This window comes from Flavimaricola marinus, assembly GCF_900184895.1.
GTDB lineage: Bacteria > Pseudomonadota > Alphaproteobacteria > Rhodobacterales > Rhodobacteraceae > Flavimaricola > Flavimaricola marinus.
The window spans coordinates 1-55,826 of record NZ_FXZK01000005.1; the positions used below are offsets into that span (position 1 = coordinate 1).

The following is a 55,826-nucleotide window of genomic DNA, read 5'->3' on the forward strand; positions in this document are numbered from 1 at the left end:
ATTGAGAACTCATAGAAAAGCGCGCCTTGCGCCACCTGCCTTGAACCCATCATCGCCATGTCCTCCACTCTCAAATCAAGTGAATCAGGACTAGATCATCAGATCAACGGACTTTTTCAACAGTATCTCCGCAAAGCCGCCCTTCCCCTCACCGCCCCGTCGCGCGGAATTTCTCCATCAGATAGGGGCCGGAGAGCACCGGCGGATAGGCATCCGACCCGTCCAGCGGCACGATCTCGGCGGCCCAGTTGGGCTGATGAAAGAACGCAAGGCTCCGACGGGCGGGCTGGTCGGGCTTGGCCACCACCCGGTGCAGGGTCGACACCCAGCGATCCGCGGTCCAGCGGGCCATCAGATCCCCGATGTTGATGACAAAGGCGCCCGGCTCGGCCGGCACCTCGACCCAGTCGCCGCCGGTCATCACCTCGAGACCGCGGCTATGGGGCTGCGGCATCAGAATGGTCAGCGATCCGTAGTCGGTATGGGCGCCGGCACGCTGCTGCTTGTCGAGCGGCTGGCCGATGGTGGCGGGGTACTGCAACGCCCGAAGCGCCGAGATCGGGGCGTCGATCAGCGGCACGAAGTAATCCTCGGGCAGGTTGAGCGCGGCGGCAAAGGCCACCATCACCCGGTTCGCCAGATCCTCCATCGCCGCATAGTAGGCCTGCCACGCCGGGCGAAAGCCGGGCAGATCGGGCCAGGGCGTCGGCTGATAGACGGACGCCACCGCCTCGGGATCGGTCATGCCGTCCGGCACGGCCTGCGGGCCGCCGTTGAAGCTCTCCTTGAGGTCGGGCGGCGTGTCCTCGCCCTTGGAGGCGGCAAGCGCCTCGACGTTGGGGCCGAGCCAGCCGTAGGGGGCGCCGGGGCGCGGCGGGGCGCTCTTGGCCTTGACCTCGGGCGGCAGGGCAAAGAACGCACCGGCGGCGTCCCAGACGGCCTCGGTCAGGGCCTCCGGCACGCCGTGGCCGCGCAACACCAGAAACCCGGTCTCGCCGAGGATGGTGTCCAGAGTGCGGGCGAGGGCCTGACGGGCCTCTCCTTCGGACGCCTCGAAGGCGGCCAGATCAAAGACGGGAAATTGCATCAACTCTCCAAAACATCACGCCACGAATGCTTGGGCTGGAAACCCACCATCCGCTTGGCCTTGGCGTTGCTGTAGAACGTCTCGTTCGGGCCCATTTCGGATTTTACCGGCACGCCCTCATAATAACGGGCGATCACCTCGTCCGAGGTCAGACCGACAGACATGTCGTCGTTCGACACGTTGAAGACCTCATAGCCCAAACCATCCGTCTGCAAGCAACACTCCACCATATGCCCCAGATCGCGGGCGTCGATATAGGCAAAGAAATTCCGCCGGCGCATGTCCGGGTTTTTCATGTATTCGGGGAAATTTTGGGCATATTCATGGGGTTCGATGACGTTATTGATGCGCAACCCGTATATGTCGATGCCGGAACGGGCCTGAAACGACCGCGCGCAGGCCTCGTTGACGACCTTCGACATGGCGTAGCTGTCGATCGGCACGGTCGGGTGCTCTTCGTCCACCGGCACGTAGTCGGGCTTGAGCTCGCCATCGGCAAAGCAGACGCCGTATGTCGTCTCGCTCGAGGCAAAGATCACCTTCGGGATGCCGAGTTTAACTGCGGCGTCCAACACGTTGTAAGTGCTCATGGTATTGATCTGGAAGGTGGTGTTGTCCGGGCGAATCAGGATGCACGGAATCGCGGCGAAATGGACGATGGCGTCATAGCGCGGCACGCCGGTGCCCGGCTCCAGCTCGTCGAATCCGGCATAGGCCGAACAGGCGTTGAAGACCTCGCCCGCATCGGTCAGCTCGACGTTGAGCCAGTCGACGCCGGGGATGTCGAGCTTGACCTTGTCGACGTTGGTCACCCGGTGACCCTGTTCCACAAGGTAGGGGATCGCATGGCGCCCCGCCTTGCCGCTTCCTCCGGTAAACAAAATGCGCATCCGCTCTATCCTCGTGATTGAAGGCATAGTATTCCCCCGCGCCCCCGTAGTAGCAAGGGCATCAAGGGGCGAATTTTCCCGCGAATTGCGGTTCTTTTGACCTATCAATTCGGTGTCAAACTGGCATGCTAAGGTATGCCGACCGAGAATTTGCTCCAAAGGACTATGCCATGCGCCGCGCACGACCAACTCTCGCCATTCTTGGCGCCCTTGTGTTGGCTGTGGGAGTGGCAGGCGGGATGAGTGCCCAGACCGCCGCGCCGGGATCCGGCCCGGGCCCCGTCAGCGCGATCAACCGGATCGATCTGGTGCGGCCCGATGCGCCGGCGCTCGGTGCGCACGGCAACTACCTGATCGGGGTGACCACCCGCAGCTTCACCAACCCCAGCCAGATCGACGTGGTCAACACCACCGCCGACGGTGCGCCGCCGGTCTATGACCGGACGCTGACCGTCGAGATCTGGTATCCGGCGGCCGAAGGCACGCCGCAGGGCGGCAGCTATTCGGTGCTGTTGCGCGACGGGGTCACCTCGGCCACGCTCACCGGGCGGGCCTCGCGGGATGCGGCCCCTGCCCCGGACCGGTTTCCGCTGGTGATCCTCAGCCACGGCTATCCGGGCAACCGGTTCCTGCTGAGCCATCTGGGCGAGACGCTTGCCTCCAAGGGCTATGTGGTCGCCTCCATCGACCACCCCGACAGCACCTATGACGATCAGGGGGCCTTTGGCTCCACGCTGGTCAACCGGCCGTGGGATCAACGCTTCGTGCTCGACAGCCTCGCCGGGCTGTCCGACGAACTTGGGCTTGCGATCGACAGCGAAAACGCCGCCGTGGTCGGCTATTCGATGGGCGGCTACGGGGCGCTGATCTTTGCCGGCGGCGGGGTCACGCAGGACGCGCCGTCGTATAACTTCAGCGCACCGCAGCGGCTGTTGGAGCGGAACATGGCCGGCAGCGACAGCCTGTCCAACCTCGTCGATCCGCGGATCAAGGCGGTGGTGGCCTTCTCGCCGTGGGGGCGCAACACCAACGTCTGGGACGGCGACGGGCTGGCCGCGATCGAAAAGCCGCTGATGATCATCGCAGGCTCGCTCGACGACGTGGCGGGCTATGACGCGATCCGCCAGATCTTTGCCGAGACGAAGGGCACCACCCGGCACCTGCTGACCTTCGAGAACGCCAATCACAACGCGGGCGCGCCGATCCCTGCCCCGCTGGAGGCATGGGCCAATTCGCCGGCGCTGAATTTCACGCCCTTCGACCACTACGCCGATCCGGTCTGGGATACGGTGCGGCTGAACAACGTCTCGGCGCATTTCGTGACCGCCTTCCTCGACCTGCACCTGCGGCAACTGGCCGACCGGCAGGTCTATCTCGACCTCGTGCCTCGGGCACAGGACGGGCTCTGGGCGGTCGACGACGCGGGCATGCCGACGGCGGATTTCAGCTACTGGGAAGGGTTCCAGAACCGGACCGCCGTAGGCCTGCGGTTCGAGACGCGGGGCGTGGGCGAGTAACGCCCCGCCCGCTCAGATCCGCCCCGATCACTCCAACCAAGGCTATTCCTCGTGCGCCGAGACGCGCATCCGGCCAAGGTGCTCGTCCCAGCCCTTGTCGAGAGCAAGGGTCAGGCCAAAAGCCTCTTCCCCTTGCGGCAGGCCCTCGTGCAGCAGTGACAGGTTGGTTCCACCGGGAACCTCCTGCAACGTCCACTTCACCGTGCTGACGTGATCGCCCATCTGGGCAATGGTGAAGGTATACTCCAGGCGCGAGAACGGCTCGGCGACGGACACGTCGCCCCACATCAGCTTGTTGCCGCTTTCGGTGCCATACATCGCATAAGCGCCCTCAACCAATGGGGTCTTGGGTTTGTGAAACCAGATGGCCAGCTTTTGCGGGTCGGTCAGATAGGCCCAGACCTTTTCCGGCGTGGCCTTGAGGTAGATTGATTTGCGAAGCACTGTGTCGGTCATTGCATGTCCTTTTCGATTTCAGTCTTGAGCGTCGCCAACCGCTCGTCCCAGAAGGCGTCGAAATAGGTGAACCAATCTGCCACGCGCTTCATCCCCGCAGGGTTCAGCGCGTTGACCTTGGATCGCCCGTCGGTGCGAACGGTGATCAGGTCACCCTCGCTCAGTATGGTCAGGTGCTTTTTGACCGCCGCGCGGGTCATCTGAAAATTTTCCGCGACCTCCGCGATGGTCATCTCGTGTTTGGCAAGCAAATGCAGGATGTCGCGGCGGGTTGGATCGGCGAGCGCGCGAAAGCCCATCTGCTCGTGCATACTCATGCTCGCCCCATTGCGGCACCGCCGGGATCACCCGACGCAATCGCGGGGCCGTCCGCCCTTAGAGCCATTGGCGCGTCGTTCATGTGACCTCCCTTAATATAATACCTTTTGGTATCACATCTTATGGATACCAAAAGGTATCACGTCAAGAGGAGATCTCCGGCACAGACAGGGCGGCTAACGCACCCGCTCGAACAGATAGGCAAAGGCCGGGCGGGTATAGGCCACGCCGCGCTGCGACGCGAACAGCCCCTCGCGGGTGATCTCGACCGCCGTCTTGGGCTGCATATAGGCGTCCAGCCCGGTCTGTCGGACCCGGTAGGCACCACCCTGCGAGAGCACCACGCCAGACAGGGCATAGCGGTCGTCGATCGAAGCGAGCGCCGCGTCGCCGTGGCTCGGATTGACGAGCAGGTGGCCGCCCACCTCGAGAAACCGGGTGCAATGCTCCGAGATGAACCCGGCATAGAGCGAGATCAGCAGATCGAACGTCTGCTCCGGCAGGTTCAGCTTGGCATAGTCGGAATGGAGGAAGGCAAAGCGGCAATCCGAGCACTTTGGCGCGTGCCGGTCGATGATCTCGCGCACGCCCTCCGGGTCATCAAAGAACCGTTTCGCCCGCTTGTCCATGTCCACATAGGTCACGTCGGGAAACACGAAGGACGGGGCGATATCGACATAGCTGCCGGCATAGAGAACCCTGGCCGGTTCAAGCACCGCGCCGACGGCCTGAAACAGGCGGTGCCGGTCGCCGGGATGCTGGTTCTGCCTGTCCCAAAGGGTCTTGGTCGCTGTCTGCATGATCCTGCTCCCTCTCTGACGATCAGCCCGCGTCCGGGGCGGCGCAGCACGGCAGAGCGCCGACGCTACCGCGCCCGCAGGCGCGTGGCCACCACTCCGCCCGCGGCATCGACCACGCCGCGCATCTCGGCCTCCATGCCGACCGACAGACGATCCTCGACGCGGGTGGCCCCTGTCACGACAAAACCGGCCCCGTCGATCTCGGACGGGCCGGTCACGCTCCCGCGCAGGCGCAGTTCCGCCCCCACGGGGATCGGTGCCGGCCGGCCTGCGTCGTCGATCGCGCCTTCCGCGATCCACTGGCCGATGGTCTCGATCTGCGGCTCGGTCAGCCACGGCGGGCCGTCGAACGGCATCCGGGGCGTGGCATGGCCGACGACGCGGCGCCAAAGTTCTGAGGCGTCTGGATTGCCGGGGATGACCACGACCCTGTCGCCGCCCCGCAAGACGAGCGCCAGCGTGGTCAGGCGCAGCCCCTCGGGCGGCGCGGCCATCCGCCCGTTGTCGGAATGGCAGACGATACACCGCTGCCGAAGGATCGCGTCGACATCGGCAAAGGTGACGATGCCGTCATCCTCGGGCGGCTCCGGCGCAGGCTCTGCCGCGCCGTCACGCGGCGCACCGGCCGTGATCCAGCCCTCGATCAGCGCGATCTGCTCCGGCTCCAGAAACGGTGGCCCGTCCAATGGCATCCGCGGCTGCGCCTCGCCGCGCAAACGGCGCAGGATCGGGCTGGCGGCAACGTCGTCCGGGCGCACGACGGGTCCGTTCTCAGAGCCGGCCATCACGCCCTCGTGGCTGTCGAGCGACAGGCCCAGCGGCGCGAACTCGCCGGAATGGCAGGCGACACAGCGCTCCGAGAGAAGGGCGCTCACCTCCGGCCACAGCGGGGATTGCGCGGCGACTGGGGCGGCGAAAGCGGCGGCGACGGCCAGCGCCCATGCAAGCGCCCCGGTGGCCAGCCTGCCACGCCGCGCCGCCCTGCCCGCGCGAATCAAGCGCCGTTCCCTGCCAATCGCCATCGCGATCCCCCGCTCCTGCCGTGTCAAAGGCAGTTTCCGCAGAAATGATCGCTGCGGCAAGCCCACAAGCGGAGTTGCCCCCACCGTCCCTGCCTGACAATATACGCGACAACCAACAATAGCAGCAGCAGGCGCACCCCATGGCCGATGATCTCCTCTCCGGAGCTTCCCCCGACGACTACAACGCCGACAGCATCGAGGTGCTCGAAGGGCTGGAGCCCGTTCGCAAACGGCCCGGCATGTATATCGGCGGCACCGACGAGCGGGCGCTGCATCACCTCGTGGCCGAGGTGCTCGACAACTCGATGGACGAGGCGGTCGCCGGACACGCCACCCGGATCGAGGTCGAGCTTCTGGAGGACTACTCCGTCGTGATCCGCGACAACGGACGCGGCATCCCGGTCGATCCGCATCCGAAGTTCCCGAACAAGTCCGCCCTCGAAGTGATCCTCTGCACCCTGCACGCAGGCGGCAAGTTCTCCGGCAAGGCCTATCAGACCTCCGGCGGTCTGCACGGGGTCGGCGCCTCCGTGGTCAACGCGCTCAGCGATTCGATGGTCGTGCAGGTCGCCCGGAACAAGGAGCTCTACGAGCAGCGCTTCGCCCGGGGCATCCCGCTCGGGCCGGTCGAGAAACTGGGGCCGACGCAAAACCGGCGCGGGACGACGACCACCTTCCACCCCGACGAGCAGATCTTCGGACACCACCGGTTCAAACCGGCGCGGATGATGAAGATGGTGCGGTCCAAGGCCTACCTCTTCTCCGGCGTCGAAATCCGCTGGAAGACCGCGATCAACGACGGCGAGACCCCGCTCGAGGCGACGTTCCACTTCCCCGGCGGGCTTGCCGACTACCTCGGCGAAACGCTCGGCGGCGCGACCACCTATTCCGAACAGCCCTTCGCCGGCACCGTCAGCTTCGAGGAGAAGTTCCAGGTGCCCGGCAAGGTCGAATGGGCGATCAACTGGACACCGATGCGGGACGGCTTCATCCAGTCCTACTGTAACACCGTGCCCACGCCCGAAGGCGGCACCCACGAGATCGGCTTCTGGAACGCCATCCTCAAAGGGGTCCGCGCCTACGGCGAGCTTGTCGGCAACCGCAAGGCCAAGGACATCACCCGTGACGACCTGATCACCGGCGGCTGCGCTCTGGTGTCGTGCTTCATCCGCGAGCCGGAGTTCGTCGGGCAGACCAAGGACCGGCTCGCCACCGCCGAGGCGCAGCGGCTGGTGCAGCTGGCCGTCTCCGACCACTTCGACAACTTCCTCGCCGCCAACACCAAATCGGCAGGCGCGATCCTCGATTTCCTCGTGCTGCGGGCCGAGGAACGGCTGCGGCGGCGGCAGGAGAAGGAGACCGCGCGCAAGACGGCGACCAAGAAGCTGCGGCTGCCGGGCAAGCTCACCGACTGCACCAACAAGAACCGCGAAGGCACCGAGCTGTTCATCGTCGAGGGCGACTCGGCCGGCGGCTCCGGCAAGGGCGCGCGGGATCGCAAGACCCAGGCGCTGCTGCCGCTCAAGGGCAAGATCCTCAACGTGCTCGGGGCCGCCTCGGGGAAACTCTCGACCAACGCCGAGATCAACGACCTCTGCGAAGCGCTCGGGGTTGGCATGGGCACCCGGTTCAACCTCGACGATCTGCGCTATGACAAGATCATCATCATGACCGACGCCGACGTCGACGGCGCGCATATCGCCGCCCTGCTGATGACGTTCTTCTTCACCCAGATGCGGCCGCTGATCGACAACGGTCACCTCTACCTCGCCTGCCCGCCGCTCTACCGGCTGACGCAGGGGGCGCGGCGGGTCTACGTGGCCGACGACGCCGAGAAAGAGCTCTGGATGGCCAAAGGGCTCGGCGGCAAGGGCAAGATTGACGTGCAGCGGTTCAAGGGTCTGGGCGAGATGGACGCCAAAGACCTCAAGGACACCACCATGGACCCCGCCACCCGCAAACTGATCCGGGTGTCACTCCACGACGACGAGCCGGGAGAGACCGCCGATCTGGTGGAGCGGTTGATGGGGAAAAAGCCGGAATTGCGGTTCCAGTATATTCAGGAGAACGCGCGGTTTGTGGAGGAGTTGGATGTTTGAATGCGTCTTTTTTCTCTTGTGCATTGCGCCCTAAAACAACGGGCGATTAGCTTCTTTTCATAGCTTCAATAGGAGATCATGAAATGGAAGTTCAATGCCAGCTCTGCTTCGAGAGACCAAATAGTGTGCGGTCCGTCGCATATTTTGGCGACCTCAAACTGTTTGCTTGTGACGTTTGCACCACCTCATCTTTAGGTCCAAGTATTTCGACGATTCACGAAGAACCTTTTCAGAATCATTGCGTGGCAAATAAAGTGTCATTGCCTGCATTGAACCGCGATGGTCTATATGGCCTTCCAAAGGCCGAATTTGTGATCGCCGTTCCGGATTGGGCAGGCCTAAAGAGGTAATCGCGGACAATTCATCTGATTGAAAGGGACAATATATCTTGGTGTAGCCCGCACCGCGGGCCGCGCCCGATCCTCCCCCCGGGAGGGCGCCTTGGCACCCACCTTCACAGCCCAACCAACACCGCCTCTTAAAGGCACAGCGCACAAACCAACCCGGCCAACCGCCCTCCCAGGCTCGGGCGCGTCCCTTTCACGCCACTCAACCGCCCCCGGGGCTCCGCCCGTCCACGCCTGAAACTGTCCACTGGACAGTTTCCGAGACGGCGTGAACCCCAACACCGCCTCCTAAAAGCACACCACATAAACCAGCCCGGCCAACCGCCCTCCCAGGCCCGGGCGCGTCTCTGGCGCAAAACTCGACCGCCCCCGGGGCTCCGCCCGTCCGCGCCTGAAACTGTCCACTGGACAGTTTCCAGGACGGCGCGGACCGCCACCTTCATCTTGGCCAAAAAACTCATCCTCCCCCGGGCACAGGGAACCGGCCCCTCCCGAATGCGCCCCCTCAACCACGGGCCCAAGCGTTAAAGCAAATCCCGCAGACCGCCCGTTGTGTTCACCACGGCCCCGCCCCATAGAGCACCGAAAACCGCACCTACGGCATACCGACGCCATACCGACGTGATACCGCAACGGCGAAATCCCGCGAATTCAGGGCGTTAACCCCTGCCCCAACAAAGTTGTGCATTCCCCTCGGGCAGACACCCGGATAGCGTGCACATCATGCGCATTCTCCTGATCCTCAGCCTGACCCTGCTTGTCTCTTGCGGACGGCCGCTCACGCCCTCTGAGCTGGCCTTTATCAATACATATCAAGGGCCTGACATCGACGCCTCGCAGGCGTTTCTGGCCGATGGGCTGCGGCCGCCCAGCCCGCGCACCGTGCCCGTGCGGCCGCGCCTGACCTGCCAGCAAAGAATATATCCGCCGATCCAGGGGCCGACCGCGCGTGTGAGCACTCAGGCGCTGACCGCCTTCCGGCAGGTCTACTTCGACGACAGGCTCTATACCCCTGATTTCATGAGCCAATATCCCGACAGGGTCTACCTGCCGGACGCGATGTTGCTGGCCCACGAGATGGTCCACGTCTGGCAATGGCAGAACCGCGAGATCACCGGCTATCACCCGTTGAAGGCGGCGCTCGAACACACCGGCGGGCGCGACCCCTATCTCTTTGATCCGGAAACGAATTCTCCGTTCCTGAGCTTTGCCTACGAGCAGCAGGGCGCGATCATGGAGGAGTATCTCTGCTGCAAGGCGCTGGCCCCCGATTCGCCCCGCACCTCACGTCTGCACGCCATGCTCTCCGAACACTTCGCCCTCCCCCCGATCTCGCAGCCCCTCGCCACCGAAATTTACCTTCCGTGGCAAGGGGTTACGCTCGACGGGATCTGCGACGGACCGGCCTGATTATCGCTGGATACTCTCCAGATAATCAGCCAGCGCGATCAGGTCCAAGGGGATCGGCGTGCCTGTCCCGTCGGGGTTCTCGACGATGACGACATCCCCCAAATCCCCCTCCCCGAAGGCCGGCATGTCGGGCGCAAAGTGCGTGCCGCGGCTATAGCCATCGATCGTGGACATGACGTAATCCCTTGGAAAAACGCCGCTATTTCTGGCAGTCAGCCCGGTGAGGTCGGGCGGGGTCACGCTCAGGGCGGGCGCTGCCACGCCGTCTCCGATACCCGTGATGCCGTGGCAAGCGGCGCAATTGTCGGTGAACAACTGCTGCCCCGACACGTCAGGCTCCGCCACACACCCCGCTAGAACAGATATCGCCAAGAATCCAAATATGCGCATCAGGCACCTCCATTGCCCCATCATGTTGGGGCAATTTCGGAAATACCACCTTGATCTGCGTCAATCTGTCAGCGCAGCGTCAGACCGCTCACAGTAGCCTGGATCGCGCTGTCGGTGTCGTCGCTGTCGGCGGACACCGCCAGCCCCACCAGTGCACCGGGTGCACCGCCAAAGGCCGCTTGGAAATCCCGTGCCAGATCAACGCTTTCCGAATGTGCGCCAGTCCCGGCCTGACGCAATGCAACCGTGACCCCTTGGCCCGGAGCATAGGGAGAGCCCAGGATCGCGCCGCGCCCGTGGTTGCCGCCCCAGACATATTGCAGGATCCGAACGTCGCGGTTGCCCATCAACTGACGGATATTTGCCCCCTCCAAACCTGCGGCCACGGCTTCGGGCAAGAAGACGAAATAAATCGAGATGTTACGATCGTCGCCGCCTTTGCGTCTGAGATCGGTCGCCGGCACGGATTGCGCAACAGACCACGACCATGAGGCGGAACGCGATCCCCATTCGCTGCGCGGTAGCCGAGCCCACGCCAAGGACACGGCGTCTTCGGAGACGATCCCCAAACTGCTCCCAAAGCTGTAGTCGTTGGAGTTGAACAGCGACAACCGCTGCTCGTTCCAGCCCGATGAGAACGAGACCGGACCGGCAAGGACGGTGCTCGCTATGAGTGCCGCGGGAACGGCGATTGGCAGGGTAAAACGCATGAGACCAGATCCTCCATCATTGGAAGAGAACCTATCCCATGCGCGAAACCCGGCAAGAAAATGCGTGTCCCGTCACGGCAATGTCAGGGTTGTGTCAACCGGTCGTGAGGGACTGTGCCAGCGCCCAGAGCGCGTCGGGAACGTCGATCTCTTTCCACTCCCTGCGGTCGGCACCGGGAATGCGGGCGCCGTCCTGTGCACCAATCGCCTCTGCGAGCCGAGCGAACCGGGCACTGAAATGATCGCCGTAGGTTCCGGGGTCGATCAGCAGATAGAACTGGCCCAGATCGTGCGGCGGCCCGTCTGGCAATTTGAGCCCTTTGACGTCGAGCGAATTCACACCGCCGGTCATGCAGGCCGCGAGGATCTCGACCAGAAGCCCAAGCCCCCAGCCCTTGTAGCCACCGGCGCTAACCAACCCACCCTGCAAGGCCTTGGCCGGGTCGGTCGTCGGCTGACCTTCTGCATCGACGGCCCAGCCCAAGGGGATGCTCTCACCCGCGGCCTTGGCCATGGTGATCTTGCCCAAGGCCACGGCCGAGGTCGAGAAATCGAAATGCATCAGCGGCTTGTCCGGCCCCGGCACGGTCATGGCCAGTGGGTTCGTGCCGATCACAGGGTCCGTCCCGCCGGGCGGGACGACAATCGCCGAGGCGTTGGTAAAACCAATCCCGATCAGCCCGGCGGCGGCGATCTGCTCGGTAAAGAACCCAAGCGACGTGCAGGTATGGGCATGGGCGACGGCAAGACTGGCAATGCCGTTCTCCCGGGCCGCGGTGATCGCATCCGGCAATGCGGCGGCAAACGCGGGTTGGGCGAAGCCGAACCGCGCATCGGACAGAACCGCTCCGGGTCTCGGGCGGCTCACCTGTGGCGCGACCTGCCCGTCGACACGTCCGGATCGCAGTTGCAGGCAATAACTCTCGAGGTAGTAGAGGCCGCAGATGATGTTGCCCGTGGCTTCGGCGCGAGCGACCGCACGGGCAACCTCTGTTGCGGCGGCCTCTCCGGCACCGTGTGCGGCGAGGGCGGCGCGGGACACCGCCTCGATTTCTGTAACCTGCACCTTCATGCGGCAATCACCTTGCCATTCTCCAACCGGACGATCCGGTCCATCCGAGACGCCAATTCGAGGTTATGCGTGGCGATGACAGCCGACAAGCCGGTGCCACGTACGAGCTCCATCAAGGCGGAGAAAACCCTGTCCGACGTGGCCGGGTCGAGGTTGCCCGTCGGCTCATCGGCCAGCAGGAGGCGCGGCGCATTGGCGAGCGCGCGACAGAAGGCGACGCGCTGCTGTTCGCCGCCGGACAGCGCCGCTGGGCGGTGTTCGGCCCGATCACCGACACCGACCTGATCCAGCAACGACTGAGCCCGCTTGGTGGCCTCGGACACGCCCACGCCATTGGCCCGCTGCGGCAGGATGATGTTTTCCAGCGCCGTGAATTCGGGCAGCAGATGGTGGAACTGATAGATGAAGCCCACCTCGCCGCGACGGATGGCTGTGCGCTTGCGGTCGGACAGCTTGGTCATGTCCTCGCCCCCGATCCGAACCTGTCCGGCGTCGGGCGTATCGAGCAGGCCCGCGATATGCAGCAGGGTCGATTTGCCTGCCCCGGAGGGCGCGACGAGGGCCACGACCTCGCCTTTGGCGACGCTCAGATCGGCCCCTTGCAGCACCGTCACCTGATTTGGTTTGCCGTGGTTATATCCCTTGGTCACCCCGTCGATTTGCAGCACCAGTTCACTCATAGCGCAGCGCCTCCACCGGGTTCATCCGGGCCGCGCGCCGCGCCGGGAAGATCGTGATGATCCAGCTCAGGCTGAGCGACAGGACAACCGCCTTGATCACATCCAACAGCCGCAATTCGGCGGGCACTTCGTAGAGGCCCCGGATCGACGGATCCCAGACGCCGCCACCGGCGACGAAATTCACCAGGCTGAAAATCTGATCGACGTAGATCGCAAAGAGGCAGCCCAAGACCACGCCGAGGATCGTGCCCACGGTCCCGATCCCGGCACCGCAGATGAAGAAGACCCGCAGGATCGAGCCTTCGGTCAGCCCCATCGTGCGCAGGATGCCGATGTCGCGCCCCTTGTTCTTTACCAGCATGATCAGCCCGCTGATGATGTTCATCGAGGCGACGAGCACGAGGATCGACAGGATCACGAACATGACGTTGTCCTCGATGGTCAGCGCACGCAGATAGCGTCCGACCCGGTCCTGCCAGCTATAGGCCCACATGCCGGGACCGGCCGCGTTGGCGATGTCGAGCTTGAGCAGTTCGGACTGGTCGCGATCCTCCAGCCGGATTTCCAGTTCGTCGGCGACGCCGTCTTTGTTGAAGATGAACTGGGCGACGTCGAAGGGCAGATAGGCGCGCACCTCGTCGATCTGGTAGCGTCCGGTCGAGAAGATGAAGACCACGTCATAGGCGTTGCGCCGGGTCGACTGCCCCATCGGCGTGGCCGCACCGGAACGGGTGATGAACTCGACCCGGTCACCGATGCCGACCCCAAGCCGCTGCGCCAGCGCCGAGCCGAGCGCGATCCCGTTAGGCAGATCGTCGATATCGCCCTGGGTTCGCTCGCTTTGGGTTATGGCATCGGATTGCTTCAGATCCTCAAGCCGAATGCCGTAGATGTCGGCCAGAGTATCGGTGCCAAAGGCGCTCGCCATGGACTGCCCGCGGATCAACGGTGCGACGCTGTTGACCCCTTCGACCGCCATTATCCGCTGGCCCATCTCTGCGTAGTCGGTGATCACGTCGCGGGGGCGCAATACGGTGACATGCGCGTTGGCGCCGACGATCGTGTCGACGAACTCTGCCCGAAACCCTGATCGCACCGCCAGGGTGGCGATCAGTGCAAAGACGCCGAGCGTGATCCCGATCAGGCTGATCCATGTCATCACGCTGACACCGCCTTCGGCCCGTTTGGCGCGGATATAGCGCCACGCGATCATCCATTCGAACCCTGCAAACGGGGGTGTGCTGCCTGCCATGTGACTGCCTTTGATTGTTTGGCGCAAACTGAGCCATGCGGCGGCCACGGTCAAGCGACGCCGAGGGCGTTCGCCACGCACAATGCCGCCGATCCGGGCCGCAGAACGCCGAAACGCGCCGGCGTTGACCTAGAAGTGATTGCCCGCCGATTGCCACCGGGTCACGTCGCCAGCCCCGGCCGCCGCTTTGCCCTTCATGGCCCAGATCAATCCGCGACGCAGCATTTCGTGGGCCGGCCCCTCCGCGATCACGTCGGCATGGTGGCCGAGGGCGTTGTAATAGACCCGGCCATGACCCCAAGACCGGGTCCAAACCACGGGCATTTCGACAGCGCCGTTCGGGCTGTGATACCACTCCACCGTCGGAAAGGTCGTCGTGGCCAGCACCTGATTGGCCGGATCGACGTGAAGGTAGTATTGCTCGGACGAGACGTCGAAGTCACCGATCCCCTGCACCAACTCATGCTCCGGCGCGGTAATCCTGACGCGGTAATCGACGCCGTCGCCGCCGGGATGGGCCACCCAGTTGGCGCCTGTCATGAACTGCCAAAGCGTATTGGCGCGAAAGGCGTCACACATGCCGCCGTGGCACCCGGCGAGCCCAGTGCCGCGGGCGACCGCCTCGGACACGTTCTTTGCCGCGTCCTTGCTCAGCTCGCTCATGGTCCAGACCGGCACGATCAAGTCGTAGCCACGCAGGGCGTCCGGATCGTCAAAGCTGCTCAGGCTGTCGCTGAGCGTCACGGAAACGCCCTCGGCGGCCAGCATCGCCTGAAAGATCGCAGCAACCTTGTCAGGCTCGTGCCCTTCCCAACCGCCCCATACGATCAATGCTGTTTCTGTCATGTCCGCCTCCCCGTTTCGCGCGCAGGCTGGCCCGGCGCGCGGCCAGCGTCAAGACGGAGCGTGAAGTCGGGTATTCCATACCAAGTGTATAGTATACTTGACTCCATGACTGGTATTCCATACCTAGAGCATAGTGAAACAGACACCCCGAGTCGGAAAGAGCCATGTCACATACCGAACGCAATACGCTCGTCAGCATTCTGACCAGCCTCCTCATCAACTCCTATGTCATCATCCGGCTGATCAACATGTACGGCAGCGGGGCGCTGGACGGCCCGGACGCCACGCAGGTCTGGGCACGCATGATCTTGTGGACGATTGCGGCCGGGATCGTGCTGACCGTCGTGTTGATCATCTTGGCAAACATTCTGATCGCCATTGTCGAGCGTGGCGAGAACACGGGATTCATCGTGGACGAACGCGACAAGGTGTTCGAAATCCGGGGTAATTCGGTGACGATGCTGTTTGCGGCCATCGGGTTTGTCGGCTCCATCGTGGCTTTGGCCATGGGTTTCGAGGCGCTGACCGTCTTTGTAATGATCTATTTCTCGTTCGCTCTCGGCAGCCTGGCCGGAGATCTCGTCAAGATCGCCAGCTATCGCGCCGGGGTCTAACGCATGGCCAAGACACCGACCATCAGCAACACCATCCGCCGCCTGCGCTTTGACAATGATGAGATGACGCAAAAGGATTTGGCCGCAGCCGTGGGCGTCACCCGCCAAACCATCGTGGCCATCGAAAACGCGAAATACGCACCGACCCTCGAACTGGCGTTTCGCATCGCCCATGCCTTTGGCAAGCCTCTGGAAGAGGTCTTCATCTACGAGGCGCCGCCGGACGACTGATCCGGCCCCTCGCCCCAGATTTTGAAAGGAATTCAGATGGAACGTCGTTCCAAACGCGCCGTTGGCGTGCCTGTCCTGCTGGTCTTCTTGACGCTGATACCGATTGTGATGGGCCTTGTTCGCTTTGTCCAAGTGCCCACCCACAGCCTTCCCGATGAATCGCTCTATTTCTACGAAACGCCTTGGGCATTGGCATTTCACGGCCTCTGCGGTGCCTTGTTCGGTCTGCTTGGGCCCTTGCAGTTCTGGACAGCTTTCCGGCGTCGGTTTGGCTGGTTGCACAAGCTGTCGGGCCGCATCTTCGTGGTCAGTGGCGTGGTGTTGAGCCTTTCGGGGTTGCGCATGGTGGCCGCCTTTATGGGCAACGACATCAACCTGACCGACGCCTCGCGGGTGCTGTTCAGCATCGCTCTGCTGATCGGCATGTGGCTGGCCATCTCGTCGATCCGCAACGGGGATTTGCCACGACACCGGGCGTGGGTCATAAGGTCTTATGCGATCGGTATGGGGACAGCTCCGATTGCCTTTGTGTTGTTTCCCGTCTTTCTGATCACCGGCGTTCCGCCGACGGGGCTGGCGGTCGACCTGATCTTTGTCGGCACGTGGATCACGAGTATCGCGGCGGCGGAAATCGTCATCCGGTTCGTGATCCCGACACGTCAAAGCCAACGCCTGACGAGCCAACATTGGAAAGGAGACCCCGCATGACCCGTCCAACTGTTCCGCCCCCGAAACCGGCCCGCTCGCGCGCGTTCTGGAACTTCATGGCTCCGCGCTACGCGCGTCAGCCGGTGGCCGACGAGGCTGCTTACCAACACAAGCTCGCATTGACCCAAGCACTGCTCACCAAGGAAATGCGCGTCCTCGAATTTGGCTGCGGGACCGGCACCACCGCGCTGATCCATGCGCCCCACGTGGCCGAGATCGACGGGATCGATTATTCGTCCAAGATGGTCGAAATCGCCTCGGGAAAGGCGGCCGAGGCCAAGGTGGAGAACGTCAGGTTTCATCAGGCATCTATCGAGGACTGGCCAATCCCGGACCGGCCCTATGATGCGGTCATGGGCATGAGCATCCTGCATCTGGTTCTTGACCGGCACGCGGTACTGGGGCGGGTGCGCCAGATGCTGGCACCGGGTGGGCTGTTCTTCAGCAGCACGGTCTGCGTCGGCGATATGCCCGGCGTTCTGCCGCGCGTGCTCCTGCCCATCGCCAGCGCCCTGCGGATCATCCCCAAGATCGGACGGCTCAGCGCGACATCCTTGGAGACAGAGATCACGCAAGCCGGTTTCGAGATCGTTCAGACGTGGCGGCCGGGCCCCGATAAATCGGTGTTCATCGTGACCCGCGCGGTTTGAGCCTGCGTGCTCAGGCGATTTGCGAGTAAACCGCTGCGATCCGGGCGATGGCCTCTTCGGGCGGAAGCTCTTCGCTTTCGCCGGTCCGACGGCTGGTCAGTTCGACGACGCCGTTCTTGAGCCCGCGAGGCCCGACGGTGATCCGCCACGGCAGGCCGATCAGGTCCATCGTGCCGAACTTGGCCCCTGCCCGTTCGTTGCGGTCGTCATACAACGGATCGAGCCCAAGCGCCTGCAGCCCGTTGTAGAGCGCCAGACAGGCGGCATCCGCCTCGTCGTCGCCTTGCTTGAGATTGACGATCCCGCAATGGAACGGGGTGACGCCTTCGGGCCAGATGATGCCCTTGTCGTCGTGGCTGGCCTCGATGATCGCGCCGAGGAGGCGCGAGACGCCGATACCGTGGCTGCCCATGTGCACCGGCACGGATTTGCCATCCGGGCCTTGGACCGTAGCGCCCATGCTCTCGGAATACTTGGTGCCAAAGTAGAAGATCTGCCCCACTTCGATGCCACGAGCCGTCCGCTGCCGCTCCGCCGGCACCTGCGCGAACAGGGCCTCGTCGTGGGTTTCGTCGGTCCGGGCATAGCGGGAGGTAAACTCGGCCAGCACGGCGGCACAGGCGGCGTGATCGTCGTAGTCGATCTGGCGGTCGCCGAACTTCAGATCGGTGATCTCGCTGTCATAGAAGACCTCGGATTCACCGGTATCCGCCAGAACGAGGAATTCGTGGGTGTCGTCGCCGCCAATGGGGCCGGAATCGGCGCGCATGGGGATCGCTTGCAGACCCATCCGCTCATAGGTGCGCAGATAGCTGACCAGATGCCTGTTATAGGCGTGCAGCGCGTCTTCCTTGGTCAGATCGAAGTTGTAACCGTCCTTCATATAGAATTCGCGGCCCCGCATGACGCCGAACCGGGGCCGGACCTCGTCGCGGAATTTCCACTGGATCTGATACATCGTCAGCGGCAGGTCCTTGTAGCTGGACACATGGGCGCGGAAGATGTCGGTGATCAGCTCTTCCGCGGTGGGCGTGAACAGCATCTCGCGGTCGTGCCGATCCTTGATGCGCAGCATTTCCTCGCCGTAAGCGTCGTAACGCCCGCTCTCGCGCCAAAGGTCGGCGGACTGAATGGTGGGCATCAGCATCGCCATATGGCCGGCGCGGGCCTGTTCTTCATGAACGATCTGCTCGATCCGCTTGAGCACCTTGTAGCCCAGAGGCAGCCAGGAATAGATCCCGGCCGACGCCTGCTTGATCATCCCTGCCTGCAACATCAGCCGGTGGCTGACGATTTGCGCCTCGCGAGGGGTCTCTTTGAGAACAGGCAGAAAATAACGGCTCAAACGCATGGCGCGGCTCCCTATGGGCGGATCTCGATCGCGACGGGTGTAAGCGGGCATTGGCAGGCAGGCAAGCGGTGACCCGCAGCCCCGAGCGATATTTCACGGGCAAATAGCTTGCGCTCGTCGCGGCTAGGCCCGACATATGGATCAAAGATCGGAGGCATCATGGCGCTACCTGTAAAAGACCAGGCCAAATACTGGGGCATCGCGGCCGCGGCATTCCTTGTCATCCTGTGGTATCTGGGCGATGTGATCCTGCCGTTCCTCTTGGGTGGGGCCGTGGCCTATTGCCTTGATCCCATTGCCGACCGGCTGGAGCGGATGGGCCTGTCACGGACGATGTCCGTCGTGGTCATCACCTTGGTGGCGCTGCTGATCTTCGTACTTCTGGTGCTCCTGGTCATTCCGACACTGATCAGCCAGGCAGGGCAGCTCGTGAACGTGGCCCCGGAGCTGTTTCAGCGGCTTCAGTCGTGGTTGACCACCCAATTCCCCTCGGTGATGGAGGAAGGCAGCCCGATCCGCGACCAGATCGCGGCCATCGGTCAGGCCATTCAGGCGCGCGGCGGCGAGCTGATCAACTCCGTGCTGACTTCGGCCCTCGGGGTGATCAACGTATTGGTGCTGGCCATCATCGTGCCTGTGGTGACCTTTTACCTGTTGCTCGACTGGGATCGCATGATCGCCCGCATCGACGAGCTGCTGCCACGGGATCACGCCCCCACTCTGCGGCATCTGGCGAGCCAGATCGACGCCACCTTGGCGTCATTCATCCGCGGGCAGGGCCTCGTCTGCCTGATTCTGGGCACCTACTACGCCGTGGCCCTGATGCTCGTCGGGCTGAATTTCGGCCTCGTCATCGGCGCGGTGGCCGGCCTCGTGACCTTCATTCCCTATGTCGGGGCGTTGATCGGAGGCGTTTTGGCGGTGGGTCTTGCCCTGTTCCAGTTCTGGGGAGACTGGTGGTGGATCGTGTTGGTGGCCGGTATTTTCCAGCTCGGCCAGTTTGTCGAAGGCAACATCCTGACGCCAAAGCTCGTTGGATCGAGCGTCGGGCTGCATCCGGTCTGGCTTCTCTTTGCGCTGTCGCTGTTTGGGGCGCTGTTCGGATTTGTCGGGCTTCTGGTTGCGGTGCCGGTCGCGGCGGTCATCGGGGTTTTGACCCGGTTCGGCATTTCGCAATACAAGAATGGTCCACTCTACAAAGGCAAGGACGAGTCTCCTGTGCCGCCTGATCTGGACAGCTAGATGCCGCAGCAATTGTATTTTGACCTTCCCTCGCGGATCTCGCTGGGCGCTGACGACTATTTCGTGTCAGAGGCCAATGCCAGCGCCTATGCGATGGTCAATCAGGATGCGATCTGGCCGGATGGCAAATTGGTGGTGACCGGCGCCAGAGGCAGCGGCAAGAGCCATCTCGTGCGGGTCTGGCAGGAGCAGTCCGGCGCGACCGTCCTACCTGCCTGCGCCATCGACCCTGACGCACCGCTGCCCGATGCCGGGGCGCGGATCGCGGTCGAGGATATGGAGCAGCTGGACCAAGGGGCGCAGGAATACCTGTTTCACCTGCACAACCATCTGAAATCCAGCGGCGGCCGCCTCCTGATGACCGCCCAGTCCGAACCCGCGGCCTGGCCGCTGACCCTGCCGGATCTGGCCAGCCGGGTGCAGGCTGCCAGCGTGGTTTCGATCCGCGATCCGGATGACATGCTCCTGCACGCCGTGCTCACCAAGCATTTTGCCGACCGGCAATTGAACCCATCTCCCAGTCTCATCAGCTGGCTGTTGCCGCGTATGGAACGAACCTTCGCCGCCGCGGGCGAGATCGTGGCCGCGATCGACGAGGCCGCCTTGAGCCAAGGGACTGTCATTAACAGGACACTTGCGAGATCTATTTTAGACAAGGACTGGTCGGTGACCGACTAAAAACGCGTAGTCTGGCATGAATACGAGGTAGAAAACCAAATGCCACAAGCCGATTTCCTGACTGCCCCCTTTGTCCCCGCCGTCGAAGTCGACGGGGATCTGACCGGACCCGCCCGGTTCTTCAATCGCGAACTGAGCTGGCTTGGGTTCAACTGGCGGGTGCTGGAAGAGGCCGAGAACCCGCGGGTGCCGATGCTCGAGCGGCTGCGGTTCGTGTCGATTTCGGCCAGCAATCTGGACGAATTCTACACCGTTCGCGTCGCCGGCCTGCGGGAGCTTGCCCAGGCGGGCAATACCACACCCTCGGTCGACGGGATGACACCGGCCGAACAGTTGACGATGATCGACCTCGAGGCCCGCCGATTGATGACCCGGCAGCAAGAGATCTATCAGGCGCTGACCGAAGAATTGAAAGATGCCGGCATCACCATCATGACCCGGCATGACGTGGAGGACGAGGATAGGCCGTTCCTGCTCGACAACTTCCTCAATCACGTCTTTCCCGTGCTGTCTCCGCTCGCCATCGACCCAGCGCACCCGTTCCCGTTCATCCCCAACGAAGGCTTTGCCCTCGCGCTGCAACTGGAGCGCGTATCAGATAAACGCGACCTACGCGCCCTGTTGCCCGTGCCGCACCAGATCGACCGTTTCGTGTCGGTCCCCACGGTCGATGGTCTGCGGTATCTGCCGCTCGAAGAGCTCTTGCTGCTGCATCTGGACCGGATGTTTCCGGGCTATCGCGTCAAGGGCCACTGTGCGTTTCGGGTCCTGCGCGACAGCGATCTGGAAGTCGAAGACGAAGCCGAAGATTTGGTCAGCGAATTCGAGACCGCCCTGAAGCGTCGTCGCCGGGGCGAAGTCGTGCGGATGAAGCTCTCCGCCAATGCGCCGTCAGGGTTGAAAACGCTGATCATGCGCGAGCTGCCCGTCAAGGAGGACGAAGTCGTCGAGGTCGAGGGATTGATCGGCGTGGGCGACTTGTCCGAACTGGTCACCGATGCCCGGCCCGATCTGCTTTGGCCGTCGTTCAGCCCCCGCGTGCCCGAGCGGGTGCAGGATCACGACGGCGACATGTTCGCCGCCATTCGGCAAAAGGACATGCTGCTGCATCACCCCTACGAGACGTTCGACATGGTGATCCGGTTCCTGCAGCGCGCCGCCCGCGATCCGGACGTGGTGGCGATCAAGCAGACGCTCTACCGCACCTCGCGCAACTCGCCCATCGTCGAGGCTCTATGCGAGGCCGCCGAGGACGGCAAATCCGTGACCGCCCTCGTCGAGCTGAAGGCCCGCTTCGACGAGGCCGCAAACATCCGGCAATCGCGCAGGCTGGAGCGTGCCGGGGCGCATGTGGTTTACGGCTTCACGCAATACAAGACCCACGCCAAGATCAGCGTCGTCGTCCGGCGCGAAGGCGACAAGCTGGTAACCTACACCCATTTCGGCACCGGCAACTATCACCCGATCACGGCCCGGATCTACACCGACCTCTCGCTGTTCACCTGCGACGCCCGGCTTGGCCGGGACGCGACCAAGGTGTTCAACTACGTCGGAGGCTATGCCCAGCCCGAGGGTCTTGAGAACCTCGCGATTTCGCCCGCGACACTCAAGCAGAGCCTGCTCGACATGATCGGGGCCGAGGCCGAGCACGCCCGCAACGGCAAGCCCGCCGAGATCTGGGCCAAGATGAATTCGATCATCGAAGAGGACGTCATCGACGCGCTCTATGCGGCCTCGCAGGACGGGGTCAAGATCAGCCTCGTGATCCGCGGGATTTGTGGTCTGCGCCCCGGCATAAAAGGGTTGAGCGAGAATATCCGCGTCAAATCCATTGTCGGCCGCTTCCTCGAGCATTCGCGGATCGTATGCTTTGGCAACGGACGTGGGCTGCCCTCCAAGAAGGCGCGGGTCTTCATGTCGTCGGCCGACTGGATGGGCCGCAACCTGACGCGGCGGGTCGAAACGCTCGTCGAGATCACTAACGCCACGGTCAAGGCGCAGATCGTCGATCAGATCATGGCCGCCAATATGGCTGACGTTGCGCAAAGCTGGGTGATGGGCCCGGACGGCCGGTTCGAGCGGGCCGAATGGCCGGAAGACGGGTTCGCCTTCAACTGTCACAGGTTCTTTATGGAGAACCCCTCCCTATCTGGGCGCGGCTCGGCCGGCGCATCGGACGTGCCGCAACTGACCCACGAGCGCGACTAATCCACCGATCGCCGGACTTGGCCCGGCCAAGCGATTGACCTCCGCGACTTGCCGCTTCATCTTTGACCGGCAAGTCGCGGGGGATTCATGGACGGACAAAACGAATCGGACGCACCGAATTGGGGCGCCTTCGGCCGCGCCATCTTTGATGCGGATCGCGCGAATTCCCTCTCACGACTGGGCGTCGTCGATGTCGGGTCAAACTCCGTGCGTCTGGTGGTGTTCGACGGTGCCGCCCGGAGCCCGGCCTATTTCTACAACGAAAAGATCATGTGCGCGCTCGGCGCGGGCCTGTCGCAGACCGGCCACCTCAACCCACAGGGGCGCAAACGGGCGCTGTCGGCCATCAAGCGGTTTACTGCGCTGGCCGAAGGCATGGGCATCTCGCCCTTGACCGCCGTGGCAACCGCCGCCGTGCGCGAGGCCAGTGACGGCGACGATTTCCGCGCCGAGGTGGAACGCGAAACGGGCCTCAAGCTCTATGTCATCGACGGAGAAGAGGAAGCCCGCCTTTCGGCGCAGGGCGTGTTGCTCGGCTGGCCCGGAAGCTATGGCCTCGTCTGCGACATTGGCGGTTCGTCGATGGAATTGGCTGATCTGGCCGACGGGGTCGTCGGTCAATGTGTCACCTCGCCTCTTGGTCCGCTGAAACTGCGCGAAGTGAAGGGCGGCAAGAAGGCGCTCAAGGCGCACATCAAGGGCATCGTCAAAGACCTGCATGCCAAGATGAAGCACGAGACGGGGATGCGCCTTTTCCTTGTCGGTGGATCGTGGCGAGCCATTGCCCGGGTCGACATGGAGCGACGCGGATACCCGATGACGGTTCTGCACGAATACCGCATGACGTCGCGGGCGGTATCGGCCACCAAATCCTACATCAACGAAAGCGATCTCAACGAATTGCGCGGCCGCTGCGGCATTTCGGAAGAACGCATGTCGCTGGTGCCCCTTGCCACCATGGTGCTCAACGAGGTGATCCGCACCTTCAAGCCCAAGGACATCGCTGTATCATCCTATGGGATTCGCGAGGGCATGCTCTATGAACAGATGCCGCAATCCCTGCGCGATCAGGATCCGCTGATCGAAGCCTGCCGTTTTGCCGAAGCCAAGGATGCCCGCCTGCCCGGCTTTGGCCCCGTTCTCTACGATTTCGTGCTGCCGTTGTTCCCACGCGCCGACTGGCAGAAGAAGCGGATCATCCACGCCGCCTGCCTGCTGCATGATGTGAGCTGGAGGGCGCATCCCGACTACCGGGCCGAGGTCTGCTTCGACAATGCCACGCGGGCCAACCTCGGCGGGTTGAAGCATTCCGAGCGGGTCTATCTCGGCCTTGCCCTGCTGCATCGCTACTCCAACAAGCGGGAAGGCTCCCGCTATGAGGCGGTGTTCAGCCTGCTCGACGAGAAGCAGATCAAGGAAGCCGAAGTCTTGGGCCGGGCCATGCGGCTGGGCGCGATGCTCTGGCTCGGGGCCGCGCAAAAGCCCGGTTCACTCAAGTTTCAACCGCAAAAGAAAACGCTCGAGATCAAGCTGGATGCCCGCGCCGAGCCGTTGTTCGGCGAGGTCTGCGCATCCCGGTTCCAATCCCTCGCCGCTGCATTGGGGGCAGAGCCCAAGGTCACGATCAAAGCCTAAAGGTCGATCTGTTCGGGCGGATCGTCCTGTTGCACTTCGGGTTCGTCCGGCTCCGCGGGCACGTATGGCGGCGCGTCCGGGCTGCGGCGGATCAGGATATCGCCGTTGTCCAGAATGACGGGCGCCTCGTAGTGCCGGATGTCGTCGATCTGAGACATCAGCGCCGACAAGGCAGGCCCCATCTGTTCGGCCAACTGGCGCATGGCGGGCTGGATCTCCTGCGCAAAGCCCTCCAGTTCCTCGAAGGTCGGCTCCAGTTCGGACATCAGACCACGCAGAAACATCCGCGCCCCTTCGTCCATGAGCGAGAAGCCTTCGTCGTCCTGCGCCAGCGCGGGCACAGCGGAAAGGCAGAGGGCAAGCGGCAGGGCGAACTGTTTCATGCCATCAATATAGGCGCGGAGCGGCCGTTTCCCAAGCCCTAGAGCGCGAGGTCGAGCGTCACCGGGAAGTGGTCGGACGCGGTCAGGAGGGCCTCCCGCAGGTCCAGGTCCGAAAAACATTGAGGATCGTCAAAGGGATGCCAAATGCGCCACGCGCTGTCTGGCTGCCGCAAATCCGGCGAGACCATGATGTAATCCAGCAGCGCCGACAGATACGGCCCGTCGGGCTTCTTGAACCGGGCTGTTGCCGGTTGCACCCCGATCCGGCTGGAAAGGGCGATCCGGGCATGCGGATCAAACAGCTGAATGCCATCCCCCTCGCCCAGCACGACCTCTACTCCTGACCGGCCGAACAGCTTCTCATACTCATCAAGCCCCGGACCGTCGTTGAAATCACCGAGCACGATGAGCGGGTCTCCCGCCTCGAGATGTGCCTGCACCCGCCGCCGGAGCCAGATGCACTGGGCCAGTTGCTTGCGCCGGTTTTCGATCGACAGGCGGATGGCATGGGCATTGTTGCGGGCGCCGTGCGGAGCCTTGGACTTGGCGTGTACACCGATCAGTCGCAAAGACGCGCCCCCGGTTTGCAGCGCGACCTCCAGCGGCGGCTTGGACCAGCGGATCGTTTCGGGGGTCGCATCGGTATCGAGATCGAAATGGAATGCCTGATCAAAGCGCGGGGCGGTGGCGTCCTCTTGCGGATCATGCTCGGCGGTCACGGTGTCGGGATCATACAACAACGCGATTTCCTGTTGCGTGTCATTGACATAACCGATCAGCGCCTTGTTGGTGCGCAGCCCGAAATGACGCGCGAAACTCTCCAGTGCGACGGCGCCATCCCGCCTGCGACTGCTGTCCGGCGCTTCGATGATCATCACGGCATCCGCATCCAGTGCGGCAAAGACGTGCCCCAGAGCGGCCGTCTGCTCCCGCCGCGTCACATCATAGCGGCCCGACCATCCGCCATCATCGCGCAGCCTGCCATGGTCGTCGAAAAGGTGATCGAACCATTCGACGTTGTAGGTGGCCAGCCTCACGCACACGCCTCGTTGATCGCTTCCCAAGCGCGATTGACCGAAATCAGGCGCTTTTCGGCCAGTTTGACGGCCTCCTCCGGCACACCACGCGCCATCATCCGATCTGGATGGGTCTCCCGGACCAATGCGCGCCACGCGGCACGCACCTCTGACATCGGAGCATCTGGCGAGACCCCGAGGACGTCGTAGGGATCCCGCTCTGCATCGGGCACGAATTGCGCCCGCAACCGGGCAAATCCAAGCTCGTCAAAGCCGAAGATCTCGGCCACGCGCCCGAGAAAGGCATCCTCCGCCGGATGGTAGCTGCCGTCGGCCATCGCGATATGGAACAGCCCTTCCATAAGATCGCGCAGCGGCCCATCCGAAGGCTTGCCCGCCGTCTGGAACATCGCCCCGATCCGGGTCGCGTAATCTTCGAACCCGGCGATATCCTGACGGGCAAGGTCGAACACTCGTGCGGCCTGAGATTCGGCTTCTTTCGGGATGTGGAACACCTCCCGAAACGCCTTCACCTCGTCGCGGGTGACCAATCCGTCCGCTTTCGCCATCTTCGCGCCCAAGGCGATGACGGCGATGGTGAAGGCCACGCTGCGCTCCGGGCTTTGACGAAGTTTGTCAAAGACAACCGTCAGCCCTTCGCCCTTGGCGAGTGCGGCAAGCGCTTCACTGATCCGAGTCCAAATCGACATGTTGCCAGCTTACCCGCTGCAGCGCGGCATGTCAGACCTGAAAATTACGAAAACCGCTCTTTGCCGAGCGTCACGCGGCCGGACGGCGTATCGAAGACGGCGCCAAGCTCTGCCGAGGCGCCGTGCGAGAGCCGCAGGCGTGGATCGGCCATGTCCGACAGCAGAGCCGCCAATCGGTCTGGTTCGGGATGGGTGATGTCCAGAGATAACAGTCCGACACCCTGATCGGCCAGTCTGGACGACGGGTGCGCCCCCTCGCCCCAGCGTATCAACGATGGGAACGCCCCGCCCTCGCACAAGGAGCCGTCCGCAGGGACCGTGATTTCCCACGTGAGGTCCCCACGGCTCAGTGGCAGGATGTCACCGGATCCCGGCGGGCGGCCGGACAGGTTGTCGGTGCGCGCGATCCAGTTGCCCAGCTTGGGTGCGCCGGCGTCATCGAGGCCGAACCAGCGGGGCCTGCCGGGATCGGGCACGGAGGGGTCCGGCGCGATCACTTCGAGGTAGAGGCCCGGCCCCAGCCCCAGCAACCGGTTGTGTGTGCCGAAATAAGGGTGCTGCCCACCGGGTTGCAGCGAGACGCCCAACTGCTTCTCCAGCCACGCGGAACCCTCGTCCAGATCGGCGCAGACAACCGCCAAGTGATCAATCTCCAACGCAAGTCTCCCATCTATGCCGTCGGGGCGGCGGTGTGATTTCCTCTGCCGGGTCATCCGTCAGAGTTACCCCCAGCCCCGGCCTATCCGCGAAGCTCAGCTTTTGCGAGCCGATCTGATCAGCTCCAGAATATCCTCGGCAGCCTTCGGGATATTCGTCCCGGGCCCAAAGATCGCCTTCACGCCGCTGTCGTAGAGGAATTTATAGTCCTGCTGCGGTATCACGCCGCCACAGATCACGATGATATCCTCTGCCTCGGCCGCTTTCAGTGCGGCGACGAGCTTGGGCGCCAGGGTCTTGTGCCCCGCCGCCTGAGAGCTGATCCCGATGACATGGACATCGTTGTCGACGGCATCCTGAGCGGCTTCTTCGGGGGTCTGGAACAACGGACCGACATCGACGTCAAAGCCGATATCCGCAAAGGCGGTGGCGATCACCTTCGCCCCCCTGTCGTGACCGTCCTGCCCCATCTTGACCACCAGCATCCGGGGGCGGCGGCCCTCGTCTTCGGCAAAGGCCTCCACGGCGGCCTGGATTCTGGCAAAGCCTGCGTCGCCCTCATAAGCAGAGCCATAGACCCCGGCGAGCGTCTTGACCTCGGCGCGGTGGCGCCCGAAGACCTTTTCCATAGCCATGCTGATCTCTCCTACGGTGGCGCGGGCACGGGCGGCTTCGACGGCGGCGTCGAGCAGATTGCCGCCATCGCGTGCCCGCCGGGTCAATTCCTCAAGGGCTGCCTCACAGGCCGCGGTGTCACGGGCGGCGCGCACGCGCTCCAGCCGGGCAATCTGGCCGTCGCGAACCGCCATGTTGTCGATATCGCGGAAGTCGATCGGATCCTCGTTATCCTTGCGGTATTTGTTGACGCCCACGATCACTTCCAAGCCGCGATCGATCTGGGCCTGCCGCTTGGCGGCCGTTTCCTCGATCCGCAATTTCGGCATCCCAGAGGCGACGGCGGAGGTCATGCCGCCCATTTCCTCGACCTCTTCGATCAGGGCCCAAGCGGCCTCTGCCAGCTCGTGGGTCAGGCTCTCGACATAGTAAGATCCTGCCAGGGGATCGACCACATTCGTGATGCCGGTCTCTTCCTGCAAGATCAGTTGCGTATTGCGGGCGATCCGGGCGCTGAAATCGGTCGGCAGAGCGATGGCCTCGTCCAACGCGTTCGTGTGCAACGATTGCGTGCCGCCCAAAGCCGCCGACATCGCCTCATAGGCCGTGCGAATGACGTTGTTGTAGGGGTCCTGCTCTTGCAGAGACACGCCGGATGTCTGGCAATGAGTGCGCAGCATCATGGATTTCTCGTTCTTGGGCTCGAATTCGGACATGATCCGATGCCAGAGCAGCCGGGCTGCCCGAAGTTTGGCCGCCTCCATGAAGAAGTTCATACCGATGGCAAAAAAGAACGACAGACGTCCCGCGAAGGCATCAACATCCATGCCGCGGGCGATGGCGGTGCGCACGTATTCGCGCCCATCGGCAAGGGTATAGGCAAGCTCTTGGACAAGGTTCGCCCCGGCCTCTTGCATGTGATAACCACTGATCGAAATTGAATTAAATTTTGGCATTTGGGCCGAAGTATATTCGATGATATCCGCGACGATCCGCATCGACGGCTCAGGCGGATAGACATAGGTGTTGCGGACCATGAACTCCTTGAGAATGTCGTTCTGGATGGTGCCCGAGAGGACCGCGCGATCATGGCCCTGCTCTTCTCCGGCGACGATGAAATTGGCGAGGATCGGGATCACCGCCCCGTTCATCGTCATCGACACGCTGACCTTGTCGAGCGGAATGCCGTCGAAGAGGATTTTCATATCTTCGACGCTGTCGATGGCGACGCCCGCCTTGCCGACGTCTCCCTCCACCCTTGGATGATCGCTGTCATAGCCACGGTGGGTGGCCAGATCGAACGCGACGGAGACGCCCTGCTGACCGGCGTCGAGCGCCTTGCGGTAGAAGGCGTTGCTCTCCTCGGCGGTGGAAAATCCGGCGTATTGGCGGATCGTCCAGGGCCGGCCCGCATACATCGTCGCCTTGACGCCCCGTGTAAACGGAGCCGCGCCCGGTTCACCGTCGATATGAGGCAGATCGGCGATGTCGTCGGCCGTATACAGCGGTTTGACGGCAATCCCCTCGAGGGTATGCCATGTCAAATCCTCCAGTGCCTTGCCACGCAGTTCCGCTGTGGCCCGGTCAGACCATGACGTCTTGTTTCCCACTGTGTCGTCCTCCTTCTGGGGGCACCCAGGGTTGCGGTCTCGCCGCGAACCCAGAGACTTCGTAATGCCTGCTTGTCATCAGTGATGGTATGGAGATGTTCTCCAAGGGCTTGTCGTCGACCCGCTCCACGAACCGGGCCAGACCGTCGGCCCCGGATTGGAGCCAGTCCAAATCCTCGAGGTATTGCGCCCGGAGCGTCGCCTGCTGGCCCTTGTCGAAAGGCGTCCAGCGGCCATCGCCGTCCGGCAGGCGGCCCGCGGCCGCCACATCCCCGCGCATCGTCAGGATCCGGCGCAGCTTGTTCAGACGGGGGCTTGGATTGTGCCAATCCCGAGCGCCGGTCAAATGCGTCGACCGAAGGCCGCCCGTCAGCACCGACAGCTGCGCATCCGGCTGGCCGCCCAGCCGTTCGAATGGCCAGACAACGATTTCCGCCTTGGGAAATGCCTGCGCGATGTCGCGGACCATATCGCGCCAGCGGCGCGGCTGTGACACCAGCTGATCCAGCTTGAACGGACCGGGCACACCATGCCCCTGCGCCACGCCGAAGGCCACGGACGAGGCCCAATAGGCATCATAGGACCGGATCGCGAGGCCAATGCGGGTGGTCTGTTCTGCAAGTGACGGTCCGAGCCGGGACAGGCGCACGTCGAGCTTTGGATAGAGCGTCGTCTCGCGCAGGTTGTTGCGCACGGCGCCAATCAGGTTTTCCTCGCTGATCACCAATTGGCGGCGGTCCGATTGGATCAGGCGTTCGATCTCGATCCTGACGATACCGGACGACCTGCGCGCGCGGGCTTCGATCTGAGGGGTCAGATCCTCGGGCCTCTGGATCAGGCCGGCGAGCATGCCGCTCCGGGTCCGGTCCGGTGTCCAGCAGTCTACGCCGGCTTCCCGCAGCGCGCCGATGTTGCGTTGCATCAGTTGCTGCAACGTCGTGGTGCCGCAGCGATGTGCGCCCAAATGCAAGATTACGTCCATAGTGCCCCTCATCGTCCATACGTGGACGGCGCAAGAATGCCGTTCCACCCAACCGCGGACACAATGCAGGGCTGACTCTGACCAAGGGCTTAAACATAAATTTGTCGAGAGAGGAGTTAACCTATCCTTCGCATTTGCCGAAACGCACCCTATATCTCGTTTTATGAAGAAAACTGAATGCCTTGGACTGACACTTGTTTTCGCTGGGCTTTTGGCCGCAGCGTCGCCGATATCGGCACAGCAGACAGAGGCCGAAATGACGGTCGAAGATGTCGTTGCAGAGCTTGAAACGCTCTCGGTCGTCGACCAATGGCGGGCGAACCCCACAACCATTTTCTCGTCAATTGACATCGAAATTGAGGATTTGCACTTCATCGCCCGCCCGCTGGTGGTGTTTGCGGACAGCCCTGCCGATCCGATGTTCATTGAGCAGATGGACATGCTTTTGGCCGATATGGACGCATTGCGCCTGCGCGACGTGATCGTCATCACCGACACCGATCCATCGGCCCGGTCGCTGGTGCGCCAGGAACTGCGGCCGCGCGGCTTCGGGCTGGTGCTGATCGGCAAGGACGGACGGGTCGCGCAACGCAAACCGTCGCCGTTCAGCGTGCGCGAATTGTCACGTGCGATCGACAAGATGCCGCTTCGGCAGCAGGAAATCCGCGAGGGAAGCGGCTGACCCTTGCTCCAAGGGCGCTCCGCCCCTATCTTTGGGGTATAGACGTGAAAGGTATCTCTCATGGACCGCGACCCAAAGATCCCTCTGACTCCCATCCCCGTCACGGGCCGGACCGGTCCACGGCCGGGGTATTGACCTGATCCTTCAGGGCCTGCGCGGCTTCGGCACCGCCGGAGGCAAAGGCGAGGATCAGGGCGAGCGCGTGTTGGCCGAACGCAAAGGCCTGGCGGCGCATCTCTGAATAATCTTCATAGACCGCGATCTGCCGTTCCTTGGGCAGGGTCAGGAAACGCTCGCCCCGCATGTCGTCGGCGAGGGCCGAAATCGATTTGATGAGGCTGTAGTAGGCCACGATGATGTCGATGGTCTGGCGCGGCAAGACGTCGATCTCGTCGAGGATGGCATCGTAGATGTGGTCGTGGCTCTCACGCGGGATAAAGGGCACAAAGTCCGCCTCGTCGCGCATACGGGCCACGGTCGCGGCGGCATAGGCCTCTGATCTGCCCTCGTCCCACAAGGACGCGAGCGTCGTCCCGATCTCGGCATAGATCGCCTTGTGATAATCCCGAAGCCGTTCGGACTTTGTCCGGGTGCGCGCGAGCTCGTTGAAGATCGCGGTGGTCAGCCAGCCGGTCGTGATCACCAATCCCGCGATCAGGGCCTGCCACAGGCGCGGATCCAGATCGATCGACACCGATGCGATCAGAAGCGGAATGCCGAGCAAGACCGCCACCGGCAATGCGATGGTGACAAAGAACTGCACGATCACGACGCGCGCGATACGGGCTTCTTCTCCTAAGAACAGGTTGAGAATGGCCCGAAACATGGCGTCACTCGAATTCCATGATCACTTGATCGACCGACAGGCTGGCACCCGGCTCCGCATTGATCTTGGACACCACCCCGCGGCGCTCGGCCCGCAGGATGTTCTCCATCTTCATCGCTTCGATGGTGCACAGAGCCTGCCCTTCCTGGATCTCCTCGCCTTCCTCCACGTTGATCTTCACCACCAGTCCGGGCATCGGACAAAGCAGCAGGCGCGACGTGTCGGGCGGGAGTTTCTCCGGCATCAGCTCGGCCAGCTCCGCCTGACGCGGGGTGCGTACATAGACGCGAAGGTCTGCGCCGCGGGTCCGCAAACGGAATCCGGAGGTCTTTTCCTCGACCTTCAGCACCAGCGGCAGATCGTCGATGATCATCTCGGCCAGACGCATCCCCGGCGTCCACTGGCCCTTGACCCGCATCGACGCACCGTCCTCGAACGTCACTGTGGAGCCAGTAGGGTCGGCAACGACCTTTACCGCAAGGGACTGATTTTGCAGGCTGACGACCCAGTCGCCGCCCACCTTGCGTTCGTGGTTGTCCATTCGGCCCGACACCCGACTGCGGCGGATCTCGGCAACCCGGTTCATCGCCGCCGCCGCCGCCGCCACACGGCGGATGGATGCATCAGGGAGCGTGACCCCCTCGAACCCTTCGGGCCATTCCTCGGCGATGAACGCCGTGGTGATATCGCCGCTGACGAATTTCGGGTGTTCCATGACCGCCGACAGGAACGGCAGGTTGTGGCCGATCCCCTCGACCTCGAACCGGTCGAGTGCGACACTCATATCCTTGATCGCGTCCTTGCGGGTCGGCGCCCAGGTGCACAGCTTGGCGATCATCGGATCGTAATACATGCTGATCTCGCCGCCCTCATAGACGCCGGTATCATTGCGCACCGCATGCGTTTCGCTCGCCTCTTCGACCGGAGGGCGATAGCGCGACAACCGGCCGATCGAGGGCAGGAAATTCCGGTAAGGGTCTTCGGCGTAAAGGCGGCTCTCCACGGCCCATCCGTTCAACTGGATGTCGCCTTGCGCAAAGGGCAGCTTCTCGCCCGCAGCCACCCGGATCATCTGCTCGACAAGGTCGATGCCGGTGATGAGTTCTGTGACCGGATGCTCGACCTGAAGCCGGGTGTTCATCTCGAGGAAATAGAAGTTGCGCTCTCCGTCGACGATGAATTCGACCGTGCCGGCGCTGGTATAGCCGACCGCAGCGGCAAGGGCACAGGCCTGCTCGCCCATCGCCTTTCGGGTCGCGATATCAAGGAACGGGCTCGGCGCCTCTTCGACAACCTTCTGATTGCGGCGCTGGATCGAACATTCGCGTTCGTGCAGGTAAAGGGTGTTGCCGTGGCTGTCGGCCAGAACCTGTATCTCGATGTGACGGGGCTGGGTGACGAACTTCTCGATGAAAATCCGGTCGTCGCCAAAGGAGCTGGCCGCCTCGTTCTTGGAGGATTGAAAGCCTTCGCGGGCCTCTTCATCCGTCCATGCGATCCGCATCCCCTTGCCGCCCCCACCGGCGCTGGCCTTGATCATGACGGGATAACCGATCTCGCCGCTGATCTTCACGGCCTCGTCGGCATCGGAAATCAGCCCCATATAGCCGGGCACCGTGCTCACGCCTGCTTCGGCGGCGAGCTTCTTGGAAGTGATCTTGTCGCCCATCGCCTCGATGGCACGGACGGGCGGGCCGATAAAGGCGACCCCTTCAGCGGCCAGGGCTTCGGCGAACTTGGAATTCTCGGACAGGAAGCCATAACCGGGATGCACCGCCTCGGCACCGGTGGCGCGAATGGCCTCCATGATGCGGTCGATCACGATGTAGGACTGATTGGCCGGGGCCGGACCGATATGCACGGCCTCGTCGGCCATCTGCACATGCAGGGCGTTGCGGTCCGCGTCAGAATAGACCGCCACGGTCGAAATCCCCATCTTCCGCGCCGTCTTGATGACGCGGCAGGCGATTTCGCCCCGGTTTGCTATCAGGATCTTTTTGAACATGGATCAAACCTTTTGGCATGAAAAAAGCCGCTTCGGGTCACCCCGAAACGGCCTTGATTGTGGCGGCCCGAAGGCCGGAAAGTCTTGTTAGACGCAGTTTGGCGCACCCGGCATGACCGAGCAGCTGACGGCGCCGGCAGCACCGCCGATGAGCGCACCGTTGACGATGTCTTCGCCGGTGACGGCGGCGGCTGCACCACCGATGAAGGCACCGGTTGCGGCCCGCTCGCCTGCGGTTTCACCACATGCGACCAAAGTGGACGCCACAGCCAGCGCTGCGAATAGCTTGAGTGTCTTTGCCATGATATGACTCCTGATTGATCTGCCCCAGATGTAGTCTTCTCTGCCAGCTTGGCCACGTCGTTGCAAGCAAAGGCTGCGTGAGCGGGTCCGGCTTTGGCAGCATGACGGCTTTCGAGCCGCCCGATATCGGCAGGCTTCCGCTCAATATGAGGGCCGAAAACCCGAGGCGACCCCGCCGAAATGCGGCGGGGTCGACCCATTGGGGAAGGGTAACGGTAGTGACAATCTGCAAGGGAGTGCTTGCTGGAACACTGCCTTGCACCCTTGAGACTGACGCAGAAATCCGTACCCGAAAACGGCATTTTCGACGCCGCGCGCGTTTCAGCAGATTCCCGCCTAGATTGCATTGCAAACGGCGAACTCTCGCCGAAATATCTGAACGATCCCGCCATGGTCAGGAGAAAACGTCAGGAAAGGACGCTGCGGCCCGCCCGACGTCGATCCGTAGCAAGGCATCGTAGCTTTCCGGATCGAAGGGATCCTCGGCCGGGATGACCTCGCGGCCAAAAAGCCAACTCAGCCGTCCCGCATCCAGATTGCCACGCACGAACGGCTCTTCGCCGAAATGCTCCCACAAGGCCCGCATGAAGCCTTCGTCGGCGCGCTTGTCCGGTGGGCGACGATCCCGATACCGCTCGCGCTCGGTCAGTTTCGTCGCACCCTCCTTGGAACTGCGGCGGATCGTGAACTGAAAATCGGTGCCGGGCAGACGCCCCGGAAACCCGCGGTGTTTCTCCATCAGAATGGCTCCCAGAGGCACGAATCTCCAGCGATGCTGAAGCCGTCGAAATATTGCAGGACGTCCGGGTTGGTTTCCCCGAAACCCACCGCCTGATCGGAAATCGAAATCACGATCTGCTCCGCTTCCCAGCCCGCGCTGTCGAGCGCCGGTATCGCCATCCGCTCGCACAGCCAAACGAAATCACCCGCGACATCCACCAATTCGTGGCCCGGCGTCCCGAGATCAGGGGCAAGAAACCGAAACCGGGCGATTGCCGCGTCCGGCTCCAGCACCACCTCGACGAAGCGTGTCTGCATCCCGGAAGGCACGGGCATGTCCTGTGCCATCGCCGGCATCGTCGCCGGCGTCGTCAGGGCAAGAAGGCTGAGGGCCAGACGGATCATAGCGGGATATTGTCGTGCTTTTTCCAAGGGTTCTGTTGCGATTTCCCCCGCAACGAGGCAAAGGCCCGACAAATCCTCTTGCGGGACATCTGCGGCAAGATCACCTCGTCGACAAAACCCTTTTCGGCCGCGACGAACGGATTGGCAAAGCGGTCTTCGTAGTCTCGGGTGCGGGCGGCGATCTTGTCCGGGTCGCCCAGTTCCGAGCGATAGAGGATCTCTGTCGCCCCCTTGGCCCCCATCACCGCGATCTCGGCGGTCGGCCAGGCATAGTTGAAATCGCCGCGCAGGTGCTTCGAGGCCATCACGTCATAGGCGCCGCCATAGGCCTTGCGGGTGATCAAAGTCACCTTTGGAACCGTCGCCTCGCCGTAGGCGAACAGCAGTTTGGCACCGTGCTTAATGACCCCGCCGAACTCTTGCGAGGTGCCGGGCAGAAAGCCGGGCACATCCACCAGCGTCAGGATCGGAATTTCGAAGGCATCACAGAACCGGACAAACCGGGCCGCCTTGCGGCTCGCGTCGATATCCAGACAGCCCGCCAACACCATCGGCTGGTTGGCCACGACACCGACGGGCGAGCCTTCGAGCCGGATGAAGCCGGTGAGGATGTTCTTGGCGAATTCCTCCTGAATTTCAAAGAAGTCGCTCTCGTCCGACAGCTTGTAGATCAGCTCCTTCATGTCATAGGGCGTGTTCGGGTTGTCGGGGATCAGCGTATCGAGGCTGGGATCGATCCGATCCGGCGCGTCGAAGAAGGGGCGCACGGGCGGCCTCTGCCTGTTGCTCAACGGCAGGAAATCAATCAGGCGGCGCACCTCGGCCAAGGCTTCCACGTCGTTCTCAAAGGCACCGTCGGCGACGCTCGACTTACGGGTATGGGTGGTGGCGCCACCCAGCTCTTCGGCGGTGACGACCTCGTTGGTCACGGTCTTGACCACGTCGGGGCCGGTCACGAACATATAGGAGCTGTCCTTGACCATGAAGATGAAGTCGGTGATCGCCGGGCTATAGACGGCGCCGCCCGCGCACGGGCCCATGATGACGCTGATCTGGGGCACGACGCCCGAGGCCATGATATTGCGCTGAAAGACTTCGGCATAACCGGCGAGGCTGGCCACGCCCTCTTGGATTCGGGCACCGCCGCTGTCGTTGAGACCAATCACCGGCGCACCGTTCTGAACGGCCATGTCCATGATCTTGCAGATTTTCTGGGCGTGGGTTTCCGACAGGGAGCCCCCAAACACCGTGAAATCCTGACTGTAGACATAGACCATGCGGCCATTGACCGTCCCCCAGCCGGTGACCACACCGTCTCCCGACGGGCGGCTGTCCTGCATCCCGAAATCGGTGCAGCGATGGGCGACGAACATGTCGAACTCTTCGAACGAGCCCTCATCCAGCAAAAGGTCGATCCGCTCGCGGGCCGTCAGTTTGCCCTTGGCGTGCTGCGCGGCGATCCGGGCCGGGCCACCGCCCATGCGCGCATTGTCGCGGCGGCTCTCCAACTCCTGAAGGATGTATTTCATGGCACTGTCCTCTCGCGCTACCCCAGATCACCTTAGCGACCCGCAGGTGTGGAATGAAGTCCCGAAACGGCAAATTTGCAAACCCTTGCTTTCGCAATCATACAATTTTGCAAACCATGATCGCAGCCGCGGCTTATGGACAATCGAAATCGACAGGCGTAGGACGACCTAATGTCGACAATTTCCAAGTCGCGATTTCTGGATCGCACGACGGCTCCACACATTCTGACGCTAATCCTGCTCGCAGGGCTACCCGCGCTCAACATGACGATTTTTCTGCCGTCCCTGAACCACATGGCCGAGGAATTCGGCACGAATTATGGCGTCATCCAGCTTGCCGTTTCGGGCTATCTGGCGACGACGGCCATCCTGCAACTGGTGGTCGGTCCGCTGTCTGATCGGTTTGGACGGCGCAAGATCGTTCTGGCTGCGCTGGGGATCTTTCTGATCGCGACCGTGGGCGCGATGCTGGCCCCCAGCGTCGGGATTTTCCTCGCGTTTCGGATGCTGCAAGCCTCTGTCGCCACGGGAATCGTGCTCAGCCGGGCCATCGTGCGGGATATCGTGCCGACCGCGCAGGCCGCATCGATGATCGGCTACGTGACGATGGGCATGGCACTGGTTCCCATGCTGGCGCCGATGATCGGCGGGACGCTGGACCAGTTCTTCGGCTGGCGCGCCAGCCTCGGGTTCGTGCTCATCGCCGGAGCGGTGGTGATGCTACTGTGCTACCGGGATTTGGGCGAGACGGTCTCGGGCAAGGGCGTGAGCTTTTCCGCACAGATCAAAGGGTATCCGGAATTGCTGACCTCGCCACGGTTCTGGGGCTATTCCATGTGCGCCGCCTTTGGGTCCGGCGCGTTCTTTGCCCTGCTGGGCGGCGCTTCCTTTGTCGCCGGTGCGCATTTTGGCCTGTCACCCGTTCTGACGGGCTTTGCCCTCGGGTCGCCGGCGTTGGGCTATGGCTTCGGCAATTTTCTGTCGGGCCGATTTGCGGTGCGGTTCGGGATCAACAAGATGGCGCTGGCCGGCACCAGCGTGGCGAGCATCGGCATGGGAACCTCGCTTCTGCTGTCCTTGATCGGGGTCGATCAGCCCTTCGTCTTCTTCGGGCTCTGCACCCTGCTCGGGCTGGGCAACGGCCTGATGATGCCGAGCGCGGCGGCCGGGTCGATTTCAGTCCGCCCGGAACTGGCCGGCACCGCCAGCGGCCTGAGTGGCGCCATGATGATCGGCGGCGGCGCCGGGCTCTCGGCCTGGGCGGGAAGCCTGCTGACCGTCGAAACCGGGCCGATGCCGCTGCAACTTCTCATGTTCCTTGTGTCGGTGCTTGGCGCGGTTTCGATCCTGCTGGTCATGCGCCGCGAAAAGACGTTGGCCCGGCAGGAAGATTGACGCCCCTCTTGCTTTGCAGGCTTTGCAACGGCACTTTGCAAAGAATCCGCAACAGGAGGCGTCGATGGCCGCACCCAAACTCTATGCCGGTGCCAAGCTGCGCGATCTGCGCACCCGGCTTGGCCTGACGCAACGGATCTTTGCCGAGAGGCTCGGCGTCTCGCTGCCCTATCTCAACCAGATGGAAAACAACAACCGGCCGATCTCGACCACCGTGGTCGTCGGGCTGGCGCAAGAGTTCGGCTTTGACGTGACCGAGCTGCAATCCGGAGACGAAGTCCGGCTGGTGGGCGACATGCGCGAAGCTCTGGCCGATCCGGTCTTCAGCGGCCCCGCCCCGACCGCGGCCGATCTGCGGCTCGCGGCGGGCAATGCGCCGGCATTGGCGCATGCGTTCCTCACCCTGCATGCCGCCTACCGACAGACACACGAAAGGCTGGCCTCGCTTGACGAGGCACTCGGCCGTGAGGACGCGCGTCTGCAAACCAGCCCTTGGGAGGAAGTTCGCGACTTCTTTCACTATTGCGACAATTACATTGATCCGGTCGACCGGGCGGCAGAGCATTTCTCGGAGCAGCGGCCCGCGGGGCAAAGCACCGAAGCCGCCGCCCGTCAGGCCCTCGCCGACCTTGGCGTCACGGTGATCGAGACCGAGGACGGCCCGCTTCGCGACTACGATCCACGACAGGCGGTGCTGCGGCTGTCGCGCCGGGCCGCACCGGCCACGCGGACCTTTCAGGCGCTGCTGCAATTCGCACTGCTCAGCCAGGATCGGCTGCTGGAGGCGACGCTGGACCTGGCACGGTTTCAAACCGCGGAAGCGCGGGCCATCGCAAAGGTCGGGCTGGCAAACTACTTTGCCGGGGCGGCGCTGATGCCCTATGCCGCATTCCTCGCTGCCGCGCGCGAGACGCGTCACGATCTGGAACGACTGGCAGACACTTTCGGCGCATCCTTCGAACAGGTGGCGCATCGGCTCTCGACCCTGCAACGGGCCGGAGACAAGGGGATTCCGTTCTTCTTTGTCCGGGTCGATCAGGCCGGAACGATCACCAAGCGGCACTCGGCCACGACGCTGCAATTCGCGCGATATGGCGGCGCCTGTCCGCTCTGGAACGTGCATTCCGCTTTCGAGACACCCAATACCTGGCTGCGCCAACTGGCCGAGACGCCGGACGGGGTGCGCTATTTCTGCCTTGCCCGCGACGTCAGCAAATCCGGCGGAGCGTTTGACGCGCCGGTGCGGCGCTATGCTTTGGGGCTTGGCTGCGAGATCAGGCACGCCAAGGCGCTGGTCTACGCCGATCACATGGATCTGGACGCGCCTGCCGCCTATCAGCCGATCGGCATCTCGTGCCGGATTTGCGAACGGCGGGATTGCCACCAGCGGGCCGTTCCACCCCTTGAACGGCGGCTGAGCGTCGATCCGTCCAGACGCGGGGTCTTGCCCTATTCCGTTGGCTGATCCGGCATTGCAATTCCCACCGCGTCGTCAGATGCTGTGCCAAACACGCGAGGGGAGACGCAGCATATGGAAATGGATGGGACAAGAGTGATCGCCGCAGACCGTGAAACGGTGTGGGCGCGGCTCAACGATGCCGAAACGCTCAAGGCCTGCATTCCCGGCTGTCAGGAACTGACCGGCAATCCGGACGAAGGCTTTGCCGCCGTGGTCACCCAGAAGGTCGGCCCCGTGAAAGCCACGTTCAAGGGAGAAGTGACGCTGGAGAACGTCGTGCCGGGTGTCAGCTATACCATCACCGGCGAAGGCAAGGGCGGCGTCGCCGGCTTTGCCAAGGGCGGTGCCGATGTCTCGCTGGCCGATGTCGAGGGCGGAACCGAATTGACCTACGCCGTGAAGGCGCAGGTCGGTGGCAAGCTCGCCCAACTGGGCAACCGACTGATCTCGGGCTTTGCCCGCAAGATGTCGGACCAGTTCTTCGAGCGTTTTCAGGAAGAGGTCGAGGGAACCGGAGCCTCTTAGGCCTTGGCCTTCGACAGCTCGGCCCAGATCTGATCCTTCAGAGCCATGCGCTCCTTGCGCATCTGAACCATATGCGCGTCGTCCGTGGGCTCGATATCCGTTTCGGCCCGGTGAATCGCGCGGTTGACCGTGTGATAGCTATCGGTCATCGCCGCGAAATGCGCGTTCGACTGGCGAAGCTCGTGGATCGCGTCCACCTGATCTGGGAATTCCTCGTGCAGTTCGTGCGGTGTGTTCGACATTGCAGCCTCCTTTTGCATGTTGGCCCCAGATTAGAGCCAACACACAGGAGCGACCTTGATCCGTATCAAACCGGACCACTATCTTTGCGAAGTTTCCCAGTTTTCTGCGATCTTGGGCTGAGCGTTCGACGGCGGCAGCGGAGTCCGGCCGAGGATATGATCTGCAGCCTTCTCGCCCACCATGATCGACGGCCCGTTCAGGTTGCCGTTGGTGATGCGTGGAAAGATCGAACTGTCGGCGACTCTGAGCCCGTCTACCCCGATCACCCGCGTTTCTGGGTCGACGACCGCGTTCACGTCGTCGGCGCGGCCCATCCGGCAGGTGCCGCAGGGATGATAGGCGCTTTCGGCATGTTCGCGGATCGCTTCGTCAAGCTCCGCATCGGTCTGAAGATCCGCGCCAGGCTGAATCTCGTGTCCGCGGTAGGGGTCAAAGGCGGGCTGTGCAAAGATTTCGCGGGTGAGGCGAATGCAGGTTCGGAAGTCCTCCCAATCCTGCGGATCGGACATGTAGTTGAACCGGATTTCCGGGGCGGCGGCGGGATCCGCGCTGCGCAATGTGACCGCGCCGCGTGACGCCGAGCGCATCGGTCCGACATGGGCCTGAAACCCATGACCCTCGGCCGCCACCTTGCCGTCGTAGCGGACCGCGAGCGGCAGGAAATGGAATTGCACGTCGGGATAGGGCACCCCTGCCCGGCTGCGGATAAACCCGGCGCTCTCGAACTGGTTCGACGTGGCTAGCCCGGTGCGAGTGAACAGCCATTGTGCGCCAAGCAGGCCTTTTCCGAACAAATTCCAATACTTGTACAGGGAGACAGGCTGGGTTGCCGACATCTGAATATACATTTCCAGATGGTCCTGCAGGTTCTGACCGACGCCGGGTCGGTCCGCGATCACGTTGATGCCATGCTCTGCCAGATGGGCGGCGGGGCCGATGCCGGACAGCATCAACAGCTTGGGCGAGTTGATGGCAGAGGCCGCGATGATCACCTCCGCTTCGGCCCAGATCACCTGCTTGGCACCGCCGCGCAGGACCTCGACGCCGACAGCGCGGCCATCCTCGATGACGACGCGCTGTGCCAGCGCCTTGACCACCTCGACACGCCCGGTTTTCTGGGCGGGGCGCAGGTAGGCATTGGCGGCAGACCAGCGCTGGCCCTTCCAGATGGTCGCCTCCATCGCGCCGAAGCCTTCTTGCTGCTCGCCGTTGTAATCCGAGGTCACAGCATAGCCCGCCTGTGCGCCGGCCTCGGTAAAGGCTTGCGTCAGCGGGTTGTCACGTGGGCCGCGCGAGATGTGCAAGGGGCCGTCGGTGCCGCGCCACTCGCTGGGGGTTTCGCTGCCGTGCCAATGCTCCATCCGTTTGAAATAGGGGAGAACATCGGCATAGGCCCAGCCCTGAGCGCCGGAGTCGGACCAATGGTCGAAGTCGCCCGCATGGCCGCGGACATAGACCATGCCGTTGATGCTGGACGACCCGCCGATGACCTTGCCGCGCGGGCAGGCCAGTTTACGGCCACCCAAGTGCGGCTCGGGTTCGGACTGATATCCCCAATCGTAGCGGGACATGTTCATCGGATAGCTCAGCGCCGCCGGCATCTGGATAAAGGGACCGGCGTCGGTCCCGCCATATTCGATGACGATCACCCGTTTGCCGGCCTCGGCAAGCCGGTAGGCGATGGCGCAACCGGCGCTTCCAGCGCCGATGATGACGTATTCGGATTGCATCAGAAAAGCCTCGAAACGGTGTGGATAAAGCGTCGGTCTGCCGTCGGTATCAGGTCGGTGTCACGCGTCATGTCAGAACGGTGCCTCGACGTCGCCCATGCCGACATAGACGCTCTTGATCTGGGTGTAGTATTCGATGGCGGCCTTGGAATTCTCGCGTCCGACGCCGCTGAGCTTGGAGCCGCCGAAAGGCGCCTCGACCGGGGCCAGATTGTAGTGGTTGATGTAGCAGGTGCCCGCCTCGAAGCCCGCGACCATCCGGTGCGCCCGGGTCAGATCGTTAGTGAATACCCCGGCGGCCAGGCCGTAGGGCGTGTCATTGGCGCGGGTGAGCACCTCCTCCTCGGTCTCGAAATCGAGGACCGACATGACCGGGCCGAAGATCTCTTCGCGGGCAATGGTCATGTCGTCGGTGACGTCGGCAAAGACGGTGGGCAGCAGGTAGAACCCGTCCCGGTCCGGGCGAGTGCCGCCGGTGACGAGGCGCGCGCCCTCCTCGATCCCCTTTGCGATGAAGCCCTCGACGATGCCGAGTTGCGCTTCGCTGACCATCGGACCAAAGGTCGTCGCCTCGTCCAGCGGATCGCCCAGCTTGGCACCGGCCAGCCGCTCGGTCATCCGCGCAAGGAAGGCCTCCTTGATGCCGGATTGCACGAATACGCGCGTGCCGTTCGAACAGACCTGACCTGTGGAATAGAAATTGCCGAGGATCGCGCCGGACACCGCCTTTTCCAGATCGGCGTCGTCGAAGATCACCAGCGGGGATTTTCCGCCCAGCTCCATTGTGACGTTGCGGATGCCTTCGGCGGCGGCGGCATAGACCTTGCGGCCGGTGGCGACCGATCCGGTCAGCGACACCTTGGCGACGCGGGTGTCACCGATCAGCGCGGCTCCGACGCCTCCGCGCCCCTGGATCACGTTGTAGAGGCCGGCCGGCAGGCCCGCCTCGTGCAGGATCTCGGCGACCTTGAGCGCACAGAGGGGGGTCGTCTCGGACGGCTTGAACACCATCGAGTTTCCGCAGGCCAGCGCGGGCGCGCCCTTCCATGCGGCGATCTGGGTGGGGTAGTTCCACGCGCCGATGCCGACGCAAACGCCCAGCGCCTCGCGCCGGGTGTAGACGAAATCGTCGCCGAGCTGGATCGTCTCGCCGGTCAGGCTAGCGGCGATCCCGCCGAAGAATTCCAGCGAATCCGCCGCGGAGGTGGCATCTGCCACCAGCGTCTCGGAAAGCGGTTTGCCGGTGTCCATCGTTTCAAGCACGCTGAGATCGTGATTGCGCTCGCGGATCATGTCGGCGGCGCGGCGCAGGATGCGGCCCCGCTCGACCCCCGGCAGAGCCGCCCACGCCTTTTGCGCCGACTGCGCGGAGGCGAGCGCCTTTTCGATGATCGCGGGGGTCGCCTCGTAGACCGTGGCGATCGTCTTGCCCGTGGCCGGGTAGATCACCTCGATCGGTGTGCCTGCGGTGTCTTCGACATAAGCGCCATCGATAAAATGGCTGGCGGTGGGCTGGGTTGGATAAGTCATGCTGCCTCCGGCGGGAGTTTTTGGGCCAAGATGAAGGAGATCATTCGCCTCTGGGGAAACGTTTGGACTCTTCGAGGATGTTGAGGTCCATGTGATTGCGCATGTAGCGCTCGGATGCTTTCTGGAGCGGCTGGTAATCCCATGGATAATAGCTGCCGTTGCGCAGGGCGGGATAGACGACCCAGCGCCGGGCCTGTGACTGACGCACCTCGGCGTCGAATTTCGCCAGATCCCAACGGGCTTCGGATTTCGCCCTGAGTTGGGTCAGGGTGCCTTGGTGCGCCGGGTGATCGGCCAGATTGGTGGTCTCGCCCGGATCGGCGTCAAGATCGAAGAGCTGGTCGGGATCGAGCGCGCAGCGGATGTATTTCCATTTGCCGTAGCGCAGGGCGACGAGCGGCGCCTGGCTGCCTTCGGCGGCGTATTCCATGGCAACGGGGGCGGTTCTGTCGGGATTGGTGAGCGTTTCGCCGTCGGTCCAGGGCATGATTTCCGACATGTCGATACCGGCGAGATCGGCCAGTGTGGGCAGGATGTCGATGGTGGAGACGGGCGTATCGACCCGACCGGCCGCGAGGCTGGGCGCGCTGATCATCAGCGGCACCCGCGCCGAGCCTTCGCGGAACGACATCTTGAACCACATCCCACGCTCGCCCAGCATGTCGCCGTGATCCGAGCAGAAGACGATGATCGCCTCTTGCCGGATGTCTTCGAGCGTTTGCAGGAGCTCGCCGATCTTGTCGTCGAGATAGCTGATGTTGGCGAAGTAGGCTTGCCGCGAGCGCCGGATATTTTCCACCGTGATGTTGAAATTCTTATAGTCGTTGGCGTCCATCAGCCGCTGCGAATGCGGATCCTGTTCGGAATAGGCAAGCGCGGGTTGCTCAGGCTCAAGATGGTCGCAGTCGTTGTATAGGTCCCAATACTTGCGCCGGGCCACGTAGGGATCGTGCGGATGGGTAAAGCTGACGGTCAGGCACCAGGGCTGTTCGTCGGCCCCGCGCGACAGATCGTAGAGCCGTTGCTTGGCCTGATGGGCGACGTCGTCGTCGTACTCCATCTGGTTGGTAATCTCGGCCACCCCTGCCCCGGTCACCGACCCGAGGTTGTGATACCACCAGTCGATCCGCTCGCCCGGCTTCCGGTAATCGGGCGTCCAGCCGAAATCGGCGGGGTAGATGTCGGTGGTCAACCGTTCCTCGAACCCGTGCATCTGATCCGGGCCGACAAAGTGCATTTTGCCGGACAGGCAGGTGAGGTAGCCGGCCCGCCGCAGATGATGCGCATAGGTGGGGATCGACGAGACGAACTCCGCGGCGTTGTCGTAGACGCCGGTCCGCGACGGCAGTTGCCCGGACATGAACGACGCACGACCGGGGGCGCAAAGCGGCGACGCGGTATAGGCGGCGCTGAACCGGGTCGAGCGGGCCGCCAGCGCCTTGAGATGCGGCGCGTGCAGCCAGTCGGCCGGGCCGTCCGGGAACAGGGTGCCGTTCAACTGATCGACCATCAGGATCAGGATGTTGGGTTGGCTCATGACTGGACCGCCCTCAATTCGAGTTCCAGCGCGAACAGGACGTGCGCGCTGGCCGCCTCGCCGTCGGGGGTGCCCCTGCGCAGCCCCTGACGCAGGTAGAGTCCGTCGATCAGCCCCTCCAACCGCTCGGCGATGGCGGGCGCGCGATCACCGGCCAGCGGCGCCAGATCGTGGCACAGATTGCTGTGCAGCCGGCGCTGATAGACCCGCAACAGGCGCGCCGCGTCAGCCGATGTCCGAGCAAGGGCGTAGAAGTTGAGCCATGCGGCAATGACCTCGGGCCGAAAGTTCGACGTGCCGAAACCCGCCCGGATCACCGCCTCCAACCGGGCTCGCGGCCCCGTCGCCCGGCTGAGCGCCGCGCGCACGTCCGCCCCGTAGACGGTGAGCACATGGCGCATGGCGGCGAGGAAAATCTGCTCCTTGCCGCCAAAGTAGTGATGCGCCAGCGCCGAGGACATGCCCGCCCGGCGGGCGATCTGGCTGACCGTCACGTCGAGTGTCCCTTGCAGCCCGATCTCGGCAATGGTGGCTTCCACCAGAGCGGCGCGGCGTATAGGCTCCATCCCAAGTTTTGGCATGTTTTTGCGGTCCAATCACGGATTTGGGCTTGTCAGAACCACTTGAGACGTTTTTTATTGACTCGTCAATCAAGAAAAACGCGACCCAACAGGAGAGACCATATGACCCTCAAGACAACACTGTCCGTACTGGCCGTCTGCGCCGCGGGCCCCGCTCTGGCCGAATGTGGCACGATCACCTTCTCGGACGTCGGCTGGACCGACATCACCGCGACCACGGCCGCGACGACCGTGATCCTCGATGCGCTGGGATACGATACCGAGATCGAGATCCTGTCGGTGCCGATTACCTATGCGTCGATGGCCGAAGGCGACGTGGACGTGTTCCTCGGCAACTGGATGCCGACGATGGAGGCCGATATCGCCCCCTACCGCGAGGCGGGCACGGTCGAGACCGTTCGCGTCAACCTGACCGGCGCGAAATACACGCTGGCCACCAATGCCGCAGGCGCCGCTCTGGGTATCACCAGCTTTGACGCCATCGCCGCCAATGCCGATGCGCTCGACAGCGAGATCTATGGCATCGAGCCCGGCAACGACGGCAACCGCCTGATCCTCGATATGATCGAGGCAGATGCCTTTGGCCTGTCCGACTTCGAGCTGAAGGAAAGCTCCGAGCAAGGGATGCTGGCGCAGGTGGACCGTGCGTCGAGCCGCGACGAACCGATCATCTTCCTCGGCTGGGAACCGCACCCGATGAACGCCAATTTCGAGATGACCTATCTTGAAGGCGGTGACGACTGGTTCGGCCCCAACCTCGGCGGTGCCGAAGTGGCCACCAACGTGCGCGCGGGCTTTGCCGCCGATTGCCCGAATGTCGGCACGTTGCTTGAAAACCTGGAATTTACGCTGGCCATGGAAAACGAGATCATGGGCGCGATCCTGAATGACGGTGCGGATCCGACCGACGCCGCCAGCGCATGGCTGGCCGCCAATACCGATGCAATCGGCCCATGGCTCGAAGGTGTGACAACCGCGGACGGTGGCGATGCCACCGCTGCTGTCATGGCTGCACTGGAGATGTAAGGCTTTGCCTTACCGACACAAAAAGAATGGGGCCGCATCTGCGGCCCCATCCGTATCAGCCATACCACGGCCCGTAGAGCACCTCGGTGCCCGCGCCGTTGGCGGCGAGCATCTCGGCAAACTCCGCCGGGTCCTGGGTGCCGTTGTCGCGCCCCCGGTAGTGGTAGGGATAGACGTAGGTCGGCGCGAATTCCGCCACCGCAGAGGCGGCCTGTTCGGCGCCCATGGTGAACGGCAGGTTCATACAGACAAAGGCCACGTCGATGCCCGTCAGCGCCCGCATCTCCGGGGTGCCTTCGGTATCGCCCGAGACATAGACGGTCAGCCCGTCGATCCCCAGAACATAGCCGTTGTCCCGCCCCTGCGGGTGGAAGTTCAGCCGCTCTTCGGTGGTGTTGTAGGCCGGGATGGCACTGATGCTGATCCCCAGAGCTTCGGCGCTGTCGCCATTGGCCATCGACGTGGACCGGGCCCTCAGCGCGTCGGGCAGCATGTCATAGACCGCCGGGTTGGTGATCATCGCCGTGTTGTCGCCCGCGATTGCGGTCAGAACGTCGGCGTTGTAGTGGTCCCCATGCTCATGCGTAATCAGGATCAGGTCCGGCGAGGGGAAATCGGCATAGGCCGCAGCATCGCCCACCGGATCAATAAAGACCCAGCCGAGCGGCGTGTTCAGCACCACCGAGGCATGATCGATCGGGTGGACGGTCACTTCACCGCTGGCCGTCTCGAACGTATCGGGAGAATGCCCGGCCGCACGAGCGGCAAACGGCAGGACGGTGAAGGCTCCGGCAGCGAGGCCGGTGGTCTCAAGAAATCGACGGCGGGTGAACATGATGTTTTTCTCCTGTCAAAAAGTCCTGTCGCGTCAGATAGTGTGGATCACGCACCTGTCGCGCCCGATCACAAAAACGTGCCGGTCGCCGGCCAAACAGCGAGGCAATCATGGAGTGGTTAACCGATCACAAACTGCCAGTCGGTCCCATCGCCAAGACGGTGTTCGAATGGCTCAAGGACAACGGCGCTTGGTTCTTTGACTGGCTGTCCGACATGCTGGAGGCGATGATCGACGGCATCCTCTGGGTGCTGCAAACGCCGCATCCGTTGATTATCATCGCCGCCTTCGTGGCTCTCACATGGACATTGCAGCGCCGCTGGCAGCCCTGCCTGATCGTGTTCGTCGGGTTTCTGTTCATTCTCAACCAAGGGTATTGGGAAGAAACCACCGAAAGCCTGACGCTGGTGCTGTCGTCTTGCGTGGTCTGCATGGCGGTGGGCGTGCCCATTGGGATCGCCGCGGCGCATCGTCCCCGGCTCTATGCGTGGATGGCCCCGGTGCTGGACCTGATGCAGACCCTGCCGACCTTTGTCTATCTGATCCCGGCCATCGTCTTCTTTGGCATCGGGATGGTCCCCGGCCTGATCGCGACGGTGATCTTTGTCGTCCCGGCCCCGATCCGCCTGACCCATCTGGGGATCAGCCGCACGCCGATGCCGCTGCTCGAAGCCGCCCAGGCCTTCGGCGCCACCACCTCGCAGGTCTTGTGGAAGGTCGAGCTTCCTTCCGCCTTTCCGCAGATCATGGCGGGCCTGAACCAGACGATCATGCTGTCGCTGTCGATGGTGGTCATCGCGGCCCTCGTCGGCGCCGATGGTCTGGGCGTTCCGGTGGTTCGGGCATTGAACACGGTGAACACGTCTCTTGGATTTGAATCAGGGATCATCATTGTGGTCGTGGCGATCATGCTCGACCGGATGCTGCAGGTGACACGCAAATGACGGCCGTAGAATTTGACAATGTCTCGATCGTCTTCGGCGATCACCCCGAAACCGCCCTGCCCCTGATGGACGACGGCCAGAGCCGTCATGAAGTGCAGGTCGCCACGGATCAGGTCCTGGGCGTGCACAATTGCTCGCTCACCGTCGACGAGGGCGAGATCCTCGTGCTGATGGGCCTGTCCGGCTCGGGCAAGTCGACGCTGCTGCGAGCGGTCAACGGGCTGAACCCCGTGGTGCGCGGTGATGTGCGGGTGCAGACCAAGGACGGCGCCACCAGCGTCACCAACGCCGACAGCCGCACCCTGCGCCAGATCCGGCAAAAGACCGTGGCGATGGTGTTTCAACAATTCGGCCTGCTGCCGTGGCGGACCGTGCGCGACAACGTGGCCTTGGGCCTCGAACTGGCGGGTCTGAGCAAATCCGAGCGCTACGCCCGGGTGAACGACGAACTGGCCCTCGTGGGTCTGTCCGACCGGGCCGAGGCGCTGGTGGGCGAATTGTCGGGCGGTATGCAGCAGCGCGTCGGCCTTGCCCGCGCCTTCGCCACCGACGCCCCGATCCTGTTGATGGACGAGCCATTTTCGGCGCTCGATCCGCTGATCCGGGCGCGGCTGCAGGACGAGCTTCTGGAGCTTCAGGCCAAGCGCAACCGCACGATCATCTTCGTCAGCCACGACCTCGACGAGGCGTTCAAGATCGGCAACCGCATCGCCATCATGGAGGGCGGCCGGATCGTCCAATGCGGCACCCCGCGCGATATCTTTACCGCGCCCGCGAATGACTACGTGGCCGAGTTCGTCGCTCATATGAACCCACTCGGCGTGCTCTGCGCCCGCGACGTGATGGGCCCCGCCGTCGATCCCGACGCGCTTGATCCGGTCGCCCCCGACACCGACATCCGCGAGGTGATGGAACGGGTGCGCACCACGGGCCGGCCGGTCAACGTGGCCGAAAACGGGGTGACGCTGGGTGAGATCACCAAGGATTCGGTGCTGGCCAAACTGCTCGACCCGCGCGGCAGCTAACCGTTGCCCGCCCCGGCGATTTGGCGCTAGGATACCCTATTTGAAGGGATATTCTGATGCTTCAGATCAGCAAGATTATTGCCGTTGCCGCCGTTTCCCTGATTTTGGGAGCCTGCGACGACCCTGCCCCGCCGATTGATCACCGCCAAGCGGACATCGATCGGGGCAACGCTGCGGTCGCCGAATGCGTGGCCATCCAATGCGAGCGGCTGGACTTGGACAGCGCGGCACTGGCCGATTATTCGATCCTTGGCAGCATGACCCACGTCAAGGCGCTGATGATCAGCTACACCGATTTCTCGGACCTTGGCGACATCGCCGCGATGACCCAGCTTGAGGAATTGCACATCGGGCAGACGGACGTCTCCGACCTGTCGGGCCTGTCGGCTTTTCCCAACCTCAAGGTTCTGCACGCCCAGCAGATGCGCAACGTGTCGGACTACAGCCCGATCGGGCAACTGCGGCGGCTCGACGAGCTGGCCATCGGTGATTATCAGACCTCTCCCGCGTCGGTGATCGCGGCGTTGCCGCAGCTGCGCCGGGTGGTGCTCTATATCGACGGTGAAGAAGACCTGTCGCCGCTGGCCGGCCATCCCGGCCTCGAGGTGGTCGATTTCACGGACTCCTATGTCAACGACATCAGTCCCCTGCTGACGATGCCGCGGCTGCGCCAAACCAGCGTGCCGGATTTCTGGGAAAGCTCTCCGATTGCGGCGGATGCCGAGGCGCTGATGGCGCGCGGTGTGGTGGTATACGAACAGCCCAGCGTTGTCGTCTGCTAGGCCTAGACCTTGGTCTCGGCGACTCCCGGCGTCACCCTGCGCCGGGCCAAGGCTTCGCGCCATGTGATGAAACTGACCGAGGCCATGATCAGCGCCCCGCCAAAGATCACCCAGCCATCGACCGTCTCGCCAAAGGCGAAGTAGCCCAAGAGCACCGCCCAGACCAGTTGCAGGAACGTCACCGGCTGGGTCACCGTCAAAGGTGCCGCGGCAAAGGCCATCGTCATCGTCAGATGCCCCGCCGTGGCAAAGCAGGCCACGAGGAACAGCCAGCCCACATCGGATAGTGAAGGCGTGACCCAGACGGCCCATGCAAAGGGTGCCAGACCAATGGTCACGGTGATCGACAGCATCCCGACGACGACCGGTGGGCTGACCTCGTCAGAGACGATCTTGGCAATGATATAGCCGCCCGCAAACAGGGCCGCGGTCGCCAGCATCGCGATGTGTCCCGGCTCGATGGCCCGCAATCCGGGCCGCAGGATGACCAACGCCCCGATCAGAGCCAGACACACGGCCGCCAGCCGTCTGGGCGGCAAAGCCTCGCCCAGAAACAAGGCGGCCGCCAAGGTGACGTAGACCGGGTTGAGGTAGTTCATCGCCGTAACCTCGGCGATGGAAATCTGCGTCATCGCAAAGAACCACAGGATCACCGCCACGGTGTGCAGCAACCCCCGAATGCCGAACAGTCGCAACTGCCGCGCCGTGAGGCGGGCCCGCAGGATCGGCCGGATCATCGGGATCAGGAACACCAGCCCCAAGGCATAGCGCAGAAATGCAGCCTGAGCTGCGGGCACGTTGCTGCCAACATGTTTGACGATGGCGGTCACTGCCACGAAATTCAGGCCGGTCACGATCATCCAGAAGACGCCGACCAGCGGTCTTGGTTCTTGAGCCATGCGCAGACCTGACCGCAATTGACCGGCAGGCACAAGGGCAGAAAGGCGCTATCCCTTGAGGATCAGCCCGGCGGCAATCGCCCACATGATGCAGCCGATCACCACGTCCAGCACGCGCCATGCGGCAGGCCGGGCAAACAGCGGCGCAAGCAGCCGCGCGCCGTATCCCAAGGCGAAAAAGAAGGTGAAAGAGGCGCAGACCGCCCCGATCCCGAAGGGCACCCTTTCGCCCGGATATTGCGCCGCGACCGATCCCAAGAGCACCACGGTGTCCAGATAGACATGCGGGTTGAGCCACGTCAGCGCAAGACAGGTCAGCACCGCTGCTTTCCAACTGCCGGTGGACGCTCCCTCCGCTTTGAGCGCGCCGGTACCGGCCCAGGCCGACCGAAACGACATCGCGCCATAGACGATCAGAAACGCGGCCCCTGCCCAGCGCATGACATCGGCGATCCAGGGCGCCGCTTCGCTGAGCGCGCCAAAGCCCGATACGCCCACGACGATCAGCACCGCATCCGACAAGGCACAGGTCAACACCACCGCCAGCACGTGCGCCCGCTGGATCCCTTGCCGCAGGACAAAGGCATTCTGGGCGCCGATGGCCAGGATCAGCGACAAGCCAAGCGAAAACCCGGTCAGAGCCGCGGTCACCGCCTCGCCTCCGCGAGTCGCGCAAGGTGCTGCTGCAATGCCTCTGACAGGGCCAAGCCATGCCGTGCGGCGAAACTCGGCAGCTTGGACGTTTCCTTGGGCCGGGCGCAGGCCGCGAGAAAGGCGCAGGCCGGATGGTCTTCGGCTCTGGCTGGAGCCAGTTCCGCGATGAGCTGCTTCGGCATCCGATCGTATCGCGACATCACGTGATCGACCACGACGTCGGGCCAGCCCTCGTGCGGCTCCGGCCCGATCACGCTGACCGCCAGTGCCTCGGCCTCGTCCCAGTGGCCGAAATGGGCAGACATGATGCAGAGCATCAGCTTGGCAAACTGGCCGTTCGGGCGCCAGCGCAGCATCAACCGGGCCAGTTCGAGATCGGTCGTCGTCCAGTCGGATGGCTCGGTCAGATAGAACAGCTTGTAATAGCTGTGCGATTTGAGGTTGCCTGACACATCCTTGTAAACCGGTGCCGCCAGAGGGTCGTGCGCATAATCGGCCGGGTGCAGCGCCAGATCGAGCCCCTTGGTGTCGACATACCGGGCATCGCCCAACTGGCAGGCCAAATGGGCAACGCCGCTCCGGCCGCTATAGACCTCGGCCATGCGCGACATCGCGATGACATCGAAGAAGACCGCCGCCACATCGCTAAGGCCGAGCGCCTGCCGGGTCTGATCGAGGCTCCTTGCCGCGCTGTTGGTCGCCACGACATGAGCGATGAGGTCGGGCTCCTGCCCGATCAGCCAGACCGGCCGTCCCTCCTTTGCGAGCCGACCTGCAAGGGCCTCGATCTCGAAGACCGAGACGGCCTTGTGGGCATAGGTGCCGCTGTTGGAGCAGGTGCCATGCAGGATGTCGCCGCCGCGGATATGGATCGCCGCGGAGGCCGGGTCGATCGGCAGCTCGCGCGCCGCGGCCATCGCCTGACGCACCGGCTCTGTCCAGTCGATGGCGTCAAACAGATCGGCATTCGACGGCAGGTCGGCCTCGTTGGGCAGTGCCACGGGAAGCGGTCGCTCGACGAGCAGAATACCCGGGCCACGGGCCTCTGCCACGAGCTCGTCGAGCGGGGTCTTGGCATGGGCCAAGATCGGAACGCAGGACTGCACCTTGGCGGCAGGCACCAGATGGCGGTCCAGATAGGGGGCGGAAAAGATCAGCGCCGGATCGCCGACGTTGTGCTTGTCCTGTTCCGGAAAATCGGTTTCCGGCCACAGGAAACCATAGTCCGCACCGATCGCAGAGGCGACGCGCCGCGCCTGCAACAGCGCGAGAAGGCGCATGCACAACCCGTCCTCCCGGCTGGCGACAACCCGAAGGGCCTTGCCGCCAGAGCCGGACGCGGGATCAGCTGGCGCCATACGCTTCCATGACGTCTTCGGGAGCGTCCATATTGGTCGTAACCGTCTGAACGTCGTCGTCGTCCTCGAGGGTTTCGACCAGCTTCATCAGCTTGGTCAGCGTTTCCAGATCGACAGGGGTCGTGGTCTGCGGCTGCCAGATCAGCTTGGTCGAACGGCTCTCGCCCAATGCGGCCTCCAAAGCGGTCGCAACCTCGTTGAGATCGGTGTCGGCGCAGGTGATCCAGTGACCGCCTTCGTTCTCATCGTCGTCGCCCGCTTCGCTTTCGACGTTTTCCGCCCCGGCTTCGAGAGCGGCCATCATGATAGTGTCCTCGTCGCCGGCATCGAAGGGATATTCGATCTGGCCTTTGCGTTCGAACATGAAGCCGACCGAGCCGGTCTCGCCCAGATTGCCGCCGTTCTTGGCGAAGGTCGAGCGCACGGTGCTGGCGGTGCGGTTGCGGTTGTCGGTCATCGCTTCGACGATGACGGCCACGCCACCGGGGCCGTATCCTTCGTAGCGGATCTCGTCGTAGTTCTCGGCGTCGGCGCCTTGCGATTTCTTGATCGCGCGGTCGATCACGTCCTTGGGGACGGACTGGCTCTTGGCCTCCTTGACGACCATGCGCAGGCGCGGGTTCTTCTCGGGATCGGGATCGCCCATCTTGGCGGCCACGGTGATCTCTTTGGCCAGCTTCGAGAAAAGCTTGGAACGGATCTTGTCCTGACGCCCCTTGCGGTGCTGGATGTTTGCCCATTTTGAGTGGCCGGCCATGGCGCTGCCCTTTGCGTTAGAGGTTTTCTTGGCGGTCTATAGGCCAAGCACCGGGGGGCCTGCAAGACAGGGCTGCATCGCAGGCGCAGGATCACCGCCTAGAGAGGAAAGAAGATCGGGATCGCCAGCGATGCGGTGACGGCGGTCAACAGGTTGAGCGGCACCCCGATCTTGAGGAAATCGGTGAACTTGTAGCCGCCCGGCCCGTAGACCAGCGTGTTGGTCTGATAGCCGATCGGCGTGGCAAAGGCCGCCGAGGCGCCGAACATGACCGCAACCACCAGCGGCCGGGGATCGACCCCCAACGTCGCGGCCAGCCCCAGGGCCACGGGTGCCAGGATCACCGCGACGGCGTTGTTCGACACGATCTCGGTCATCGTCGAAGCCATCAGATAGACGCAGAAGACAAGCGCCCATGGCGGCAGCTTCGCCAGCGACGGAGACAGCCAGTTGACGGCGATCTCGACGGCGCCCGAATGGCCCAGCCCGGCGCCCACGACCAGCATCGAGAAGATCAAGGTCAGCAGGCGCCCATCGACAAAGCCAAAGGCTTCGTCGGCATCAATGCAGCGGGTCAGCAGGACGATGGCGACGCCGATAAAGGCCAGCGGCCCGATGCTGGCCAGTCCGACCCCGGACAACACCACGATGGCCAGCAACACGCCGATCACGATCGGAGCATGGCTCCGGCGGTAGGCCCGCTCGGTCGGGCGGCTAACATCGACAAGGTTCATATCGGCGGCAAGGCGCTGGATGTCGGCGGGCGCTCCTTCGAGCAGAAGGGTGTCGCCGACGCGCACGACCAGATCGTCGATCTGGCGACCGATGTTCTTGTCGCGGCGATGGACGGCCAACGTATAGACCGCATAGCGGCGGCGCAGACGCAGCTCGCCCATACGGCGGCCCACCATCCGGCAATCCGGCGTGATCAGCACCTCGACCGTCGTCGTCTCCACCGCAGAGACCTGATCGACCCGGCGCAGCGACGGGTTCTGTTGCAGACTCAGCAATTCGGTCATCGCGGTGCGCAGCACGAGGCGGTCGCCCACCTCCAGCGTAACGCTCTTGAGATCGCGGCGCAGCGAGGCATCGCCCCGCACCACGTCGATCAGGCGGACCCCGTCACGCTTGAAAAGCTGCACGTCCAGCACTTCGCGGCCGATCAGGTTACTGTCGGGCGGGATCACGGCCTCGGTGAAAAAGCGCATCTTGGACTTGTCGCTGAGCAGTCCGGCCATGCTGTCACGATCCGGCAGGAGCTTGCGCCCGAAAAGCGCCAGATACAGCACCGCGACCGACGACATGATCAGGCCGACGGGCGTGATCTCGAATATGGTAAAGGCCGGCTCGCCCGCGGCCCTGACCACGCCGTCGACCAGCAGGTTCGTCGAGGTTCCGATCAGCGTCAGCGTGCCTCCGAAGATCGAGAAATAGCTCAGCGGGATCAACAGCTTGGACGGGGTCAGGCCCATCTGTTTCGAAAGGCGAACGAAAATCGGGATCATCACCACGACGATCGGCGTGTTGTTGATGAAGGCCGACATGCCGAGCACGGTAAAGGTCAGGGTGACGAGGGTCGCCGTCGGGCGCTTGTCGACGTGTCGGGCGGCCTGCCCCGAGATGTAGTCCAGCGCGCCCGTGCGCACCATCGCGCCGACGATGATAAAGAGCGCGGCAATCGTCCATGGCGCGGGGTTGGAGAACACCGCAATCGCATCGTCCTGCGGCGTGATGCCGAGGATCAGCATGATGACGGCACCGCTCAGCGCCACCACCTCGACGGGATAATTCTCGCGCACGAAGGCCACGAGCATCCCCAGCACAATCACCATCGCAGCAATCGGCTCGACCGATGCAGACAACGCGATCCCAAACATTACAGTTCCTCCT

56 protein-coding genes (1 of these 56 running past the window's edge) are annotated in these 55,826 nt (G+C 63.2%); 19 read left to right on the forward strand and 37 right to left on the reverse strand.

The genetic code is table 11. The features are described 5' to 3' along the window. Positions 1-148: 148 nt before the first annotated feature. Entirely contained in the window at positions 149-1,087 is a 939-nt protein-coding gene (locus LOM8899_RS13125) for an isopenicillin N synthase family dioxygenase (RefSeq protein WP_093992702.1), read from the reverse strand. Then, positions 1,087-1,977, reverse strand: coding sequence for an NAD-dependent epimerase/dehydratase family protein (locus tag LOM8899_RS13130; RefSeq protein ID WP_093992703.1), 891 nt, complete (start codon positions 1,975-1,977; stop codon positions 1,087-1,089). Before LOM8899_RS13130 ends, LOM8899_RS13125 begins: the two co-directional genes overlap by 1 nt. 170 nt (positions 1,978-2,147) lie before the next feature. On the opposite strand from LOM8899_RS13130, the gene LOM8899_RS13135 reads away from it, so the two are divergent. After that, complete coding sequence (locus tag LOM8899_RS13135) at positions 2,148-3,494, forward strand: alpha/beta hydrolase family protein (RefSeq protein ID WP_306456527.1); 1,347 nt, start codon at positions 2,148-2,150, stop codon at positions 3,492-3,494. A gap of 42 nt (positions 3,495-3,536) precedes the next feature. On the opposite strand, the gene LOM8899_RS13140 is transcribed toward LOM8899_RS13135, so the two are convergent. The 4 genes from LOM8899_RS13140 to LOM8899_RS13155 form a co-directional block, all read right to left on the reverse strand. Next, the gene (locus LOM8899_RS13140; protein ID WP_093992705.1) at positions 3,537-3,950 is read right to left on the reverse strand and encodes an SRPBCC family protein; all 414 of its coding nucleotides are present in this window, start codon (positions 3,948-3,950) and stop codon (positions 3,537-3,539) included. After that, on the reverse strand, positions 3,947-4,267 hold the full coding sequence (locus tag LOM8899_RS13145) for an ArsR/SmtB family transcription factor (protein WP_093992706.1): 321 nt from the start codon (positions 4,265-4,267) through the stop codon (positions 3,947-3,949). Before LOM8899_RS13145 ends, LOM8899_RS13140 begins: the two co-directional genes overlap by 4 nt. Before the next feature lie 177 nt (positions 4,268-4,444). Continuing rightward, entirely contained in the window at positions 4,445-5,068 is a 624-nt protein-coding gene (locus LOM8899_RS13150; RefSeq protein ID WP_093992707.1) for a hypothetical protein, read from the reverse strand. Positions 5,069-5,133: 65 nt separating this feature from the next. Beyond that, positions 5,134-6,066: a c-type cytochrome domain-containing protein gene (locus tag LOM8899_RS13155; RefSeq protein ID WP_168770544.1), complete on the reverse strand. Its 933-nt coding sequence runs from the start codon at positions 6,064-6,066 to the stop codon at positions 5,134-5,136. A gap of 164 nt (positions 6,067-6,230) precedes the next feature. Between LOM8899_RS13155 and parE the strand changes: the two genes are divergently transcribed. Further along, entirely contained in the window at positions 6,231-8,189 is a 1,959-nt protein-coding gene (gene parE / locus LOM8899_RS13160; RefSeq protein ID WP_093992709.1) for a DNA topoisomerase IV subunit B, read from the forward strand. A 1,070-nt stretch (positions 8,190-9,259) separates the two neighbouring features. Next, complete coding sequence (locus LOM8899_RS13165; RefSeq protein WP_093992710.1) at positions 9,260-9,946, forward strand: hypothetical protein; 687 nt, start codon at positions 9,260-9,262, stop codon at positions 9,944-9,946. Here the strand turns inward: LOM8899_RS13165 and LOM8899_RS13170 are convergent, their stop codons facing one another. From LOM8899_RS13170 to LOM8899_RS13195, 6 genes are all read right to left on the reverse strand, one after another. Continuing rightward, positions 9,947-10,336: a c-type cytochrome gene (locus tag LOM8899_RS13170; protein ID WP_093992981.1), complete on the reverse strand. Its 390-nt coding sequence runs from the start codon at positions 10,334-10,336 to the stop codon at positions 9,947-9,949. A gap of 68 nt (positions 10,337-10,404) precedes the next feature. Then, positions 10,405-11,046: a DUF3047 domain-containing protein gene (locus tag LOM8899_RS13175; RefSeq protein ID WP_093992711.1), complete on the reverse strand. Its 642-nt coding sequence runs from the start codon at positions 11,044-11,046 to the stop codon at positions 10,405-10,407. 94 nt (positions 11,047-11,140) lie between these two features. Beyond that, complete coding sequence (locus LOM8899_RS13180) at positions 11,141-12,118, reverse strand: Ldh family oxidoreductase (protein WP_093992712.1); 978 nt, start codon at positions 12,116-12,118, stop codon at positions 11,141-11,143. Next, positions 12,115-12,798, reverse strand: coding sequence for an ABC transporter ATP-binding protein (locus LOM8899_RS13185; RefSeq protein ID WP_093992713.1), 684 nt, complete (start codon positions 12,796-12,798; stop codon positions 12,115-12,117). Before LOM8899_RS13185 ends, LOM8899_RS13180 begins: the two co-directional genes overlap by 4 nt. Further along, positions 12,791-14,050, reverse strand: coding sequence for an ABC transporter permease (locus LOM8899_RS13190; protein WP_093992714.1), 1,260 nt, complete (start codon positions 14,048-14,050; stop codon positions 12,791-12,793). Before LOM8899_RS13190 ends, LOM8899_RS13185 begins: the two co-directional genes overlap by 8 nt. 129 nt (positions 14,051-14,179) lie before the next feature. Next, the gene (locus tag LOM8899_RS13195) at positions 14,180-14,896 is read right to left on the reverse strand and encodes a ThuA domain-containing protein (RefSeq protein ID WP_093992715.1); all 717 of its coding nucleotides are present in this window, start codon (positions 14,894-14,896) and stop codon (positions 14,180-14,182) included. A gap of 164 nt (positions 14,897-15,060) precedes the next feature. On the opposite strand from LOM8899_RS13195, the gene LOM8899_RS13200 reads away from it, so the two are divergent. Genes LOM8899_RS13200 through LOM8899_RS13215 form a run of 4 tightly spaced genes read left to right on the forward strand, consistent with a single transcriptional unit; the run spans position 15,061 to position 17,099 of the window. Beyond that, positions 15,061-15,510: a hypothetical protein gene (locus LOM8899_RS13200; protein WP_093992716.1), complete on the forward strand. Its 450-nt coding sequence runs from the start codon at positions 15,061-15,063 to the stop codon at positions 15,508-15,510. Positions 15,511-15,513: 3 nt separating this feature from the next. Beyond that, the gene (locus LOM8899_RS13205; protein ID WP_093992717.1) at positions 15,514-15,741 is read left to right on the forward strand and encodes a helix-turn-helix transcriptional regulator; all 228 of its coding nucleotides are present in this window, start codon (positions 15,514-15,516) and stop codon (positions 15,739-15,741) included. A 36-nt stretch (positions 15,742-15,777) separates the two neighbouring features. Next, positions 15,778-16,449, forward strand: a complete 672-nt coding sequence (locus tag LOM8899_RS13210; protein ID WP_093992718.1) for a DUF2306 domain-containing protein — start codon at positions 15,778-15,780, stop codon at positions 16,447-16,449. Then, positions 16,446-17,099, forward strand: coding sequence for a class I SAM-dependent methyltransferase (locus LOM8899_RS13215; protein WP_093992719.1), 654 nt, complete (start codon positions 16,446-16,448; stop codon positions 17,097-17,099). The genes LOM8899_RS13210 and LOM8899_RS13215 overlap by 4 nt, the downstream gene beginning before the upstream one ends. 10 nt (positions 17,100-17,109) lie before the next feature. Here the strand turns inward: LOM8899_RS13215 and proS are convergent, their stop codons facing one another. Then, positions 17,110-18,450, reverse strand: a complete 1,341-nt coding sequence (gene proS, locus LOM8899_RS13220; RefSeq protein WP_093992720.1) for a proline--tRNA ligase — start codon at positions 18,448-18,450, stop codon at positions 17,110-17,112. A gap of 159 nt (positions 18,451-18,609) precedes the next feature. On the opposite strand from proS, the gene LOM8899_RS13225 reads away from it, so the two are divergent. The 4 genes from LOM8899_RS13225 to LOM8899_RS13240 all read left to right on the forward strand — a co-directional run bounded on the left by LOM8899_RS13225 (position 18,610) and on the right by LOM8899_RS13240 (position 24,213). Then, positions 18,610-19,692: an AI-2E family transporter gene (locus tag LOM8899_RS13225; RefSeq protein WP_093992721.1), complete on the forward strand. Its 1,083-nt coding sequence runs from the start codon at positions 18,610-18,612 to the stop codon at positions 19,690-19,692. After that, entirely contained in the window at positions 19,693-20,370 is a 678-nt protein-coding gene (locus tag LOM8899_RS13230) for a P-loop NTPase family protein (protein WP_093992722.1), read from the forward strand. 39 nt (positions 20,371-20,409) lie between these two features. Continuing rightward, positions 20,410-22,578: an RNA degradosome polyphosphate kinase gene (locus tag LOM8899_RS13235; protein WP_093992723.1), complete on the forward strand. Its 2,169-nt coding sequence runs from the start codon at positions 20,410-20,412 to the stop codon at positions 22,576-22,578. Positions 22,579-22,665: 87 nt separating this feature from the next. Continuing rightward, on the forward strand, positions 22,666-24,213 hold the full coding sequence (locus LOM8899_RS13240; protein WP_093992724.1) for a Ppx/GppA family phosphatase: 1,548 nt from the start codon (positions 22,666-22,668) through the stop codon (positions 24,211-24,213). On the opposite strand, the gene LOM8899_RS13245 is transcribed toward LOM8899_RS13240, so the two are convergent. The 6 genes from LOM8899_RS13245 to LOM8899_RS13270 form a co-directional block, all read right to left on the reverse strand. Continuing rightward, positions 24,210-24,596, reverse strand: a complete 387-nt coding sequence (locus tag LOM8899_RS13245; protein ID WP_093992725.1) for a hypothetical protein — start codon at positions 24,594-24,596, stop codon at positions 24,210-24,212. The two genes, LOM8899_RS13240 and LOM8899_RS13245, sit on opposite strands and share 4 nt — an antisense overlap. A gap of 38 nt (positions 24,597-24,634) precedes the next feature. Further along, positions 24,635-25,633: an endonuclease/exonuclease/phosphatase family protein gene (locus LOM8899_RS13250; RefSeq protein ID WP_093992982.1), complete on the reverse strand. Its 999-nt coding sequence runs from the start codon at positions 25,631-25,633 to the stop codon at positions 24,635-24,637. Next, positions 25,630-26,322, reverse strand: a complete 693-nt coding sequence (locus tag LOM8899_RS13255; protein ID WP_093992726.1) for a molecular chaperone DjiA — start codon at positions 26,320-26,322, stop codon at positions 25,630-25,632. The genes LOM8899_RS13250 and LOM8899_RS13255 overlap by 4 nt, the downstream gene beginning before the upstream one ends. 44 nt (positions 26,323-26,366) lie before the next feature. After that, entirely contained in the window at positions 26,367-26,978 is a 612-nt protein-coding gene (locus LOM8899_RS13260; RefSeq protein WP_245820527.1) for a VOC family protein, read from the reverse strand. 96 nt (positions 26,979-27,074) lie between these two features. After that, positions 27,075-29,204: a methylmalonyl-CoA mutase gene (gene scpA / locus LOM8899_RS13265; RefSeq protein WP_093992728.1), complete on the reverse strand. Its 2,130-nt coding sequence runs from the start codon at positions 29,202-29,204 to the stop codon at positions 27,075-27,077. Then, positions 29,179-30,186 carry a hypothetical protein gene (locus LOM8899_RS13270; protein WP_093992729.1) on the reverse strand — a complete coding sequence of 336 codons (1,008 nt, stop codon included), beginning with the start codon at positions 30,184-30,186 and terminating at the stop codon, positions 29,179-29,181. Before LOM8899_RS13270 ends, scpA begins: the two co-directional genes overlap by 26 nt. Before the next feature lie 256 nt (positions 30,187-30,442). On the opposite strand from LOM8899_RS13270, the gene LOM8899_RS13275 reads away from it, so the two are divergent. Continuing rightward, positions 30,443-30,868, forward strand: coding sequence for a DUF4174 domain-containing protein (locus tag LOM8899_RS13275; protein ID WP_245820528.1), 426 nt, complete (start codon positions 30,443-30,445; stop codon positions 30,866-30,868). Between the two features lie 100 nt (positions 30,869-30,968). On the opposite strand, the gene LOM8899_RS13280 is transcribed toward LOM8899_RS13275, so the two are convergent. From LOM8899_RS13280 to LOM8899_RS13305, 6 genes are all read right to left on the reverse strand, one after another. Beyond that, positions 30,969-31,694 (reverse strand): hypothetical protein, encoded by a 726-nt coding sequence (locus LOM8899_RS13280; protein ID WP_093992731.1) that lies wholly within the window; start codon positions 31,692-31,694, stop codon positions 30,969-30,971. A gap of 4 nt (positions 31,695-31,698) precedes the next feature. Continuing rightward, on the reverse strand, positions 31,699-33,699 hold the full coding sequence (locus tag LOM8899_RS13285; protein ID WP_093992732.1) for an acetyl-CoA carboxylase biotin carboxylase subunit: 2,001 nt from the start codon (positions 33,697-33,699) through the stop codon (positions 31,699-31,701). Between the two features lie 87 nt (positions 33,700-33,786). Continuing rightward, on the reverse strand, positions 33,787-34,002 hold the full coding sequence (locus LOM8899_RS13290) for a hypothetical protein (protein WP_093992733.1): 216 nt from the start codon (positions 34,000-34,002) through the stop codon (positions 33,787-33,789). Between the two features lie 394 nt (positions 34,003-34,396). Beyond that, a complete protein-coding gene (locus tag LOM8899_RS13295) occupies positions 34,397-34,741 on the reverse strand; it encodes a hypothetical protein (protein ID WP_093992734.1) in 345 nt (114 codons plus the stop codon). Then, positions 34,741-35,127, reverse strand: coding sequence for a DUF6497 family protein (locus LOM8899_RS13300; protein WP_093992735.1), 387 nt, complete (start codon positions 35,125-35,127; stop codon positions 34,741-34,743). Before LOM8899_RS13300 ends, LOM8899_RS13295 begins: the two co-directional genes overlap by 1 nt. Further along, positions 35,124-36,656 (reverse strand): acyl-CoA carboxylase subunit beta, encoded by a 1,533-nt coding sequence (locus LOM8899_RS13305; RefSeq protein ID WP_093992736.1) that lies wholly within the window; start codon positions 36,654-36,656, stop codon positions 35,124-35,126. Before LOM8899_RS13305 ends, LOM8899_RS13300 begins: the two co-directional genes overlap by 4 nt. A 171-nt stretch (positions 36,657-36,827) precedes the next feature. Here LOM8899_RS13305 and LOM8899_RS13310 point away from each other — a divergent pair, with 171 nt between their 5' ends. The 3 genes from LOM8899_RS13310 to LOM8899_RS13320 all read left to right on the forward strand — a co-directional run bounded on the left by LOM8899_RS13310 (position 36,828) and on the right by LOM8899_RS13320 (position 40,035). Next, the gene (locus LOM8899_RS13310) at positions 36,828-38,051 is read left to right on the forward strand and encodes a multidrug effflux MFS transporter (RefSeq protein WP_093992737.1); all 1,224 of its coding nucleotides are present in this window, start codon (positions 36,828-36,830) and stop codon (positions 38,049-38,051) included. A 64-nt stretch (positions 38,052-38,115) separates the two neighbouring features. Next, positions 38,116-39,516 (forward strand): helix-turn-helix domain-containing protein, encoded by a 1,401-nt coding sequence (locus LOM8899_RS13315; RefSeq protein ID WP_093992983.1) that lies wholly within the window; start codon positions 38,116-38,118, stop codon positions 39,514-39,516. A gap of 66 nt (positions 39,517-39,582) precedes the next feature. Next, on the forward strand, positions 39,583-40,035 hold the full coding sequence (locus LOM8899_RS13320) for an SRPBCC family protein (RefSeq protein WP_093992738.1): 453 nt from the start codon (positions 39,583-39,585) through the stop codon (positions 40,033-40,035). Here the strand turns inward: LOM8899_RS13320 and LOM8899_RS13325 are convergent. The 5 genes from LOM8899_RS13325 to betI form a co-directional block, all read right to left on the reverse strand. After that, the gene (locus tag LOM8899_RS13325) at positions 40,032-40,277 is read right to left on the reverse strand and encodes an HP1242/YdcH family protein (protein WP_093992984.1); all 246 of its coding nucleotides are present in this window, start codon (positions 40,275-40,277) and stop codon (positions 40,032-40,034) included. The genes LOM8899_RS13320 and LOM8899_RS13325 overlap by 4 nt on opposite strands. Before the next feature lie 78 nt (positions 40,278-40,355). Then, a complete protein-coding gene (gene betA / locus LOM8899_RS13330; RefSeq protein ID WP_093992739.1) occupies positions 40,356-42,008 on the reverse strand; it encodes a choline dehydrogenase in 1,653 nt (550 codons plus the stop codon). Between the two features lie 72 nt (positions 42,009-42,080). Then, complete coding sequence (gene betB, locus LOM8899_RS13335) at positions 42,081-43,538, reverse strand: betaine-aldehyde dehydrogenase (RefSeq protein WP_093992740.1); 1,458 nt, start codon at positions 43,536-43,538, stop codon at positions 42,081-42,083. A gap of 40 nt (positions 43,539-43,578) precedes the next feature. Next, complete coding sequence (betC, locus tag LOM8899_RS13340; RefSeq protein WP_093992741.1) at positions 43,579-45,075, reverse strand: choline-sulfatase; 1,497 nt, start codon at positions 45,073-45,075, stop codon at positions 43,579-43,581. After that, complete coding sequence (gene betI / locus LOM8899_RS13345) at positions 45,072-45,656, reverse strand: choline-binding transcriptional repressor BetI (protein ID WP_093992985.1); 585 nt, start codon at positions 45,654-45,656, stop codon at positions 45,072-45,074. Before betI ends, betC begins: the two co-directional genes overlap by 4 nt. A gap of 102 nt (positions 45,657-45,758) precedes the next feature. Here betI and choX point away from each other — a divergent pair, with 102 nt between their 5' ends. Then, the gene (gene choX / locus LOM8899_RS13350; RefSeq protein ID WP_093992742.1) at positions 45,759-46,682 is read left to right on the forward strand and encodes a choline ABC transporter substrate-binding protein; all 924 of its coding nucleotides are present in this window, start codon (positions 45,759-45,761) and stop codon (positions 46,680-46,682) included. Positions 46,683-46,737: 55 nt separating this feature from the next. Here choX and LOM8899_RS13355 read toward each other — a convergent pair whose 3' ends face one another. Then, on the reverse strand, positions 46,738-47,517 hold the full coding sequence (locus tag LOM8899_RS13355; RefSeq protein ID WP_370739350.1) for an MBL fold metallo-hydrolase: 780 nt from the start codon (positions 47,515-47,517) through the stop codon (positions 46,738-46,740). Positions 47,518-47,627: 110 nt separating this feature from the next. On the opposite strand from LOM8899_RS13355, the gene choW reads away from it, so the two are divergent. Genes choW through LOM8899_RS13370 form a run of 3 tightly spaced genes read left to right on the forward strand, consistent with a single transcriptional unit; the run spans position 47,628 to position 50,268 of the window. Then, entirely contained in the window at positions 47,628-48,461 is an 834-nt protein-coding gene (gene choW, locus LOM8899_RS13360) for a choline ABC transporter permease subunit (protein WP_093992744.1), read from the forward strand. Further along, the gene (gene choV, locus LOM8899_RS13365) at positions 48,458-49,486 is read left to right on the forward strand and encodes a choline ABC transporter ATP-binding protein (RefSeq protein ID WP_093992745.1); all 1,029 of its coding nucleotides are present in this window, start codon (positions 48,458-48,460) and stop codon (positions 49,484-49,486) included. The genes choW and choV overlap by 4 nt, the downstream gene beginning before the upstream one ends. A gap of 56 nt (positions 49,487-49,542) precedes the next feature. Beyond that, entirely contained in the window at positions 49,543-50,268 is a 726-nt protein-coding gene (locus LOM8899_RS13370; protein WP_093992746.1) for a leucine-rich repeat domain-containing protein, read from the forward strand. Positions 50,269-50,270: 2 nt separating this feature from the next. On the opposite strand, the gene LOM8899_RS13375 is transcribed toward LOM8899_RS13370, so the two are convergent. From LOM8899_RS13375 to LOM8899_RS13400, 6 genes are all read right to left on the reverse strand, one after another. Continuing rightward, positions 50,271-51,167, reverse strand: coding sequence for a DMT family transporter (locus LOM8899_RS13375; RefSeq protein WP_245820529.1), 897 nt, complete (start codon positions 51,165-51,167; stop codon positions 50,271-50,273). Positions 51,168-51,215: 48 nt separating this feature from the next. Further along, entirely contained in the window at positions 51,216-51,818 is a 603-nt protein-coding gene (locus LOM8899_RS13380; protein WP_093992747.1) for a LysE/ArgO family amino acid transporter, read from the reverse strand. After that, a complete protein-coding gene (locus LOM8899_RS13385) occupies positions 51,815-53,179 on the reverse strand; it encodes a hypothetical protein (RefSeq protein WP_093992748.1) in 1,365 nt (454 codons plus the stop codon). Before LOM8899_RS13385 ends, LOM8899_RS13380 begins: the two co-directional genes overlap by 4 nt. Continuing rightward, positions 53,166-53,936, reverse strand: coding sequence for a YebC/PmpR family DNA-binding transcriptional regulator (locus tag LOM8899_RS13390; protein ID WP_093992749.1), 771 nt, complete (start codon positions 53,934-53,936; stop codon positions 53,166-53,168). The genes LOM8899_RS13385 and LOM8899_RS13390 overlap by 14 nt, the downstream gene beginning before the upstream one ends. Positions 53,937-54,034: 98 nt before the next feature. Next, positions 54,035-55,813, reverse strand: a complete 1,779-nt coding sequence (locus LOM8899_RS13395; protein WP_093992750.1) for an SLC13 family permease — start codon at positions 55,811-55,813, stop codon at positions 54,035-54,037. Further along, positions 55,813-55,826: the 3' end of a DMT family transporter gene (locus LOM8899_RS13400; RefSeq protein WP_306456529.1), read on the reverse strand. 904 nt of this gene lie beyond the right edge of the window; 14 of the gene's 918 nt are visible here — the last part of the coding sequence; its start codon lies off the right edge, out of view; its stop codon occupies positions 55,813-55,815. The genes LOM8899_RS13395 and LOM8899_RS13400 overlap by 1 nt, the downstream gene beginning before the upstream one ends.

Excerpts from the sequence above, each read along its gene's own strand:
- LOM8899_RS13125 (WP_093992702.1), bottom strand. The coding sequence starts at position 1,087 with ATGCAATTTCCCGTCTTTGATCTGGCCGCCTTCGAGGCGTCCGAAGGA.
- LOM8899_RS13130 (WP_093992703.1), bottom strand. The coding sequence starts at position 1,977 with ATGCGCATTTTGTTTACCGGAGGAAGCGGCAAGGCGGGGCGCCATGCG.
- LOM8899_RS13135 (WP_306456527.1), top strand. The coding sequence starts at position 2,148 with ATGCGCCGCGCACGACCAACTCTCGCCATTCTTGGCGCCCTTGTGTTG.
- LOM8899_RS13140 (WP_093992705.1), bottom strand. The coding sequence starts at position 3,950 with ATGACCGACACAGTGCTTCGCAAATCAATCTACCTCAAGGCCACGCCG.
- LOM8899_RS13145 (WP_093992706.1), bottom strand. The coding sequence starts at position 4,267 with ATGAGTATGCACGAGCAGATGGGCTTTCGCGCGCTCGCCGATCCAACC.
- LOM8899_RS13150 (WP_093992707.1), bottom strand. The coding sequence starts at position 5,068 with ATGCAGACAGCGACCAAGACCCTTTGGGACAGGCAGAACCAGCATCCC.
- parE (WP_093992709.1), top strand. The coding sequence starts at position 6,231 with ATGGCCGATGATCTCCTCTCCGGAGCTTCCCCCGACGACTACAACGCC.
- LOM8899_RS13165 (WP_093992710.1), top strand. The coding sequence starts at position 9,260 with ATGCGCATTCTCCTGATCCTCAGCCTGACCCTGCTTGTCTCTTGCGGA.
- LOM8899_RS13170 (WP_093992981.1), bottom strand. The coding sequence starts at position 10,336 with ATGCGCATATTTGGATTCTTGGCGATATCTGTTCTAGCGGGGTGTGTG.
- LOM8899_RS13175 (WP_093992711.1), bottom strand. The coding sequence starts at position 11,046 with ATGCGTTTTACCCTGCCAATCGCCGTTCCCGCGGCACTCATAGCGAGC.
- LOM8899_RS13180 (WP_093992712.1), bottom strand. The coding sequence starts at position 12,118 with ATGAAGGTGCAGGTTACAGAAATCGAGGCGGTGTCCCGCGCCGCCCTC.
- LOM8899_RS13185 (WP_093992713.1), bottom strand. The coding sequence starts at position 12,798 with ATGAGTGAACTGGTGCTGCAAATCGACGGGGTGACCAAGGGATATAAC.
- LOM8899_RS13190 (WP_093992714.1), bottom strand. The coding sequence starts at position 14,050 with ATGGCAGGCAGCACACCCCCGTTTGCAGGGTTCGAATGGATGATCGCG.
- LOM8899_RS13195 (WP_093992715.1), bottom strand. The coding sequence starts at position 14,896 with ATGACAGAAACAGCATTGATCGTATGGGGCGGTTGGGAAGGGCACGAG.
- LOM8899_RS13200 (WP_093992716.1), top strand. The coding sequence starts at position 15,061 with ATGTCACATACCGAACGCAATACGCTCGTCAGCATTCTGACCAGCCTC.
- LOM8899_RS13205 (WP_093992717.1), top strand. The coding sequence starts at position 15,514 with ATGGCCAAGACACCGACCATCAGCAACACCATCCGCCGCCTGCGCTTT.
- LOM8899_RS13210 (WP_093992718.1), top strand. The coding sequence starts at position 15,778 with ATGGAACGTCGTTCCAAACGCGCCGTTGGCGTGCCTGTCCTGCTGGTC.
- LOM8899_RS13215 (WP_093992719.1), top strand. The coding sequence starts at position 16,446 with ATGACCCGTCCAACTGTTCCGCCCCCGAAACCGGCCCGCTCGCGCGCG.
- proS (WP_093992720.1), bottom strand. The coding sequence starts at position 18,450 with ATGCGTTTGAGCCGTTATTTTCTGCCTGTTCTCAAAGAGACCCCTCGC.
- LOM8899_RS13225 (WP_093992721.1), top strand. The coding sequence starts at position 18,610 with ATGGCGCTACCTGTAAAAGACCAGGCCAAATACTGGGGCATCGCGGCC.
- LOM8899_RS13230 (WP_093992722.1), top strand. The coding sequence starts at position 19,693 with ATGCCGCAGCAATTGTATTTTGACCTTCCCTCGCGGATCTCGCTGGGC.
- LOM8899_RS13235 (WP_093992723.1), top strand. The coding sequence starts at position 20,410 with ATGCCACAAGCCGATTTCCTGACTGCCCCCTTTGTCCCCGCCGTCGAA.
- LOM8899_RS13240 (WP_093992724.1), top strand. The coding sequence starts at position 22,666 with ATGGACGGACAAAACGAATCGGACGCACCGAATTGGGGCGCCTTCGGC.
- LOM8899_RS13245 (WP_093992725.1), bottom strand. The coding sequence starts at position 24,596 with ATGAAACAGTTCGCCCTGCCGCTTGCCCTCTGCCTTTCCGCTGTGCCC.
- LOM8899_RS13255 (WP_093992726.1), bottom strand. The coding sequence starts at position 26,322 with ATGTCGATTTGGACTCGGATCAGTGAAGCGCTTGCCGCACTCGCCAAG.
- LOM8899_RS13270 (WP_093992729.1), bottom strand. The coding sequence starts at position 30,186 with ATGGACGTAATCTTGCATTTGGGCGCACATCGCTGCGGCACCACGACG.
- LOM8899_RS13275 (WP_245820528.1), top strand. The coding sequence starts at position 30,443 with ATGACGGTCGAAGATGTCGTTGCAGAGCTTGAAACGCTCTCGGTCGTC.
- LOM8899_RS13280 (WP_093992731.1), bottom strand. The coding sequence starts at position 31,694 with ATGTTTCGGGCCATTCTCAACCTGTTCTTAGGAGAAGAAGCCCGTATC.
- LOM8899_RS13285 (WP_093992732.1), bottom strand. The coding sequence starts at position 33,699 with ATGTTCAAAAAGATCCTGATAGCAAACCGGGGCGAAATCGCCTGCCGC.
- LOM8899_RS13290 (WP_093992733.1), bottom strand. The coding sequence starts at position 34,002 with ATGGCAAAGACACTCAAGCTATTCGCAGCGCTGGCTGTGGCGTCCACT.
- LOM8899_RS13295 (WP_093992734.1), bottom strand. The coding sequence starts at position 34,741 with ATGGAGAAACACCGCGGGTTTCCGGGGCGTCTGCCCGGCACCGATTTT.
- LOM8899_RS13300 (WP_093992735.1), bottom strand. The coding sequence starts at position 35,127 with ATGATCCGTCTGGCCCTCAGCCTTCTTGCCCTGACGACGCCGGCGACG.
- LOM8899_RS13305 (WP_093992736.1), bottom strand. The coding sequence starts at position 36,656 with ATGAAATACATCCTTCAGGAGTTGGAGAGCCGCCGCGACAATGCGCGC.
- LOM8899_RS13310 (WP_093992737.1), top strand. The coding sequence starts at position 36,828 with ATGTCGACAATTTCCAAGTCGCGATTTCTGGATCGCACGACGGCTCCA.
- LOM8899_RS13315 (WP_093992983.1), top strand. The coding sequence starts at position 38,116 with ATGGCCGCACCCAAACTCTATGCCGGTGCCAAGCTGCGCGATCTGCGC.
- LOM8899_RS13320 (WP_093992738.1), top strand. The coding sequence starts at position 39,583 with ATGGAAATGGATGGGACAAGAGTGATCGCCGCAGACCGTGAAACGGTG.
- LOM8899_RS13325 (WP_093992984.1), bottom strand. The coding sequence starts at position 40,277 with ATGTCGAACACACCGCACGAACTGCACGAGGAATTCCCAGATCAGGTG.
- betA (WP_093992739.1), bottom strand. The coding sequence starts at position 42,008 with ATGCAATCCGAATACGTCATCATCGGCGCTGGAAGCGCCGGTTGCGCC.
- betB (WP_093992740.1), bottom strand. The coding sequence starts at position 43,538 with ATGACTTATCCAACCCAGCCCACCGCCAGCCATTTTATCGATGGCGCT.
- betC (WP_093992741.1), bottom strand. The coding sequence starts at position 45,075 with ATGAGCCAACCCAACATCCTGATCCTGATGGTCGATCAGTTGAACGGC.
- betI (WP_093992985.1), bottom strand. The coding sequence starts at position 45,656 with ATGCCAAAACTTGGGATGGAGCCTATACGCCGCGCCGCTCTGGTGGAA.
- choX (WP_093992742.1), top strand. The coding sequence starts at position 45,759 with ATGACCCTCAAGACAACACTGTCCGTACTGGCCGTCTGCGCCGCGGGC.
- LOM8899_RS13355 (WP_370739350.1), bottom strand. The coding sequence starts at position 47,517 with ATGTTCACCCGCCGTCGATTTCTTGAGACCACCGGCCTCGCTGCCGGA.
- choW (WP_093992744.1), top strand. The coding sequence starts at position 47,628 with ATGGAGTGGTTAACCGATCACAAACTGCCAGTCGGTCCCATCGCCAAG.
- choV (WP_093992745.1), top strand. The coding sequence starts at position 48,458 with ATGACGGCCGTAGAATTTGACAATGTCTCGATCGTCTTCGGCGATCAC.
- LOM8899_RS13370 (WP_093992746.1), top strand. The coding sequence starts at position 49,543 with ATGCTTCAGATCAGCAAGATTATTGCCGTTGCCGCCGTTTCCCTGATT.
- LOM8899_RS13375 (WP_245820529.1), bottom strand. The coding sequence starts at position 51,167 with ATGGCTCAAGAACCAAGACCGCTGGTCGGCGTCTTCTGGATGATCGTG.
- LOM8899_RS13385 (WP_093992748.1), bottom strand. The coding sequence starts at position 53,179 with ATGGCGCCAGCTGATCCCGCGTCCGGCTCTGGCGGCAAGGCCCTTCGG.
- LOM8899_RS13390 (WP_093992749.1), bottom strand. The coding sequence starts at position 53,936 with ATGGCCGGCCACTCAAAATGGGCAAACATCCAGCACCGCAAGGGGCGT.
- LOM8899_RS13395 (WP_093992750.1), bottom strand. The coding sequence starts at position 55,813 with ATGTTTGGGATCGCGTTGTCTGCATCGGTCGAGCCGATTGCTGCGATG.